Annotated in this window: 39 protein-coding genes, 1 tRNA gene and 1 pseudogene; 18 read left to right on the plus strand and 23 right to left on the minus strand. The window is 44.6% G+C overall.

Annotation, left to right across the window (positions count from 1 at the left end; all coding sequences use genetic code 11):
• Positions 1-216: 216 nt before the first annotated feature.
• A tRNA-Ser gene (locus FGQ85_RS09860) sits at positions 217-304 on the minus strand.
• Positions 305-592: 288 nt separating this feature from the next.
• Between FGQ85_RS09860 and FGQ85_RS09865 the strand changes: the two genes are divergently transcribed.
• Entirely contained in the window at positions 593-1516 is a 924-nt protein-coding gene (locus FGQ85_RS09865) for an alpha/beta fold hydrolase (RefSeq protein WP_087166489.1), read from the plus strand.
• Positions 1517-1607: 91 nt separating this feature from the next.
• On the opposite strand, the gene FGQ85_RS09870 is transcribed toward FGQ85_RS09865, so the two are convergent.
• The 11 genes from FGQ85_RS09870 to FGQ85_RS09920 all read right to left on the minus strand — a co-directional run bounded on the left by FGQ85_RS09870 (position 1608) and on the right by FGQ85_RS09920 (position 11389).
• Entirely contained in the window at positions 1608-1973 is a 366-nt protein-coding gene (locus FGQ85_RS09870; protein ID WP_087166490.1) for a DUF1667 domain-containing protein, read from the minus strand.
• 2 nt (positions 1974-1975) lie between these two features.
• Positions 1976-3241 (minus strand): FAD-dependent oxidoreductase, encoded by a 1266-nt coding sequence (locus FGQ85_RS09875; RefSeq protein WP_087255256.1) that lies wholly within the window; start codon positions 3239-3241, stop codon positions 1976-1978.
• Between the two features lie 17 nt (positions 3242-3258).
• Positions 3259-4695 (minus strand): NAD(P)/FAD-dependent oxidoreductase, encoded by a 1437-nt coding sequence (locus FGQ85_RS09880; RefSeq protein WP_087255253.1) that lies wholly within the window; start codon positions 4693-4695, stop codon positions 3259-3261.
• A gap of 33 nt (positions 4696-4728) precedes the next feature.
• A complete protein-coding gene (glpK, locus tag FGQ85_RS09885; protein WP_087255250.1) occupies positions 4729-6225 on the minus strand; it encodes a glycerol kinase GlpK in 1497 nt (498 codons plus the stop codon).
• 38 nt (positions 6226-6263) lie between these two features.
• Positions 6264-6833 carry a glycerol-3-phosphate responsive antiterminator gene (locus FGQ85_RS09890; RefSeq protein ID WP_087255268.1) on the minus strand — a complete coding sequence of 190 codons (570 nt, stop codon included), beginning with the start codon at positions 6831-6833 and terminating at the stop codon, positions 6264-6266.
• Positions 6834-7037: 204 nt separating this feature from the next.
• On the minus strand, positions 7038-7748 hold the full coding sequence (locus tag FGQ85_RS09895; protein WP_087166494.1) for a lysophospholipid acyltransferase family protein: 711 nt from the start codon (positions 7746-7748) through the stop codon (positions 7038-7040).
• A gap of 13 nt (positions 7749-7761) precedes the next feature.
• A complete protein-coding gene (locus FGQ85_RS09900; protein ID WP_171027934.1) occupies positions 7762-8400 on the minus strand; it encodes a Fe-S-containing hydro-lyase in 639 nt (212 codons plus the stop codon).
• Complete coding sequence (locus FGQ85_RS09905; protein ID WP_087255245.1) at positions 8361-9203, minus strand: fumarate hydratase; 843 nt, start codon at positions 9201-9203, stop codon at positions 8361-8363. Before FGQ85_RS09905 ends, FGQ85_RS09900 begins: the two co-directional genes overlap by 40 nt.
• A gap of 12 nt (positions 9204-9215) precedes the next feature.
• Positions 9216-10694, minus strand: a complete 1479-nt coding sequence (locus FGQ85_RS09910; RefSeq protein WP_138373367.1) for a DUF4173 domain-containing protein — start codon at positions 10692-10694, stop codon at positions 9216-9218.
• Positions 10675-10911, minus strand: a complete 237-nt coding sequence (locus tag FGQ85_RS09915) for a helix-turn-helix transcriptional regulator (protein WP_087166498.1) — start codon at positions 10909-10911, stop codon at positions 10675-10677. The genes FGQ85_RS09910 and FGQ85_RS09915 overlap by 20 nt, the downstream gene beginning before the upstream one ends.
• A gap of 13 nt (positions 10912-10924) precedes the next feature.
• Complete coding sequence (locus tag FGQ85_RS09920) at positions 10925-11389, minus strand: DUF2975 domain-containing protein (RefSeq protein WP_243128534.1); 465 nt, start codon at positions 11387-11389, stop codon at positions 10925-10927.
• Between the two features lie 213 nt (positions 11390-11602).
• Here FGQ85_RS09920 and FGQ85_RS09925 point away from each other — a divergent pair, with 213 nt between their 5' ends.
• The 3 genes and pseudogenes from FGQ85_RS09925 (at position 11603) to FGQ85_RS09935 (ending at position 13468) form a co-directional block, all read left to right on the plus strand.
• Positions 11603-12196, plus strand: a complete 594-nt coding sequence (locus FGQ85_RS09925) for a type IV toxin-antitoxin system AbiEi family antitoxin domain-containing protein (protein WP_087255236.1) — start codon at positions 11603-11605, stop codon at positions 12194-12196.
• Between the two features lie 86 nt (positions 12197-12282).
• Positions 12283-12895, plus strand: a pseudogene (locus FGQ85_RS09930) (nucleotidyl transferase AbiEii/AbiGii toxin family protein).
• A 108-nt stretch (positions 12896-13003) separates the two neighbouring features.
• Positions 13004-13468, plus strand: a complete 465-nt coding sequence (locus tag FGQ85_RS09935; RefSeq protein WP_138373368.1) for a C-GCAxxG-C-C family (seleno)protein — start codon at positions 13004-13006, stop codon at positions 13466-13468.
• A gap of 22 nt (positions 13469-13490) precedes the next feature.
• On the opposite strand, the gene FGQ85_RS09940 is transcribed toward FGQ85_RS09935, so the two are convergent.
• The 4 genes from FGQ85_RS09940 to FGQ85_RS09955 all read right to left on the minus strand — a co-directional run bounded on the left by FGQ85_RS09940 (position 13491) and on the right by FGQ85_RS09955 (position 18618).
• The gene (locus FGQ85_RS09940; protein ID WP_138373369.1) at positions 13491-16160 is read right to left on the minus strand and encodes an ABC transporter permease; all 2670 of its coding nucleotides are present in this window, start codon (positions 16158-16160) and stop codon (positions 13491-13493) included.
• Positions 16157-16840, minus strand: coding sequence for an ABC transporter ATP-binding protein (locus FGQ85_RS09945; protein WP_138373370.1), 684 nt, complete (start codon positions 16838-16840; stop codon positions 16157-16159). The genes FGQ85_RS09940 and FGQ85_RS09945 overlap by 4 nt, the downstream gene beginning before the upstream one ends.
• A 93-nt stretch (positions 16841-16933) precedes the next feature.
• A complete protein-coding gene (locus tag FGQ85_RS09950; RefSeq protein ID WP_243128535.1) occupies positions 16934-17938 on the minus strand; it encodes a HAMP domain-containing sensor histidine kinase in 1005 nt (334 codons plus the stop codon).
• Between the two features lie 2 nt (positions 17939-17940).
• The gene (locus tag FGQ85_RS09955; protein WP_087255225.1) at positions 17941-18618 is read right to left on the minus strand and encodes a response regulator transcription factor; all 678 of its coding nucleotides are present in this window, start codon (positions 18616-18618) and stop codon (positions 17941-17943) included.
• A 252-nt stretch (positions 18619-18870) separates the two neighbouring features.
• Between FGQ85_RS09955 and FGQ85_RS09960 the strand changes: the two genes are divergently transcribed.
• Positions 18871-20190, plus strand: coding sequence for an MATE family efflux transporter (locus FGQ85_RS09960; RefSeq protein WP_138373371.1), 1320 nt, complete (start codon positions 18871-18873; stop codon positions 20188-20190).
• Between the two features lie 83 nt (positions 20191-20273).
• On the opposite strand, the gene gyrA is transcribed toward FGQ85_RS09960, so the two are convergent.
• The 6 genes from gyrA to dnaA all read right to left on the minus strand — a co-directional run bounded on the left by gyrA (position 20274) and on the right by dnaA (position 28739).
• Complete coding sequence (gyrA, locus tag FGQ85_RS09965; protein WP_138373372.1) at positions 20274-22772, minus strand: DNA gyrase subunit A; 2499 nt, start codon at positions 22770-22772, stop codon at positions 20274-20276.
• Between the two features lie 17 nt (positions 22773-22789).
• On the minus strand, positions 22790-24703 hold the full coding sequence (gene gyrB / locus FGQ85_RS09970; RefSeq protein WP_087166507.1) for a DNA topoisomerase (ATP-hydrolyzing) subunit B: 1914 nt from the start codon (positions 24701-24703) through the stop codon (positions 22790-22792).
• Between the two features lie 13 nt (positions 24704-24716).
• Entirely contained in the window at positions 24717-25802 is a 1086-nt protein-coding gene (recF, locus tag FGQ85_RS09975) for a DNA replication/repair protein RecF (RefSeq protein WP_087166508.1), read from the minus strand.
• Between the two features lie 14 nt (positions 25803-25816).
• A complete protein-coding gene (locus tag FGQ85_RS09980; protein ID WP_087166509.1) occupies positions 25817-26026 on the minus strand; it encodes an RNA-binding S4 domain-containing protein in 210 nt (69 codons plus the stop codon).
• A 17-nt stretch (positions 26027-26043) separates the two neighbouring features.
• Positions 26044-27150, minus strand: coding sequence for a DNA polymerase III subunit beta (gene dnaN, locus FGQ85_RS09985; protein ID WP_087166510.1), 1107 nt, complete (start codon positions 27148-27150; stop codon positions 26044-26046).
• A gap of 179 nt (positions 27151-27329) precedes the next feature.
• Positions 27330-28739, minus strand: coding sequence for a chromosomal replication initiator protein DnaA (gene dnaA / locus FGQ85_RS09990; RefSeq protein WP_087166511.1), 1410 nt, complete (start codon positions 28737-28739; stop codon positions 27330-27332).
• 546 nt (positions 28740-29285) lie between these two features.
• On the opposite strand from dnaA, the gene rpmH reads away from it, so the two are divergent.
• The 8 genes from rpmH (at position 29286) to rsmG (ending at position 36406) form a co-directional block, all read left to right on the plus strand.
• Complete coding sequence (rpmH, locus tag FGQ85_RS09995; RefSeq protein ID WP_024733939.1) at positions 29286-29420, plus strand: 50S ribosomal protein L34; 135 nt, start codon at positions 29286-29288, stop codon at positions 29418-29420.
• Between the two features lie 88 nt (positions 29421-29508).
• The gene (gene rnpA, locus FGQ85_RS10000) at positions 29509-29898 is read left to right on the plus strand and encodes a ribonuclease P protein component (RefSeq protein ID WP_087166513.1); all 390 of its coding nucleotides are present in this window, start codon (positions 29509-29511) and stop codon (positions 29896-29898) included.
• Positions 29895-30110: a membrane protein insertion efficiency factor YidD gene (gene yidD / locus FGQ85_RS10005; protein ID WP_087166514.1), complete on the plus strand. Its 216-nt coding sequence runs from the start codon at positions 29895-29897 to the stop codon at positions 30108-30110. The genes rnpA and yidD overlap by 4 nt, the downstream gene beginning before the upstream one ends.
• A 31-nt stretch (positions 30111-30141) precedes the next feature.
• Complete coding sequence (locus tag FGQ85_RS10010) at positions 30142-31431, plus strand: YidC/Oxa1 family membrane protein insertase (protein WP_138373373.1); 1290 nt, start codon at positions 30142-30144, stop codon at positions 31429-31431.
• A gap of 24 nt (positions 31432-31455) precedes the next feature.
• Complete coding sequence (jag, locus tag FGQ85_RS10015) at positions 31456-32322, plus strand: RNA-binding cell elongation regulator Jag/EloR (protein WP_087166907.1); 867 nt, start codon at positions 31456-31458, stop codon at positions 32320-32322.
• Between the two features lie 114 nt (positions 32323-32436).
• Positions 32437-33807: a tRNA uridine-5-carboxymethylaminomethyl(34) synthesis GTPase MnmE gene (gene mnmE, locus FGQ85_RS10020; RefSeq protein ID WP_138373382.1), complete on the plus strand. Its 1371-nt coding sequence runs from the start codon at positions 32437-32439 to the stop codon at positions 33805-33807.
• The gene (gene mnmG, locus FGQ85_RS10025; protein ID WP_138373374.1) at positions 33773-35674 is read left to right on the plus strand and encodes a tRNA uridine-5-carboxymethylaminomethyl(34) synthesis enzyme MnmG; all 1902 of its coding nucleotides are present in this window, start codon (positions 33773-33775) and stop codon (positions 35672-35674) included. Before mnmE ends, mnmG begins: the two co-directional genes overlap by 35 nt.
• An 18-nt stretch (positions 35675-35692) precedes the next feature.
• On the plus strand, positions 35693-36406 hold the full coding sequence (rsmG, locus tag FGQ85_RS10030; protein ID WP_087166517.1) for a 16S rRNA (guanine(527)-N(7))-methyltransferase RsmG: 714 nt from the start codon (positions 35693-35695) through the stop codon (positions 36404-36406).
• A gap of 41 nt (positions 36407-36447) precedes the next feature.
• Here rsmG and FGQ85_RS10035 read toward each other — a convergent pair whose 3' ends face one another.
• Complete coding sequence (locus FGQ85_RS10035; RefSeq protein WP_138373375.1) at positions 36448-37398, minus strand: alpha/beta fold hydrolase; 951 nt, start codon at positions 37396-37398, stop codon at positions 36448-36450.
• A gap of 499 nt (positions 37399-37897) precedes the next feature.
• On the opposite strand from FGQ85_RS10035, the gene FGQ85_RS10040 reads away from it, so the two are divergent.
• Genes FGQ85_RS10040 through FGQ85_RS10060 form a run of 5 tightly spaced genes read left to right on the plus strand, consistent with a single transcriptional unit; the run spans position 37898 to position 42290 of the window.
• On the plus strand, positions 37898-38668 hold the full coding sequence (locus FGQ85_RS10040) for an AAA family ATPase (RefSeq protein ID WP_087166519.1): 771 nt from the start codon (positions 37898-37900) through the stop codon (positions 38666-38668).
• Positions 38665-39585 carry a ParB/RepB/Spo0J family partition protein gene (locus FGQ85_RS10045; RefSeq protein WP_087255195.1) on the plus strand — a complete coding sequence of 307 codons (921 nt, stop codon included), beginning with the start codon at positions 38665-38667 and terminating at the stop codon, positions 39583-39585. The genes FGQ85_RS10040 and FGQ85_RS10045 overlap by 4 nt, the downstream gene beginning before the upstream one ends.
• Position 39586: 1 nt before the next feature.
• The gene (locus FGQ85_RS10050; RefSeq protein WP_087166521.1) at positions 39587-40114 is read left to right on the plus strand and encodes a DUF4446 family protein; all 528 of its coding nucleotides are present in this window, start codon (positions 39587-39589) and stop codon (positions 40112-40114) included.
• A gap of 17 nt (positions 40115-40131) precedes the next feature.
• On the plus strand, positions 40132-41412 hold the full coding sequence (serS, locus tag FGQ85_RS10055) for a serine--tRNA ligase (RefSeq protein ID WP_087255192.1): 1281 nt from the start codon (positions 40132-40134) through the stop codon (positions 41410-41412).
• Positions 41412-42290 carry a DUF3881 family protein gene (locus tag FGQ85_RS10060; RefSeq protein WP_087166523.1) on the plus strand — a complete coding sequence of 293 codons (879 nt, stop codon included), beginning with the start codon at positions 41412-41414 and terminating at the stop codon, positions 42288-42290. The genes serS and FGQ85_RS10060 overlap by 1 nt, the downstream gene beginning before the upstream one ends.
• Positions 42291-43030 lie beyond the last annotated feature (740 nt).

Here is a 43030-nt window from a genome sequence, read left to right on the forward strand (position 1 = left end):
GTTCCTTGTTCTGAATAATTCTCATGAATTTTCAGGGATCGTTGTCTATTGTTCAGTTATCAAAGTTCTTTGTTTTCGTTGCCGCTCTCTCGCGACAGCTATATTAGATTATCACATCCGCTCGCTTCTGTCAAGCACTTTTTTAAAACTTTTTTTGTTTTTTTGATCTGATAATCTGTTCTTTATTTATCACCCGAAAAAGGGCAATAAATAAAACGGAGAAAGAGGGATTTGAACCCTCGCGCCGGTTGCCCGACCTACACCCTTAGCAGGGGCGCCTCTTCAGCCTCTTGAGTATTTCTCCGGATACTGAATTCATGTCAGTATTTTATTATGCGTTCCATAACGCATGAGTAATTATACTAAACTCCTTTCTTATTGTCAAGCAGAATTTTTCGGTTTTCTTGCCAATTTTTGAAATTTCACTTTTTTCATCTTTCATTATATAATTCTCTCTCCGTTTTTCCTGTTTTAATTTAAGAAAGCCGGAAAGATACGCATTCTTTCTTGACATCATTTTTTCTGAATTCTACAATGATTTTAGACAGATGAGATGAACTTACGATCTGTAATCTAGAATGGAGGTGTTTATATGTTACATGAAGTTCAGTTTCCATCTTATAATGAACGTGATACCGTCTGTGGCTGGATTTACGTTCCCGCTGCAAAGCCGAAGGGCATTGTCCAGCTGATCCACGGATATGGGGAACACTCACGAAGATATCTTCACATGATTTCAGCCTTTGTGGATGCCGGCTATATTGTTGCGGCCGATGATCATGTAGGACATGGAAAAACGGCTATGATGAACGATACCTGGGGAGACTGGGGTGACAAGGGATGCCATACTATGATGGAAGATGAACATGCACTGACCGGGATTGTCCGCGAAAAATATCCGGAGCTTCCATATTTTCTTTTCGGACACAGCATGGGATCTTTTATCGCAAGAGATTATGCAGCCAAATATGGTGCAGAGCTGACCGGTGTCACAATCTGCGGTACCGCCGGTGTTTTCCGGGGAGCCGGGGAGGCGGAGGAGGAACTGAAATCAGTTGTCGACGGTGGCCATGGCGATGAGGCAGATCCGTCCTATGCCGGAAAACTTCTCGGATGGATGTGTGAACGCTGCGAAAGTTCTGCTCTCGGCAATGAATGGATTTGTTCTGATCCATATGTTCAGAAAGACCATGCGGAAGATCCGTTCGATGCTTTTACCAAGCCAACGCTGAATCGTTCTCTTTACTATTTCACTCAGATGATGCGTGTAATCACAGGAAAAGAGTGGGCTGAAAAAGTACCTGCTTCTCTGCCATTCTATAATATTGGAGGAGATCAGGATCCGGTCGGCAACTATGGTCAGGGTCTCTATGAAGTATCCAACTGGCTTCATGATACCGGGCATCAGGTTCAGACAAAAGTGTATCCTGGATACCGCCATGAAATTCACAATTACGCAGACATCCGCTGTGATGTAGAACAGGGGATTATCGACTTCATGGACAGTCTGATCTGACATCCGGCTCCGATAAGATATTCTGCATAAAGAAATAAAATGTGCCGTACAGGAATTATATTCTTTTCCGTGTACGGCACATTTTATTTCTTTATGCTTTTTCTACATGTTTCGTCGCAACAATATCCACGCCTGTCCCGGCCACATCTTTCAGGATTACGTCGCCAATCTTTACCGGAGCTTCTTTCTCGATTCCTTTGAGTGCTTTGACGCAGTCAAAAATCTTCCCTTTTGGAATATCTTCCTTTGTCTTTACCGATACCATATCTTCAGCTCCGCCTTTTACCCGGATCGTGGAAGTCACAATCCGGGTCGGATTTGTCACTTCCTTTCTCGCGTAGATATCGCCTCTTTTGCATGTATTTCCTGTAACACTTACGACCTGTCCATCTTCCATCTCTACCGTAATCGGACAGCCCATCGGACAGCTGATACAGGTTAAATGTCGAATTTCCATTTCTACGCCTCCTCTATTGTTACTGTAATTATTTTCAGGTCAGCATGCTGAGAAAGTTGTTCCTTTGTCAGCCTGATTTCTTCCATCTCGCCCGGAGCCACAATCTGACGTCTGCGGCGTATGACCCTTTCCTGATCAAAATATACACTTACATAACAATTTTTAAATACTGCTCCCGCACGGAAGCGTACAGTAAGCTCATTTTCCATCCGTTCCGGATCAATCGTGGATGGAACCGTATAGCGTACTCCTCCTGTCGGATTCATTGTGATTCTCCGCCCGCTTCCCGGTCTGCTTTCGCCTTTTACATACGCTGCCGCATGTTTTCCCGCCGCAGCTGCCTCCTCAGACACAAAGTCCACCAGGTCATGTACGTGAAGCACGTTTCCGCATGCAAAGACTCCCTCAATATTTGTCTCAAGACTCTCATTGACAACCGGACCGGATGTAACTCTGCTCATTTCCACACCCATGCCGCGTGAAAGTTCGTTCTCCGGAATCAATCCGACAGAAAGCAGAAGTGTGTCACATGAATACTCTTCTTCCGTTCCAGGAATTGGTTTCCCGTTTTGATCCACTTCGGCCAGTGTGACTCCTTTCAGCCGTTCCTTTCCCTTGATGTCTACAACTGTATGACTTAATTTCAGCGGAATTCCATAATCGTCGAGACATTGAACAATATTCCTCTTCAGTCCTCCGGAATACGGCATCAGCTCCGCTACCACTTTGACTTTTGCCCCTTCAAGCGTCATTCTCCTGGCCATAATCAATCCGATATCTCCGGAGCCAAGGATCACGATCTCACGCCCCGGCATCATGCCTTCCATGTTGACCAGTCTCTGCGCAGTACCAGCGGAATAAATGCCTGCCGGACGATATCCCGGAATATTCAGCGCTCCTCTGGACCGCTCCCTGCAGCCCATAGACAAAATGACAGCCTTTGCCTGAATTTCAAACAGCCCTTCTTCTTTATTCATGGCCGTTACCACTTTTTCATGGCTGATATCCATAACCATGGTATTCAGCCGGTATTCAATGCCAAGTTCAACGATCTGATCAATAAACCGCTGGGCGTATTCCGGTCCGGTCAGTTCTTCCTGAAAAGTATGGAGGCCAAATCCATTATGGATACACTGGTTCAGGATTCCGCCAAGCTCCTTGTCTCTTTCCAGAATCAGAATACTGTCTGTTCCATTTCTTTTTGCTGAGACTGCGGCTGCAAGCCCTGCCGGTCCTCCCCCGATGATGACAATATCATAGTTTTTCATCTCCGAAGCCTTCCTTTCTACAATCTGTCTTTATTTGTACCGACGACAAGCCGGGACTCTCCGCCCGTTTTTGTAATTTCGGACATGTCTTTTCCCAGTTCCCGTGCGAGAATTTCCATGGTTCTTGGCGAGCAGAATCCAGACTGGCATCTTCCCATTCCTGCCCGTGTACGCCTTTTTACTCCATCCAAAGATTTTGCACCGAGCGGACGGTGAATGGCATCCAGAATCTCTCCTTCTGTAATCATTTCGCACCTGCAGATCACATTTCCGTATGCCGGCTCCTTCCGGATCAGCTCCGCATGTTCTTCTGTTGACAGCGTATTTGGATCAAGAATACCTTTCCTTGTCTCTATGAAATGCTCCTTCTTCTCCAGCCTCATTTTTTCTTTCAGAATATCCGCCACCATCTCCCCAATTGCCGGACAGCTGGTAAGTCCAGGGGATTCAATTCCCGCACAGTCAATAAATCCTTTTGCGTCCTCAACTTCTCCGATGATAAATTCACTGCCATCCTCATGAGCACGAAGTCCTGCAAAGGATGTGATGACCTGTCTCATCGGAAGGTCTTTCACACTTTGTCCCGCCTTTGTGATAACCTCATCAAGTCCTTCTCTGGTCGTATTGGTTCCTTCTTTATTTTCAATATCATTCGCAGTCGGTCCCAGAAGCAGATTGCCGTGTACCGTCGGTGTCACAAGAACGCCCTTTCCATATTTTGTCGGAAGAGAAAAGATGGTTCTGCTCACATGCTGACCGGCTGTCTTATCAAGCAGACAGTATTCCCCTTTTCTCGGCGTGATGTGAATCTTTTTCCTGCTGACCATATTATGAAAACGGTCTGCATACACCCCGGCCGCATTAACAACGTACCTTGTCTGGAAATTTCCCTGATTTGTATGAAGTTCATATCCGCCGTCAATCTTGACAATGTTCTCCACTTCTGTTCCTAATCGAAATTCCACTCCGTTCTCACATGCGTTTTCCGCCAGAGCAATATTCAGTTCAAACGGACAGACAATCCCTGCTGTTGGCGCATAAAGTGCCGCACAGACCTGATCATCCAGATTCGGCTCCATGGCCTTTGCCTCTTCTCCGCTGATGACTTTTAAGTCTCTGACTCCATTTTTCAGTCCTTTCTCGTACAGTTCCTGCAGTTTCGGCATATCCGTTTCGTTCAGACAGATGACAAGAGAACCGATTCTCCGAAACGGAAAATCCAGGTCTTTTGAAAGCTGTTCCATCATCTCATTCCCTTTGACATTCAGTTTTGCCATCAAAGATCCCGGAACTGCATCATACCCTGCGTGTACAATCGCGCTGTTAGCTTTTGATGTTCCGCAGCAGACATCCTCCTCTTTTTCCAGGACACAGGCTTTGATCTTGTATCGGGAAAGTTCCCTCGCGGATGCCGCGCCGGATACGCCCCCTCCGATTATGATCACATCATACATCTCTTCTCGTCTCCCTTCTTCCTGACACCATTCTCAGTCTTCTTTTGCCCATCCATAGGCATATTTTACAGCTTTATTCCATCCTTTGATTTTTTTCTGCCTCTTTTCTTCATCGATGGATGGCAGGAAAATCTGATCGATCTTCCAGTTTCTCTTTACATCCTTTTTATCTTTCCAGTATCCTACTGCAAGTCCTGCCAGATAGGCAGCGCCCATTGCCGTAGTTTCCACGCATCTTGGACGGTTGACCGGAGCATTGATGATATCCGACTGCGTCTGCATAAGGAAGTTGTTTGCACTTGCCCCGCCATCCACTTTCAAAGATGCCAGCTGGATTCCCGAGTCTGCTTTCATCGCTTCCAGCACATCGTTCACCTGATATGCGATAGACTCCAGTGTAGCCCGGATAATATGATATTTGTTGACTCCCCGGGTAATTCCCACGATCGTCCCTCTTGCATACTGATCCCAATGTGGTGCTCCAAGTCCGGTAAATGCCGGAACAACATAGCATCCGTTCGTATCCTTTTCTTTTTTTGCCATATATTCCGAATCTGCCGCCGAATCAATCAGTCTCATTTCATCCCTGAGCCACTGCACTGCTGCTCCCGCGACAAAGATGGAGCCTTCAAGAGCATAATTCACTTTTCCATCCATTCCCCAGGCAATCGTGGTAACCAGTCCGTTTTGAGAAAAAACAGGTTTTTCTCCCGTGTTCATCAGAAGAAAGCATCCCGTTCCATATGTATTTTTCGCTTCTCCTGCCTTGAAACAGGTCTGTCCAAACAAAGCGGCCTGCTGATCTCCTGCCGCTCCTGCAATCGGAATCGCTCCGCCCAGAAATGAAGGGTCTGTCTCCCCGTATATGCAGCTGGACGGTTTCGGCTCCGGAAGCATAGCCTTCGGAATATCAAGTTCCTGAAGAATCTCATCGTCCCATTCCAATGTATTGATATTAAACAGCATGGTTCTGGACGCATTCGAATAATCTGTCACATGCACAGCACCTTTTGTCAGTTTCCAGATCAGCCATGTCTCCACGGTTCCAAACAAAAGCTCGCCTTTCTCAGCTCTTTCTCTTGCTCCCGGCACATTGTCCAGAATCCACTTGATCTTCGTTGCAGAAAAATAAGCATCGATCACAAGACCTGTTTTCTCCCGGAATTTTTCCGTCAGTCCTTTTTCCACAAGAGAATCACAGTATTCAGATGTCCTCCGGCACTGCCAGACAATTGCATGATAGACCGGTTCCCCCGTATTCTTATCCCAGACAATGGCGGTCTCTCTTTGATTGGTAATACCGATTGCCGCAATATCATCTGCTGTAGCGGAAATCATATTCATTGCTTCGACAGCCACTCCAAGCTGGCTTGCCCAGATCTCATCCGCGTCGTGCTCCACCCAGCCCGGCTTTGGAAAATACTGGCGGAATTCCCGCTGAGCCACGCTGCACATTTCTCCCCTCTCATTAAACAGGATACACCTGTTGCTTGTGGTTCCCGCATCCAGCGCCATTACATATTTAGCCATATTCAGTTCCTCCTTTTTTTCGGCTCCTGTGCCGTATTTTACATTGTCCAGACATTCTGGTTTGTGGAAGAAACACACAATGCTCCTGCCGACAGTGCAGCCATAACGGATTTTCTGTCTGTAATCAAACCTCCTGCGATAATCGGGGTCTTCAGATCCTGACAGATGTTCCGGATAATATCCGGCATCAGTCCGGGCAGGATTTCAATGACATCCGGTCTGACTCCGCCCGGAAGAGTCCTGACATTTTCCAGCGCCATGGAATCAATCAGGAAATACCGCATGACGGTGAACATTCCCAGTTCTCTCCCTCGTTTGATCAGAGCCGGTTTTGTAGAAATGATCCCGTCCGCCTGCGTAGCCTTTTTGATAAAATCCACCGCAATCTCCCTGCTTCCAAGTCCGGTAATCAGATCTGCATGGACAACTGCCATCTTCCCCGACTCCTTGATTCTTCCTACAAGATCCGGAATACTGCAGAGATCTCCAAAAAGGATGAAGACAACCTTGATGTCTTCCAGACCGCAGCATTTCTCCAGTCCCTCCTCATCCTTCACCGCCGCAATCACCGGATTTTCCTCCAGCATATCATAGAATCTCTGGTTCATTTTTCTTCCACTCACTTCCTTCATTCTGATTCTCCGGAATCAGAAACTCTATCCTCCTCTGTTTCCAGAAAAAAAGAAGAGCAAAACAAAACAACATCTCTGTTGTCCTGTTGCTCTCCCGTCTCAGCATTTGTTCTTCAATTAAGAAAAGTTTATCATAATGCTGTCTCTTTTACAAGAGATCCTGCCGAAATTCTTATGGTATCAGATATTCTCTTCTATTGTCTGTTCGATCCTTTTTTTTACCTCTGCTGCAATCTCCGTCGTTTTCATGTCTTTGTATTCTTCGTAATACATCGGTTTCAAAAAATGAACCTGTACAGTCACCGGTTTGATGCTGTTTGTATCAAACGGCTTAAATGCGTCAATCAGTGCCACCGGAATGATCGGACATTTTGCCTTTGTTGCCGATTTGAAGCTTCCTCCTTTGAAAGTCCCCGGTTTATTTCCCTCTTTAGATCTTGTTCCCTCCGCAAAAATCAGGTAATTTCTTCCACTTTTCACTTCATTTGTCACATCGATGATGACCTGCATGGCCTGCCTGACATCCTCCCTGTCAATCATGTACGCCTTCATGCAGGCAAAGACCTGTTTCAGAAACGGAATATTGGCAATTTCCTTTTTTGCGACAACCGAAAAAGGAACCGGGCATGCCTCAAGCACTGCCAGCACATCGTAAAGCCCCTGATGGTTTGGGAAAAACATAAATCCGTTTTCTTTCGGGATGTTTTCCTGTCCGTGTACTTCGATATGGACGCTGCCTCCCTTATTTGCCTTGTGGTCAATATACTTTAAAAGGCGGTATCGCTCTTCTTCCGTATATTTATCTACGTGGCTGGCGTAATAGCACAGTTTAATCCATCCGTACGGAACAAAAATCAGATTCCGGATGACCATCATTAATATACGCTTCATTTTTCTTCTCCTCTTATGCTTTCCTGTACTGTTCTATTGCTGTTTCGTACAGATTATTTCCTTTGCTGTCTGCCACTACGATAACCGGGAAATCTTTCACATACAGTTTGCGTACTGCCTCTGTTCCAAGATCCTCATAGGCAATCACTTCCGATGACTGGATGCACTTTGATAAAAGAGCTCCTGCTCCTCCGACAGCCGCAAAATAGACTGCCTTGTTTCTTACAACCGCATCCAGCACTTCCCTGCTTCTCTTTCCTTTTCCGATCATGGCTCCAAGGCCAAGATCCAAAAGTTCCGGTGTGTATTTATCCATACGGCTTGCCGTTGTCGGTCCTGCTGATCCGATCGGACGTCCTTCTCTTGCCGGAGACGGCCCCATATAATAAATCATTTGACCTTTTATATCAAACGGAAGTGACTCTCCCCTGTCCAGAGTTTCCTTCATCCGCTTATGCGCGGCATCTCTTGCCGTATAAATCGTACCTGTAATATAGACATAATCTCCCGCCCTCAGTTCTTCGGCAGTCTTTTTATCGATCGGTGCGCTGATCTGCTTTTCCATCGTCTTATCCTTCCTTTCTGTATTCCATCTTTCTGCTGAGGTTCTTCCTACAGTTCCCGGACAATATGCCGGTTGACGTGGCAGCATATATTGACCGCCACCGGAAGTCCTGCAATATGTGTCGGATAAGTATTGATATGAACTGCCAGAGCTGTTGTAGTGCCTCCAAGTCCGCCCGGACCGATTCCAAGTCCGTTGATCTTTTCCAGCATTTCCTCTTCCAGTTCCCTGACATACGGAATCGTGGAATGAGCCCCGGTCTCACGTGTCAATGCCTGCTTTGCCATCAGTGCGCATTTTTCAAAAGTTCCCCCGATACCGACTCCTACCACCATCGGCGGACAGGCATTCGGACCCGCCTCGCTGACCGCCTTTAATATTGCGTCTTTGACTCCCTCGATGCCATCTGCCGGCTTTAACATGAAAACCCGGCTCATATTTTCACTTCCGAATCCTTTTGGTGCCACCGTAATCCGGACAGTATCTCCAGGGGCAATGGAATAATGAATAACAGCCGGTGTATTATCTCCTGTATTGATCCGCTCAATCGGATCCCCTACAACAGATTTTCTCAGATATCCTTCGGTATAGCCTTTACGCACACCTTCATTGACAGCCTCCTCGACGGCTCCGCCCTCCAGATGGACATCCTGTCCGACCTCCAGAAAGACAACCGCCATCCCGGTATCCTGGCAGATCGGAATCATCTCATCCGCCGCAATCTGAAGATTTTCAGAAAGCTGTCCGAGAATCTGCCGTCCAAGCGGGGATGCTTCTGTCTCCTGAGAGTGTTTTAAGGCAGCCTCCATATCTTTTGAGAGATAATGGTTGGCTTCTATGCACATTTCTTTGATGTTCTCTGTGATCTCACTGACATTTACTGTACGCATCGTGTTTTCTCCTTATGTGATGTCTCCATATTCTTTCAAAAAACGCTCCGCTGATTCTTTCGCTCTCGCCTCACCGATACTGTATGTCCATCCCGGTTCATTGTCGTACATGTCTACGACTTCCTGACAGTAATGAATCAGATTTCCCGGATCTCCTTTGAGATGCTGGATCTGCTCCGCGTCCACCGCAAGCAGGAGATCTCTGGAAAACAGATACCGGATTTCATCGTATGATTCGATCCACTCTTCTTTATAGGCCAGATTATAACGTGCCATCCACTCATCCGGTCTGGAAAGGGACAAAATCAAATAGAATGCGGCACAGACAGCCGCACTGTAACGAAACAGTGGAAAGTCTTTTTTATATACATTTACTATAACACCTGCCAAAATGAAAGACAAGACACATAATCCCCACAGTACCAGGACTCTCGAAAGCGTAAACCTGTATGCTTCGATATACATGCACATCCGGTATCCGGAAGAAAGGATCATCACATACGTGCAGCCGGAAAAAACGGTAAGGAGTCTCTGCATCAGCCGTTTTGGGTAAAACAGGTGGATGACCGCAAGAACAATCAGCAGATTGATGATACTGACTCCAAGCAGTTCAAAAAATCCGCTTCTTGCGTATTCTGCATAAGTATATCCATCCGGAAGCCCCATTCCGTGTCCGAAGAACAGTGATCCGAGCTGAATCGCACAGAAAATCAGATAAACTGCCGTCAGAATCGATATGCAGGTGATCCCTGCAACCTGAATCGGACGCTCTTCTTTTTCTTCCGTCTCAAAGTCCGGATCATAATTGACAAATGCCTGCCATACGGCAAAGCAGAGAATAAATCCAGCCAGAAACAGGGTGATCCAGCCTGTCGAAAAAGAAAATCCTCTAAAATTTCCAGTAAACAGACGGATAAATTCCGCAAATACCATATCTCCTGAAAAAAGGAGCGGAAAAATTACAAGCAAAAGCAAACCTGCCAGAATGATTCCGAGCACCACCTGTCCGATATAACCTGATTTCTTCTTTTCTTCCCCGTCTTCCTTACTTTTCCGGTATCGGATCAGTGCCCGGAATGGAGACAGAAGATTTCCGAGCGGAGCAAACATCATTCTCAGATACACCACTGTATAAGAAAGGAAATTCCAGTTCCGGTCTTCGTAAAACTGGTGGATCAGGATCAGAAAGAACAATCCGATACTTCCAAACCAGTTAAACATAATAAAGAAATCCGATGTCGTCAAAGTCGATGATACACCAAGCAGCACCATCACGGTCATATAATAGACCGTCTCTTTTTTCAGTTTCATTTCAAACATCCGGAAAAATCCCGCAAGAAACAGGCAGGTTACCAGCATCAGGACCGGAATCCCGATTCCGCTCATATTCCGGTACAGAAGAACCGCAAACAAGATCCCGTAGATCAGACTGCCCGCAAGCAGTTTTCCCGTCTTTTGTTCCATGATTACTTCATATCTGCTCTTCTCCATCCTTTTCCTCCTCTTCTTCTACATATTCGATCAGATCTCCCGGCTGACAGTGGAGCGCCTTGCAAAGTGCTTCCAACGTCGTAAACCGTACGGCCTTTGCCTTATTGTTTTTCAGGATTGACAGATTGGCCATCGTGATATCGACTTCCTTCGACAATTCCGTCAGCCCGATCTTTCTTTTTGCCATCATGACGTCCAGATTCATACGTATTGCCATCTTCAGAACCCTCCTAAATTGTCAGATCATTTTCTTTTTTATAGCGGACCGCTTCTGAAAAGACACCCGCCAGCACGAAGCTGAACAACGCCGCAATAAAAAATACAACAATAATCACCACGCCTGCCACGGTTCCCGCAAATATGGTTTTCACAAGAAACGCTGCCGCAATCACAAAACTTGCCGTGCCCATGATCTTGAGTTCTCTCACGTTTTCATCTACAAAACAGTCCTGACTTATGACAGTCTTCATCATCTTCCTGAGGCAGAATACAATCGCAAGTCCCATCACACCGGAAATCAGATAAACCGCCACATACAGGATATAGTGTTCCCGGATGACTCCCGCAAAATGATCTCCCGCGTACCGTAAAAGAAACGGGGACATCAAAAGTACAATCACCCCGGAAACAAACATAAAATCCAGAATCCATTTTGTTCCCTGTATCAGTCTTCTCTCAGATCTTTTTCCCATCATTGTTTTGCATCCTCCTTGCTGCTCTTTGACTTTTCTATACCATAGCACGGTGCTTATTGTTTTTCAATATAGATTTATCGTTTTTCGATAAAATTAAGAATTTCTTCATTCACTACATTCAACCTGATACGGAAATTGAACTTCTAAAAAATATGTACAAACTTGATACTATATGATATAATGGTGTCAAGTTAAGCCGAAAAGGGTGATGTTATGATTGATTTAGATTCTTTAAAAAAACTTGTCAGGGAAAATGGTTATCTCTATACCAAAGACGTAACCAACGCAGGAATTCGCCGGGAATATCTCAAAAAATATTTGGAAGAAGGCAGCCTGATTCGGGAAAGTCGGGGAATCTATTCCTTTGCTGACAGTATCAATGATGAATTTGTATTGTTGCAGAGCAGATGTAAAAAAGGCGTTTTCTCTTATGGAACAGCATTGTATTTTCATGGCCTGTCAGATCGGTTTCCACAGATGATTTCCATGACAGTGCCGAAGACCTACAATGTATTTTATCTAAAAGAAGAATTATTTCATGTAGAGTTCCACAGAATCAAACCGTCCTTATGGGACCTTGGAATGATAAAGATGATCTCACCGCAGGGCGGGAAAATCACGGTCTATGATAGAGAACGGTGTATCTGTGATATGATACGAAGCCGCAAGCAGACTGATCCACAGGTTTTTATTCAGGCGGTGAAAGGATATTTTTCTTCCAAAGAGCGTGATAATATTCGCTTGATGGAATATGCCAAGAAATTTCACATTGAGGAAAAAGTGCAAGAGTATATGGAGATATTATGATGAAAACACCAGAACAATTAAAAGGATCCATCCGCAGCCTGGCAAAAAAGAAAGGAATCCATGCACAGGAAGTCCTCCAGATTTTCATGTTTGAACGTATCATTGAACGTCTTTCCGTTTCTTCATACAAGGACAAGTTTATTTTAAAAGGCGGTCTTTTAATTTCCGCCATCCTTGGAATAACTGAACGGACTACAATGGATATGGACACAACTGTAAAAGGATTTCCAATGGATGAAAAGAGCATACGGAAAGCGATCACCGAAATTCTGAATCAGCCAGTGAATGATGGAATCGAATTTCAGCTTTTATACCTAACACCTATCCGTGAAGATGACGAATACGAAAATTTCCGTGCTTCGATCCAAGCGACTGGCGGAAAAATACGAAACGATTATCCGAAGAAATATCGGAAATACGCGTGCAAGAGATTTTTATGATTTACACCTTTTGTATCGACTATATCAGGAAAATGCAGACTGGTACCTTTTAAAACAGGCAGTTCTTTCCACAGCGAAGAAAAGAGATTCCTTATCCGTTCTGCAGGACACGGCACGTATTCTGCCAGCGTTGAGAGAATCAACTGTTCTGCAGGGTTTATGGAAAAGGTATCAAACACAAAATTTATATGCAAGAGAGATTACATATCCTGCTATCATGGAAACAATAACTGAGTTTACAGAGAGAATGAATTTCTAGCAAGAACTGTAAACAAAATATAGAAAAATCCTGATGTGCTGCATTTTACTTTTTTCTTTCGGAATTATATAATGGGATATAAAGAGAGAAGAGAAAAGAGGAATGTATATGAATACAAACATCGATATGGAGCAGCTTGCTCAGGACGCAGATGACATCTTCCATCAGGGATTTGCCTGTTCGGAATCTGTCATCTATGCAATCCGTAAAAATTTTGAAATTGATCTTTCTGATGACGCCATTGCCATGAGCAGCGGATTTCCGTGGGGTCTGGGCGGAGGCGGCTGCATCTGCGGAGCTCTGGCAGGAGGTGCGATGTGCATCGGCTACTTCTTTGGCCGGAGGACGCCGGGAGATCCGAGAAATCAGCGTTGCTTCGCACTGACGAAGGAACTCCATGATTTCTTTACGGAATCCTTCCATTCGCCTTGCTGCGGAGTATTGATCAAAGACTACGACAGGGACGCCCCGGAACGAAAAGCCATGTGTACGGACATTGTCACTTCTACTACAAAAAAGACTGCGGAGATTATTTTAAGAGAGCTGAAACATGACGAACAGCAGGAATCCTAAGTGCGATTCCTGCTGTTCTTTCTTATGAATCTTTCTTTAATTCATCAATAATATTCTGTTTTTTGATCTTACTCATGGAATAGAGCATCGTGATAAATACAACAGCAAATACCCAGATCACAGAAATGAGAATTCCTTCCCAAGGCTGCCGGAAATCTACAGCCGCTCCCTGGCTCAGAACCATAAACATGGCAAAACTGATCAGCAGAGACAGGATTACTCCGTAGAAGATCGAACGGAATCCGTAGATCAGGCACTCGTAATTCATCATCTTCTTCATGCTTTTCATATTCATTCCCATGGACTTGAGCATGGCGAATTCCCGTTTTCTCAGCATGATATTGGTGGAGATCGTATTAAACACATTGACTGCCGCAATCAGGGAGATCAGTGTAATAAATCCAAATGAAAGAATACGGATCGCGATCTGAATTCCTCTGTCCTGTTCATACTGCTGTGCAATATTTCTGAGCGCATCTTTATCGATCCCTCTCTCTTCCATTTTCTGAGTCAGATCTTCATAAGAGTTCTGATAATTGGAAGACTGAATCTGATAGCACCAGATGAATCCAGAACGGTTATAACTGTTCGTTCCAATGAGCTCTTCTCCACGACTCTCTGGAATCACAATCGTACAGATGGAATTTGAATTTTCAATCCCTTCCGGCATCTGATCTACGCGCTGTCCCAATACAAGGCTTTCTGCTCCGTTCATAATTGTATTTGGATCCTGATATTCCTCATCATAGGATGGATTTTCCGGAAGGATCTGGATGTTGATCCCCTCCTGGTCTATCGTACGGACATTCTCATATCGCCCGCTGTCTCCATTATAGAACTGATAGTTATCATAAAAGAGGACTTCTCTGTTCCCTTTCTGCATATACGGAGCCGGATTCACTCCCTGAGAAGAAGCATACTCCTCAAACGCTTCATCTGAAAGTCCGATCACCTCAAAATATGCGTAATAATTTTTCTCATTGAATGGTGATGCTGCTTCCTCGGTAATTGTATAAAATTCCTGAAGTCCATATCCCCATATATAGTTCGTAGCCTCATCAGCGAGATCCTCTTTCGCAATCCCGGCCGGCATGCTCATTTCTCCATGAAGTTCTACTTCATCCACATCCTCGCCCTGCTCAAACATCTGAAGCAGGTCTTCCCGTTCATTATCTTTTCCTTCTATGTCATCTTCTTTGGAATCAACCAGCACAAACTGAAGTTCATATTCCGGTGCTTCCAGCATAAAACTTCCTGTCATGTCCATATAATTCGAGAACAGGGTTGCCGACGTAAAGAGCACAATGCTAATGGTCAGAGAAAATACAGTTGCACGGTATTTCTTCCGATCCCTCTTGTAGTTTTTATCTGCCAGCATTCCTTCCAGTCCAAACAGCTTCTGGATGATTTTCGGACTTTTCACTTCTTTTGCACGGATGCGGACATCCTTATTTGCCCGGATTGCCTCCAGCGGCGTGATCTTTTTAATTCTTGCCGCAGGAATCCAGACGGAAATGCAGATGATCAAAAACGCTATCAGAGCCGATAACAAAATGGCTCCCGGCGATGTCTGCAATGTCATCTTTCCGCTCTGCGTACCATGGATAAATTGAGCCATGGAATCTCCGATAAAATACAACGTAACTCCGATTCCTCCAATTCCACAGAGAATACCGATCGGAATTCCGATTACTCCCACAATCCAGGCCTCCTGCCACATGGATCTTCGCAGCTGACGCTTCGTTGCTCCAATGGAGGATAACAGGCCAAACTGCGTCGTCCGTTCTCTAAGCGAAATAGAAAACGCATTGTAGATAAGGGAAACGGCTCCTACTCCAATGATCACAATCAGTATTGTCAACATTCCATTCAACATTCCTTCAAAGGAAGCGTTTCCGGAAACGCCCATCCATCTCAGGACACTGGTATTTCCCTGCATGGAAAACTCATCCTCATATTTTTCCATAAAATCAAATGCGTCCGAAGGATTTTTCAGTTCCATATAGATCTGGTTGACGGACTGGGATTCCTCTCCTTTTCCTATAAAAGCATCCAGACCTGCGCCTGCTACCTGGGTGTCTCCCCAGTGTTCCAGAAATCCAACTACTTCAAACTGCCTCTGCTCCCGTTCCTGGAAAGTCTCCGCCAGATTCCCTTCCTCATCAACCTGGACATAGGCATTGAAAGAAAGGCTGTTTCCCTCTGCATCTTTTCTGTCTCCCACCGGGAATGAAATCGTATCTCCGACCCGGATTTCATTATCGTTTTGCTGAAGTCCTCCCTGAATGATGATCTCATTTTCATTTTCCGGAAGCCTTCCCTGGGTCAGTTTGACAGAAAGCATTTCAGCCGCTTTTTCATCAATACTCTGCAGATACAGATATTGTCCGAAAAGATCCTCATCATTTTCACCGATCTTGGCATATCCGATCTCGGAAATTACGGAAGAATCTTTCACTTCCTCATTTTCCTGAAATTCTTTGACCTGCTCTTCGGAAAGCCCTTTTGCCGCAACATGCCAGTTTCCGTCAGTTTCTACCGCATAATCATACATATATCTCTGCAAACTGATTCCCAGAGTGATGACCGCCGATATCATTGCGGTGGCAAGAATGACGCCGATGATCGTCACGATCGTTCTTGCCTTGTTCTGTTTCATTGTTCTGTTTGTAATGGTTGCAAAGATATTCATGAGCGGACCACCTCATCTCTTACAATCCGCCCGTCTTCCAGGGTGATAATCCGGTCCGCCTGAAGGGCGATATTTTCATCGTGGGTGATTACAAGCATCGTCTGATCGTATGCCCGGTTGGAATACCGCAGAAGATTCATGATCTCCTTACTGTTTTCCGAATCCAGATTTCCGGTCGGCTCATCCGCCAGCAGAATAGCCGGGGCATTTAACAATGCTCTTCCGATGGATACCCTCTGCTGCTGCCCTCCGGAAAGTTCGTTTGGCAGATGGTGAATCCGGTCTTTCATGTTCAGTACTTCGATCAGCTCGTCAAACCTCTTCTGATTAACCTTTCTTCCGTCCATCAGCACCGGAAGCGTCATGTTTTCCTCTACATTGAGGGCCGGAATCAGGTTGTAAAACTGATAGATCAGCCCCACCTGTCTCCTTCTGAAGATAGCAAGCGCCTCCTCTTTCTGTGCATAGACGTCTTTTCCGTCCACATATACTTTTCCGGATGTCGGCCGGTCCACTCCTCCGATCAGATGAAGAAGTGTGGATTTTCCGGATCCTGATGATCCGATAATGGAGACAAATTCCCCTTTCTCCACTGAAAAAGAAACTCCGTTGAGAGCGTGTACCTCATTTTCTCCTTTTCCGTAAACTTTCGTCAGATTTTCTATTTTTAGAATTTCCATACTTTTCCTCCTCCTGCTTTCTGAAAATGAGTATACCCGGCCCGCATGACACCCGGATGACTTTTTCATAACAATTCTGTCACTTTCCGTTTTTTAACGGTTTTCATAAAAACGCATCTGAAATTTCGCCCCTCCTTCTTTTGCGTTTTTTGCTGTAATCACCGCCTTCTCGTGGGAAAGGATGCTGCGTGAAAGCGCAAGTCCAATGCCAAAATTCTGCTGTTCCGACATTCTGCCTTTATAAAACCGTTCAAAAATATGCGGCAGATCTTTTTCATCGATCCCCTTTCCGGAATCTGTCACTGAAATCTCCGTGTAGAGAGGATTCTCCTCCCAGGAAATCCGGATTGTTCCGCCGTAAGGGGTGTGTTCCATACAGTTTTTCAGTACGTTTTCGACTGCCTCCATAGTCCAGGATTCATCTCCATAAAAAGAAGCATCCTCATTTCCGTTCAAAATGACCTGCTGCTCCCTAAGCTCCATCGGAATTTCAAGAACACTTAAGACTTCTCTCAAAAACGGTCTTACCATAATTTTCTGTTTTTCCAATGTAACCGCCCCTGCATCCAGTTTGGAAATTTTCAGAAGAGCCAGGATCAGCCACTCCATCCTCTGAAGCATCCCTGTCATTTCCCGGTAGATTTTTCGTTTCTGTCCTTCTTCCATATCCGGTCTTCTGAGCCGTTCTACCATAAGATTTAAAGAAGTAAGGGGCGTGCGGATCTGATGGGAAATATCAGCAAGCGCATTGGCAAGATAACTCTTTTCCCGTTCCAGCTGCTCGTTCTGCTCTCTTAACCGCACAGTCATCTTATATATCTCGTCTTTTAGAATTTCGAGATCCCCTTCCTTATATTCACCAAGCTCCAGCTGATCCTCCCCATGAAGAATCCGGTCGACCTTCTGGGTCAGTTTTTCCATATCCTCATACCGCCTTCTCAGGCAGATGAGAAAAATCCCAAGAAGGATCAGACCTTCCGCCATCAGATAAAAGACCGCATTTCCTCCTGTTAAAAGAAAACAGATGCAGACTGCAGCTGTAGTAAGCAGGAAAGCGGCCATATAGCTTCCAATCTCCCGGTTCCGAAACAGTTTCATCCTTATCCCTCCATCTTATATCCAAGTCCCCGAACCGTTTTGATGATCTTCGGCTCCTGTGGATTGTCCTCGATCTTTTCTCTCAGTCTTTTAATATAGACTGTCAGCGTATTGTCATTGACATACTCTCCTGCAATATCCCAGATTTCCTCCAGAAGCATGGATCTTGACATCACCATGCCCCGATGCTGGAAAAAGACAAGCAGCAGCCTGTATTCCAGCGCCGAGAGAAATACTTCCTCTCCCTTTTTTGTCGTAATTCCCTTGACCGGATCCACACAGATATCCTGACAGGAAAGCATCTTCTGGTTCCGGCCCGTTCTTCTGAGTACCGTCCGCATTCTGGATACAAGCTCCCTTGGCCGGAACGGCTTGCTGATATAATCATCCGCTCCCATCTCCAGTCCGGTCACCACGGAAAATTCATCGTCCAGCGCCGTCAGAAAAATAATCGGAATCTCATATCTGGACTTGATCTGTGTACAGGCACTGTAACCGTTTCCCTGTGCCAGCGTAACATCCAGAAGGATCAGGTCAAATTCCTGCTCTTCCAGAAGTCTCATCGCTTTTTCCTGCCCTTCGGCGTACTGTACTTCAAAGCCTTCCCCCTTTAAAAATTCTGTCAGATTTTCTATAATCAGCCGGTCGTCCTCCACCAGCAGAATTTTTGTCGTCTGCATACCGGTCTCTCCTTTCATCATCTTCTTCCTGTTTTTCATTAAACAGGATAGGCAGAAAAAAGTCAACTCATCTGAATTTTTCCTTGACTCTTTCCTGGCATTCTGATATTCTGATTCGAGAAATAAAATAAAGACTTACCGCCGGGTAATCAAGCGTTGGATTTTGTATCGTAGGCCTTTGAAGATACAAAATGTCAGCGCTTTTCTTTTTGTCTTTTCCGGCGTGGAAGTCCGAAATAACAGGAGGGTTTTATGACGAAAAATACACCATTTCAGGATTTTATCAGGTATTCCTTTTTCAGCATTATGGGTATGATTGCCATTTCCTGCTATATTCTTGCTGATACCTTTTTTGTGGCCCAGGGACTGGGGACAAATGGTCTTGCAGCCCTGAATCTTGCCATTCCGACCTATGATTTTATTCATGGAACCGGACTGATGCTCGGAATGGGAGGCGCTACCCGTTTTTCCATTCTGAAAAGCCAGAATAATCAGAAGGGTGCCGATACGATTTTTACGAATACCGTATATCTGGGGATCTTTTTCTCAATAATTTTTATGCTCGGAGGGCTGTTTTTCTCCGGTTCCCTGGCAAGACTCCTTGGTGCCAATCAGAATACCTTCGAAATGACAAATACGTATCTACGTGTGATGATGCTGTTTTCACCGGCCTTTATTTTTAATGATATCATTCTCTGTTTCGTAAGAAACGACGGCAATCCAAGACTTTCCATGATTGCAACCGTATGCGGAAGTCTGTTCAATGTCGTATTTGACTATATTTTTATCTTCCCTTGCAATATGGGAATGCTTGGTGCGGTTCTTGCCACCGGATTTTCTCCGGTTGTCGGACTCACTATCATGTCCCCGCACTGGCTTGGAAAGAAAAGAGGATTCCATTTCCGGAAACTGGTTCCGGATGCAGATTCCATCCGTACCAACATTTCCCTCGGATTTCCTTCCCTGCTGTCCCAGATCAGCGCTGCGATTGTCATGATTGTATTTAACATGCTGATTCTGGACCTGGAAGGCAATACCGGAGTGGCTGCCTACGGAGTCATCGCCAATATTTCCCTCGTGGTTCTTTCTTTCTATACCGGAATCGCCCAGGGAATCCAGCCGCTTGTCAGCCATTCCTACGGCCGGAAAAAGACAGACGGCATCCGTCAGTTTCTGCGATACGCCATGATTTCCATGGTAATCCTGTCCGCAGTGATGTACCTGATTCTCTTTGTATTTGCGGATCCGATCGCATCTGCTTTTAACAGTGAACACAATGCAAAACTGCAGGAGATTGCGGTAACCGGACTGAAGTTATATTTTACCTCCCTTGTGTTTGCGGGATTCAATATCATCCTTTCGATGTACTTTACGTCCGTCGAGAAGGCACTTCCGGCACAGATCATCTCTCTCCTTCGGGGACTGATCCTGATTATCCCGATTGCCTTTCTCTTTGCAAACCTCTGGGACATGACAGGTGTCTGGATGTCCTTCCCGGCTACCGAGCTTGTGACGGCGGTTGTTGGAGCTGTACTGTATTTCATTTACAAAAACCGGCTTTATAGCAGATAAAAAAACAGGAAGACATTCTCGATCTGAGAACATCTTCCTGTTTTCTATGTAACCGTGCACAAAACAGGTGCGCGGTCACTTCTTTATTCTTCTGTCACTTCTTCGTTCTCTTCCTGGCTTTCTTCCTCTTCGTCCCCATCGTCTTCCGTCTTTCTGACTTTTGCGATGCTTGCCACGCTGACGTTATCGTCCAGGTTGATGAGTTTGACGCCGGATGTAATCCGTCCCAGTTTTGAGATGCCGGAGCACTCGGTCCGGATGATAATGCCTTCGGTATTGATAATCATGATCTCATCCTCCTCATCGACGGCTTTCACACCTACGACATTTCCTGTCTTTTCAATGATCTTGTAGCATTTGATTCCTTTTCCGCCTCGGTTCTGTGGTGTGAATTCTTCCATAGCGGTCAGTTTTCCCATACCTTTTTCCGATACAATCAGGAGATATTCTCCCTGGATATCAAGCTGCATTCCGATAACTTCATCCTGATCACCAAGATTCATTCCACGTACTCCCATGGATGTTCTTCCTGTCGGCCGGACATCTGTTTCGTGGAAACGAATACACTGTCCGTATTTTGTTACAAGCAGAATGTCCTTCGTATCGTCTGTCGTCTTAACCTCGATCAGTTCGTCGTCCTCTCTGAGTGTGATGGCTGCCAGCCCTGTCTTTCTGACATTTGCGTAGTCCATGATCGGAGTCTTCTTGACAAGACCTTTCTTGGTTGCCATGAACAGATACTGTCCTTCTTCATACTCCTTGATCGGGATGACTGCGGTGATCTTCTCCTCCGGCTGAAGCTGAAGCAGATTGATGATCGCCGTTCCTCTTGCGGTCCTTCCCGCCTCCGGAATTTCATATCCTTTCAGACGGTAGACCCTTCCCGTATTGGTGAAGAACATAATATAGTGATGGGTTGAGCACATAAAGAGCTCTTCCACGTAGTCCTCATCCAGTGTCTGCATTCCTTTGATGCCGCGTCCTCCTCGGTTCTGGCTCTTGAAGTTGTCCGTTGTCATCCGCTTGATATAGCCCAGCTTTGTCATGGTGATCACAACGTCCTCCCTCGGAATGAGATCTTCTGTAGAGATGTCGTACACATCGAATCCAATCTGTGTCCGTCTCTCGTCTCCGTATTTTTCGCTGATCGCAAGGATCTCTTCTTTGATGACTCCAAGAAGCAGGTTTCTGTCTGCCAAAATTGCTTTCAACTCCCCAATCCGTTTCATCAGTTCTTCAAATTCTTTTTCCAGCTTCTCTCTTTCCAGTCCGGTTAGAGCACGCAGACGCATGTCTACGATTGCCTGTGCCTGTGCGTCGGAGAGCTGGAAGCGTTCCATCAATTCCGTCTTTGCAAGCTGTACGGTCTGGGAACCACGGATAATCTTGATGACTTCGTCAATATTGTCAAGGGCAATGAGCAGTCCCTGTAAAATATGGGCACGCTCTTCTGCCTTGTTTAACTCATACTGGGTTCTTCTCGTAATGACTTCTTCCTGATGTTTCAGGTAATGTCCGAGCATATCCAGAAGATTCATGATCTTCGGCTCCCCGTTCACGAGTGCCAGCATGATGACTCCAAACGTATCCTGGAGCTGGGTGTGCTTGTAGAGCTGGTTTAAGATGACGTTTGCGTTGGCGTCACGTCTCAGCTCAATACAGATTCTCATACCTTCCCGGCTGGACTGGTCGCTTAAATCGACGATACCGTCGATTCTCTTTTCTTTCACCAGATCCGCAATCTTTGCAATGAGTCTTGCTTTATTGACCATGTACGGGAGCTCTGTCACAATGATCCGGCTCTTGCCGTTTGCCATGGCCTCAATATTAGTTACGGCCCGGACAACAATCTTTCCTCTTCCGGTGCGGTACGCCTCGTTGATTCCTCTTGTTCCGAGGATCGTCGCTCCGGTCGGGAAGTCCGGTCCTTTTACAATCTTCATAATGTCTTCGATGGTCGTTTCTTTATTCTCCATCTGGTCATCGATGATCCTGACTACCGCACCAATGACTTCTTTTAAGTTGTGCGGCGGAATATTTGTCGCCATTCCGACCGCGATACCGGAGGTTCCGTTTACGAGAAGATTCGGAAATCTCGCCGGAAGTACAACCGGTTCCTTTTCCGTCTCGTCAAAGTTCGGCTCAAAGTCTACGGTATTTTTATTGATATCCGCAGTCAGTTCCATGGAAATTTTACTGAGTCTTGCCTCTGTATAACGCATGGCTGCCGCGCCGTCCCCGTCCACGGATCCGAAGTTTCCATGGCCGTCTACAAGCGGATAACGTGTGGACCAGTCCTGTGCCATATTAACCAGGGCTCCATAGATGGAACTGTCACCGTGCGGATGATATTTACCCATCGTATCACCGACGATACGCGCACATTTACGGTGCGGCTTGTCCGGACCGTTGTTCAGCTCGATCATCGAATACAGGATTCTTCTCTGTACCGGCTTCAGACCGTCCCTTACATCCGGAAGCGCACGGGAAGCGATAACGCTCATGGCATAGTTGATATACGACTCTTTCATTTTTTTCTCAAGATCGATTTCCTCGATCTTATCAAAGATAGTATCTTCCATTGCTTATCTCCCTTCCCTTATACATCCAGATTCTTCACGTATTTCGCATTTTCCTCGATGAACTCACGTCTCGGTTCGACCTTGTCTCCCATCAGAGTCGTAAATGTCAGATCCAGTTCCGAGGATGTCTCTTCATCCATCGTCACACGGATCAGAATTCTCTGTTCCGGATCCATCGTCGTCTCCCAGAGCTGATCTGAATCCATCTCACCAAGTCCTTTGTATCTCTGGATCTTGTTATTCTGGTCACGTCCCACTTCCGCGAGAATGGATGCAAGCTCCTCATCGCTGTACGCATACCAGACTTTTTTATTTTTCTCAAGTTTGTAAAGCGGCGGTTTTGCAAGGTATACATGTCCTTCTTTGATCAGATCCGGCATAAACCGGTAAAGGAATGTCAGAAGCAGGGTACTGATATGTGCCCCGTCCACATCCGCATCGGTCATGATGATAATCTTGTCATACCGTAGCTTGCTGATATCAAAATCTTCATGGATTCCGGTTCCGAAAGCTGTAATCATAGCCTTGATCTCCGCGTTTGCGTAAATCTTGTCCAGTCGTGCCTTCTCCACATTCAGAATCTTACCACGAAGCGGCAGAATCGCCTGGGTCGTACGGTCTCTCGCCGTCTTTGCGGAACCGCCGGCGGAGTCTCCCTCTACAATGTAGATTTCACAGTTTTTCGGATCCTTGTCGGAACAGTCCGCAAGCTTTCCAGGCAGAGACATGCCTTCCAGCGCCGACTTTCTTCTTGTCAGATCACGCGCTTTTCTCGCTGCCTCTCTCGCTCTTTGTGCCATCACAGACTTCTCAATAATTGTCTTTGCCACAGCCGGATTCTGCTCCAGGAAAATCTCAAGCTGGGAGCTTACGATACTGTCGACCGCTCCTCTTGCCTCGCTGTTTCCAAGCTTCTGCTTTGTCTGTCCCTCAAACTGAGGCTCCGGAAGTTTAACACTGACAATGGCAGTCAGTCCTTCCCTGATATCTTCACCGCTCAAGCTCTGCTCATTTTCCTTGATCAGTTTATTCTTCTTTGCATAAGCGTTGAACGTCTTTGTCAGAGCATTACGGAATCCCACAATATGAGTACCACCTTCCGGTGTTGTAATATTATTGACAAACCCGTATGTACTCTCTGTGTAGGAATCGTTATGCTGCATTGCAACCTCCACATACACATCATCTCTTGTGCCCTCACAGTAGATAATCTGCTCATAAAGAGGCTGCACGCTTCGGTTTAAATAGCTTACAAATTCGCGGATTCCTCCTTCATAGTGGAAGGACTCCTCCCGTTTTTCCTCTCTGTCGTCTTTTAATGTGATCTTCAGATTTTTTGTAAGGAATGCCATTTCACGGAGACGCTGTCTTAACACTCCGTAATCAAACACTGTCTCCTCAAAAATCGTCTCGTCCGGAAGGAAAGTGACTTTCGTTCCGGTTTTATCAGGGTCACATTCCCCGATTACAGTCAGCGGAGTGACGACCTTGCCTCTCTCATAACGCTGTTCATGAATTTTGCCGTCTCTCCATACTTCTACTACAAGCCAGTCTGAAAGCGCATTGACAACGGATGCCCCTACTCCGTGAAGACCGCCGGATACCTTGTATCCTCCGCCTCCGAATTTTCCGCCGGCATGAAGTACCGTAAATACGACTTCCACGGCAGGAAGCCCGGATTTATGGTTGATGCCGGTTGGAATGCCTCTTCCGTTGTCAATGACTGTCACGGAATTATCCGCGTTGACCGTCACTTCGATCGTATCACAAAATCCCGCAAGCGCCTCATCCACCGCATTGTCCACGATTTCGTACACAAGGTGGTGAAGTCCTCTTGCAGAAGTGCTGCCGATATACATTCCTGGTCTTTTGCGGACCGCCTCCAACCCTTCCAAGATCTGGATTTGATCTCCACCATATTCTGCGCTCATACTGATCCTCCTATTAATTTTCATTTGTTACATGTCCATTCTGGACAAGGAACACTTTATTGATTGAAAAACGATGATTCACGAACTCTTCCACACCGGTACAGGTGATCAGAGTCTGAATATCGTGTATGCTGTCTAATAAATAGTTTTGCCTGTGTTTATCAAGTTCAGACAACACATCATCCAAAAGTAAAACCGGCGTGTCATGAATCACCCGCTTTACGATCTCAATCTCCGCAAGCTTCAGGGAAAGTGCCGCTGTACGCTGCTGTCCCTGAGAACCGAACTTCCGGATGTCCATATCATGGATCCGAAAGCAGATATCATCCCGGTGTGGACCCGCAGAGGTACTCTTCATCCGGATATCCCGCTCCCGGTTCTTTTTCACCGCCTCCTCAAGGGACATCTCCCCTGTGGACGGTTCGTACTCCATGACAAGCCGTTCCTTTCCCCCGGTCAGCTTTTCATGTATCTCTCCGACGATCTCATTGATCTCCCGGATAAACTTCCGCCTTCCTTCCATGACCAGCTCCCCGTACCGGATGAGCTGCAGATCCCAGATGTCCAGCGTATCTCTTAAATTATCCTGAAATGCCATCTCTTTTAACAGTCGGTTCCTCTGGTTGACCACCCGGTTATAGTCCGCCAGGTTGTTCAGATAGATCTTATCGAGCTGGGAGAGCTCCAGATCCATGAACCGTCTCCTCTGAGCCGGACCATCCTTGATAATATTCAGATCCTCCGGTGAAAAAAACACCAGATTAATGATCCCGAACAGTTCGCTTGCACGTTTCACCGGCATCCGGTTGATGGCCGCCCCCTTCGGGCTGTTTTTTTTCAGATGGATATCGATTCGAAAAGGAACCCCATTTTTCAGAACCTCGACCTCAATATGGGATTCCTCTTTTCCAAACGAAATCATATCCCTGTCCTTTGTTCCGCGGTGCGACTTCGTCGTGCCCGCAAGGTAGACCGCCTCAAGAATATTCGTCTTTCCCTGGGCATTATCCCCGTGAAAAATATTTGTGACAGGATGAAATTCAAGATTTAAAAGTTCATAATTTCTAAAATTTTTTAATTTCAATGACTGGATGATCATGCCGCACCTGTCCGCTATTTCTGTATTTTGATTTCCTGTCCGTCGAAGGATACGACGTCCCCGTCATACAGCTTTCTTCCGCGTCTTGTGTCGACACTTCCATTGACCTTCACAAGGCCGTCCTGGATGACTTCTTTCGCCTCTACCCCGGATTCACAAAGTCCGGCGGCTTTCAGCGCCTGTCCAAGTTTGATAAATTCATCCCGAAGTGTAATTGTCTCCATCTGGTAACCTCTTTCCTTTAGATTGCGTTAAAGTTGACCGGAAGGATCAGATATACATAACTTTCCTTCTCATCCTTGATAAAGCATGGAGCCTTCGCATTCATAAAGTAGAGCGCGACATCCTCGTCATCGATCACTCTCAGGGCATCGATCAGGAATTTCGGATTGAATCCGATCAGAAGATCCTTTCCTTCTTTTGTGATAAAAATCTCCTCATCCATGGATCCAAGCTGTGACTGAATCTTCAGCTCCATTGTTTCGTCGCCGATCTGAATGATGATCGGACGCTTGTCTCCTTCTTTTACAAGAAGCGTTGCACGGTCAATACAGTTTAACAGTTCTTTTTTATTAATGTGTACCTTCGTCTCATAATCGCTTGAGAGCATCTGCTCAATGCGGAAATACTCTCCCTCGATCAGACGGGATACGACAACAGTCTGATCAAATTCAAATACAATATGATTTTCTGCAAAGTAAATCTGTACTTCGCTCTCGGCATCGCCGGATAAAATCTTGCTGATTTCTGTGAGTGTCTTTCCTGGAACGACAACTTTTTTATGGTCATAGTTGTCTTTCAGCTCAATCTTCCGGATGGAGATTCTGTGACCGTCCAGTGAAACTACTTTCAGAATGTTATCTTCTACTTCAAACAGCTCACCGGTCATCAGCTTGTTGCTCTCTGTATCAGCAATAGAAAAGATTGTCTGGCGGATCACTTCTTTTAATGTATATTGTGATACCAGAATGGATTCGTTCTTTTCAATATATGGAAGGTAGGCGAAATCACTTCCGGATTTTCCGGCAATCTGAAATTTCGCTTTCTCACAGGTAATTAATGTTTGTTCATTTTCATCCGTTGTGATAACGATTTCACTATCCGGGAGCTTTCTGACAATTTCAGAAAAGATTTTTGCATCCAGAGCAATCATACCAGGCTGTACAATTTCACCTTCGATAATTGTTTCGATTCCAAGTTCCATATCATTTGCTGTCAGTTTGATTATATCGTTTGTCGCATCAATCAAAATACATTCCAGAATCGGCATTGTTGTTTTAGAAGGAACTGCTTTGGAGACGATTCCCACACCTTTTGCCAGATTGGATTTTGTGCAGATAATTTTCATGTGTATAACTCCTTTCGCTGAGCCAGATAAATTTTTATATATAAGATATCCGCATTCGCCGCCTTAGGATGTGTGGATATGTGCATAACCTGTGCAAACCCGCGCCAGTTCGTGGATTCCGGGATGGAAATCTTCGTTGAACGGGCTTGGATTTCATGAGGATGAATGCAGGAAAATCATCAAAGCGGACTGATTTTCTTTTGAATGATACTGATTGTATTTTTCAGAGAATCATTGTTTTCCATATCTTTCGACACTTTATCCACACCATGTTTCACAGTCGAGTGGTCTCTTCCGCCAAGTAAGGATCCGATCATTTTCAGAGGGGTGTCTGTCATGGAACGGCAAAGATACATGGCAATATGGCGTGCGCTTGTTGTCTTTGCATCGCGGCTTGCGCTCTTTAAGTCCGCTACAGAGATCCCGAAATGTTCGGAAACTGTTTCGATGATCAGTTCCGGCGTGATCTTCCGGTTTTCATCCGGCGAGATCAGATCTTTTAAAGCCTCGGCTGCAAGTGAAATATTGATCTCTTCGTTCTTTAATTTATACAGTGCGATCAGTTTGTTAAGAGAACCTTCCAGCTCCCGGATGTTGGATTTGATGTTAGTCGCAATAAACTGCAGAACATCTTCCGGAATATGGTAGCGTTCCAGCTGATCGGATTCGATTTTTTTCTTCAGAATTGCCATTCGGGTCTCGTAATCCGGAGCCGAAATATCAGCGATGAGTCCCCACTCAAACCGGGTACGAAGCCGTGCCTCCAGTGTTTCGATATCCTTAGGAGGTTTGTCCGAGGAAATGATGATCTGTTTTCCGGCCACATGCAGGTGATTGAATGTGTGGAAAAACTCTTCCTGGGTACTCTCCTTTCCTATAATAAACTGGATATCGTCAATCAGGAGCACATCGACATTTCTGTATTTATCACGAAAAGCAGTCATCGGAAGTTCGTTTCCCGTTTTACCGCTTCTGAGGGATTCGATCAGCTCATTGGTAAAGGCCTCACTTGTCACGTAGAGAACCTTTTTCTTCGGATCTTTTTCCAGAATAAAATGAGCAATCGAATGCATCAGATGGGTTTTCCCAAGTCCTACACCTCCGTAGAGGAATAAAGGATTGTATACTTCACCCGGTGATTCTGCAACTGCAAGGGATGCGGCATGGGCGAAATTGTTGTTTTTGCCGACGACAAAGGTATCAAATGTATAGCGCGGGTTTAAGTTTGCACGCTCTATCATAAGAAGATTGTCGTTTTTCTTTGTGTGTGCCGCTGCTTTTTTCTTGTGAGCATTTGCTATTTCTTCTACCTTTTCCAGTTCGCTCGGGTTATCCGGAATAAATTTGACATCATACTCGATTCCGGTAATTTCAGCGATCGAAACTTTAAATGGAAGGAGGTATTTTTTCTCTATGTAATCGATATAATCACCGGTCCCATCTAACGTCACGAGAATATAGACGGTATTTTCAATTACATCATAGACTTTTAATGGAAGAATCCATGTTTTAAATGAAACGTCGGAAAGACTATGCTCAAGTCTTAAATTTTCAATTATTTCATTCCATTTTTCTGTTACGATGTCCATTTTGATGACTCCTAATCTTATTGTTTTAGTACTGTCCGCCTGTCAGAGACGTCTGATCAGGACATGACTGAAAAGCACAGCAAAAAACACCCGACACAAAAAAAACGGGCCGGATTTTCGCTGCGATCTCGTGAAATAAATAGATTCACTCCCTTATATATTACAACAAAAAGATTTCAAGTGCAATGTAAAATCGATGTGGATAAGATTTTGAACAGTGGAAAACCGCATGAAACCGGAAAAAAAATGACGAATTTAGCAGAATCCAACATGTTTTCCACACAAAATCACAAAATTATCCACAAAATGTTGAAAACATGTGGAAATCAGCGTGTAAAGCATTCCAGAGCAGATAAAATTGTCCCGGTCCTGTGGAAAGGAGCTGTATAACTGTGGATCCTTGTGAAAAAACGTAAAAAAATCACGGAATTACTTGACTTGCAGGGGGTTTTTGACTATAATCAGACGTGGTGTCTTTTAGCAAAGAACGATATTAATGTACTTATATTTATATATATAAGTTTCAGGTTAAGGAGGTGGAAAGTAATGAAAATGACATTTCAGCCAAAGAAACGTTCCAGAGCGAAAGTTCATGGATTCAGAGCAAGAATGAGCACGGCAGGCGGAAGAAAAGTTCTCGCAGCCAGAAGAGCAAAAGGAAGAAAAAGATTATCAGCGTAGGCCGCATATATGTGGCCTTTTCTTCTATACAGAATGAAGAAAAGGCGGATAATCTGCGTACCGTAGAACATATCAGGAGCATACGGCAATGCAGTTTTCAGAATCATTGAAAAAGAACAGGGATTTTCAGCTGACCTATAAAAAAGGAAAATCCTATGCAAACAGATATCTTGTCATGTATGTCAGAGAGAATGGTACCTCGGGCAACAGACTGGGACTTTCAGTCAGCAAAAAGGTAGGGAACAGTGTAGTCCGTCACAGGGTTACACGGCTATTGAGAGAAAGTTATCGACTGCAGGAAGAGCATTTCCGGCGTGGATATGACATAATTATCATTGCACGGGCTTCGGCAAAGGACAAAAGCTATCAGGAAATAGAAAGTGCAGTGGTCCATCTCGGAAAACTTCATCATATATATTTACAGGACACACAGCAGGATTCTTCGGATAAGGGAAATGAAATGGAGATGAAACGATGAAAAAACTGTTGCTTGCAGTAATTCGTTTTTACAGAAAGCATTTATCAAAGTACAAGCTGCCGACACAGCACTGTATTTATACGCCGACCTGTTCGGAGTACGGACTGGAGGCAATCGAGAAGTACGGAGCCTTAAAGGGAGGACTTCTTACGGTCTGGAGAATACTCAGATGTAATCCGTTCCACCGGGGAGGATACGATCCGGTACCGTAATTAAATAATACCTGAATATGGAGGAGAACTGATGGAAGGTTTATTATTGACACAGTCATCGGCTCCGATCGTCGGCCAGATTTCCTGGCTTCTGGGGCATCTGATGAACGGAATTTTCAGTGTGCTTAGTAATGTATTCCATATTGAAAATATTGGTCTTTGTATCATTATTTTTACAATCATTATCTATACACTGCTTCTTCCATTGACGTACAAACAGCAAAAGGCGTCAAAACTGACCGTTGTAATGAATCCGGAGCTTAGAAGGATTCAGAACAAATATAAGAACAAAAAAGACCAGGCATCGATGATGAAGATGCAGGAAGAAACCAAGATGGTCTATGAGAAATACGGAACTTCCATGATGGGAGGCTGTTCGCAGCTTTTGATCCAGCTGCCGATTCTGTGGGGTCTGTTTTATGTAATCCGTAATATCCCGGCTTATGTAGACGGAATCAAAGAAGTTTACATGCCGCTCGTAAATCAGCTTTTGTCCACCGAAGGCGGACAGGCGGCAATGGAGGCGCTTGGTAAGACGAATGCGATTGCAATGGATCCGTCCAGATATAAATTCAGCCAGCCCAACGTTATGGTGGATGCGCTTTACAAATTTCAGGAAAGCAGCTGGGATACTCTGGCCGACAAACTGCCGGATCTGGAGTCGCTGATCCGTTCTACTCAGGATAGTCTGACACATTTGAATTCTTTCCTCGGAATCAATATTGCGGAAACTCCACTGAATATTTTCATGAATTCGATTCAAACAGGAGCTGTTATAGCGGCAATCCTGGCTCTGTCTATTCCGATTATTTCGGCATTGACACAGTATATCAGTATGAAACTTTCACCGACGGCAGCGCCGACAGAAAATGACAGCAGTGACGATTCCATGGTAAATTCCATGAATGCAATGATGAAGATCATGCCGTTATTTTCAGTGATAATGTGTTTTACATTCCCTTCCGGTATCGGACTTTACTGGATCGCCAGTGCAGTAGTACGTATGATTCAGCAGCTTGCTATTAATAAATATCTTTCCAGGATATCGATTGAAGAACTGATTGAGAAGAATCAGAAAAAAGCGGCGAAAAAGAGAGAAAAGAAGGGCACAAACGCACAGAAACTTTCTGAGATGGCTCAGGTTCACGCAAGAAGCATTGAAGAGCCAAAACAGAAAAAGATGACAGAAAAAGAAAGAGAAGAAGCCTTACAAAGAGCGGCTGAGAAGAGCAAAAACGCAAAATCAGGAAGCCTCGCAGCGAAAGCAAATCTGGTAAGACAGTATAATGAAAGTAATCATAAAGACAGTCAAAAGAAGTAAGAGATGAAGAAAGAGGTTATCAGGATGGGTGAAATTACAGTATCAGCAAAAACAGTGGATGATGCAATTACAGAAGCCCTGATCCAGCTTGGTGTTACAAGTGATATGCTGGAATACGATGTAATTGAAAAAGGAAGCAGCGGTTTTCTTGGAATCGGAAGCAAACAGGCTGTCATCCGTGCATGGAAAAAGAAAACAGTAGAAAAAGAAGATGAATTAGAAGAGCTTAAAGAAGAAATCCAGGAGGTCATCTCTGAGGTAAAAGGCGAAGAAAAAGCAGTAAAACCGGAGATGAAATCCGAGGTAAAAGAGAAAAAACCGCGCAGAGAAAAGAAAGAGCGGAAAGAAAAAAGAGAAAAAGAAGCGGCTGAAGTGAAAGAAGTAAAAGAAACAAAGCCGGTTCAGGAGAGTAAAAAGCTCGCAAAAGTGCAGGATGAGACAATTGCAGCATGTGAGAAATTCCTCACAGACGTGCTTCACGCAATGGATATGGAAGTTAAAATTTCATCCCGTATTGATGAAGAGGGCGCCCTCGAAATCGTGATGGATGGAAAGAATATGGGAATCCTGATCGGTAAGAGAGGTCAGACACTGGATTCTCTTCAGTATCTTACAAACAGAGTAGCAAACAAGACACAGGATGGATATGTGAGAGTGAAGCTGGATACAGAAGACTACAGAAGAAGAAGAAAAGAAACTCTCGAAAATCTTGCGAAAAACATTGCCTACAAGGTAAAGAGAACGAAGAAACCGGTTGCTCTGGAACCGATGAATCCATACGAAAGAAGAATTATTCATTCTGCTCTTCAGGCAGACCGTTATGTGACGACACACAGTGAAGGAGAAGAGCCTTACAGAAGAGTCGTAGTAACCTTAATCAGAAATAAGTAAAGATAGAAAAAGGGCTGATTTCCATGACAACAGGAGAATCTGCCCTTTTTGTTTTTTGAACAGGAAAATATTTCCAGTGCAGAATATGCAGGAACAAGAGAGGGTGCAGACATGATGAAAGTAACGGAGACAATCGCAGCGATCTCGACAGCCATGTCGGATTCCGGAATCGGAATTGTAAGGATCAGCGGACCGGATGCATTTGAAATTGCAGACAGGATCTATAAAGGAAAGAAAACACTTTCCTCGCAGCCATCTCATACCGTACATTATGGGTGGATCAAGGACGGGGAAAATACGATAGATGAAGTGCTGGTGATGCTTATGAGAGGACCGCACAGCTATACAGGAGAAGATACCGTGGAAATCGACTGCCACGGGGGAGTCTTTGTCGTCAGAAAAATACTGGAAACCGTACTGAAAAACGGCGCCAGAGCTGCTGAACCGGGTGAATTTACAAAGAGGGCTTTCCTGAACGGAAGGATGGATCTGTCGCAGGCAGAGGCGGTCATAGACGTCATTCATTCCAAAAATGAGTATGCCCTGAAGAATTCAGTCAGTCAGTTGAAAGGAAGCGTACAACGCAAAATCAGCGCCATGAGGGAAGAAATTCTGTATCATACAGCCTACATTGAGTCTGCCCTGGATGATCCGGAGCATATTTCTCTGGACGGATACGGAGATATCCTTGTGGAAAAAGTAGAGGAATTGTTGAAAGAACTGAAAAAACTGATCGATACTGCGGATAACGGCAGGATGATGCAGGAAGGAATCCGGACGGTGATCGTAGGAAAGCCAAATGCAGGGAAGTCCTCTCTTCTGAATGCGCTGGTAGGAGAAGAGCGGGCCATTGTGACGGAGATTGAGGGGACGACAAGGGATATTCTGGAAGAGCACATCCAGTTAAACGGAGTCAGCCTGAATATTATGGATACGGCCGGAATCCGAAAGACAGAAGATGTGGTGGAAAAAATCGGCGTCGACCGGGCGAAAAATCAGGCGGAAGATGCGGATTTGATTATTTTTGTAGTTGACTCATCGCGAAATCTGGATGAAAATGATTTTGAGATCATGGAGATGATCCAGGATAAGAACGTGATTGTTCTGTTGAATAAGTCGGATCTTGAGACAAAGGTGACAAAAGAAATGATCCAGGAACATCTGGATAAGCCGATGATTGAGATTTCAGCAAAGGAAGAAGAGGGAATCTACGAACTGGAACAGACCGTAAAGGAGATGTTTTTCCGGGGCGAGATTGCTTTTAATGATGAAGTCTATATTACGAATGTGAGACAGAAAGAGGCTCTGGAACAGGCCTTTACAAGCCTGAAACAGGTAAAACGAAGTATCGAAGACGGCATGCCGGAGGATTTTTATACGATTGATCTGATGGATGCATACGAAGCACTTGGAAGTATTACGGGAGAAACGATAGGAGAGGATCTGGTTAATGAAATATTCAGTAAATTCTGTATGGGAAAATAAAGACGTGTACGATGTTGCCGTAATCGGCGCCGGACATGCGGGCTGTGAGGCGGCCCTGGCGGCGGCAAGACTTGGGATGAGGACGATTGTCTTTACGGTCAGCATGGAAAGCGTGGCGATGATGCCGTGCAATCCGAATATCGGTGGAACATCAAAGGGGCATCTGGTAAAAGAGGTGGATGCTCTCGGCGGAGAGATGGGAAAGGTCATCGACCGCACATTTATTCAGTCAAAAATGCTCAACCGTTCCAAAGGGCCTGCGGTTCATTCATTGAGAGCGCAGGCGGATAAACAGGAGTACAGCAAGGCCATGCGTATGGTGCTGGAAAACCAGCCGGGGCTGGATTTAAAGCAGGCGGAAGTGGTGGATATTCTCGTGGAAGACGGGAAAGTTACCGGAGTACAGATCATCTCCGGTGCCATATACCGCTGTAAGGCCGTAATTCTCTGTACAGGGACGTATTTGAAGGCGAGGTGTATTTATGGTGATGTCAGCATAGAAACCGGCCCAAACGGCCTTCAGGCGTCCACATACCTGTCTGACTGCATGAAGAAGCTCGGTGTATCAATGTACCGTTTTAAGACAGGAACTCCGGCGAGAATCGACCGCAGATCGATTGATTTTTCCAAGATGGAAGAGCAGAAGGGAGACGAAAGAATTACACCGTTTTCCTTTACAACAGATCCGGAATCGGTGCAGAGAGAGCAGATTTCCTGCTGGCTGACGTATACGAATGAAAAAACCCATGAAATCATCCGGAATAATCTGGACAGATCCCCTCTGTTTTCCGGCGCGATCGAGGGAACCGGACCGAGGTATTGTCCGTCTATCGAAGACAAGGTCGTAAAATTCGCAGATAAAAACAGGCATCAGGTATTCATCGAACCGGAGGGAGAATATACGAATGAGATGTATATCGGCGGAATGTCCAGTTCTCTCCCGGAGGATGTACAGTATGAGATGTACCGTTCTGTACCGGGGCTGGAGCATGCGAAGATTGTGAGAAATGCCTATGCGATTGAGTATGACTGTATCGATGCAAGACAGCTTTATCCGACGCTGGAATTTCGGAAGGTGGAAGGGCTCTACAGTGCCGGACAGTTTAACGGAAGCTCCGGATATGAGGAGGCTGCGGCACAGGGACTTGTAGCGGGCATCAATGCGGCGCAGAAGATTCTTGGCAGGGAACAGCTCATTCTGGACCGTTCCCAGGCTTATATCGGTGTTCTCATCGATGATCTGGTTACAAAAGAGAGCCATGAACCATACAGAATGATGACCTCCAGGGCAGAATACCGCCTCCTGCTTCGTCAGGACAATGCGGACCAGAGACTGACGAAGATTGGGCATGAAATCGGGCTGGTTTCAGAAGAACGGTATGAAAAGCTTCTGGAAAAGGAAAAAATGATTACATCTGAGATAGAACGAGTAGAACATGTAAATGTAGGAACTAGTGAAAAAGTACAGAATCTGTTAATACAGTATGGAAGTACTCCGCTGAATTCCGGAGCAACCATTGCGGATCTGATCCGGAGACCGGAGCTTCATTACAATATTCTGGCTTCAATTGATGAAAACAGGCCGCAGATTCCGGAAGAAGTGGCAGAGCAGGTTGATATTAATATTAAATATGACGGATATATCAAGCGGCAGATGCGGCAGGTGGAACAGTTCAAGAAGATGGAGAAAAAGAAAATACCGGAGGATATTGATTATAACGATGTGAAAAGCCTTCGGATTGAGGCAGTGCAGAAGCTGAGCGCGCAGCGTCCGGTATCCATCGGACAGGCATCCAGAATATCCGGGGTTTCACCGGCAGATATTTCCGTGCTGCTGGTCTATCTGGAGTCCATGAGACGGGCTTAACGGGAAAGGAGAAGAAGAGTGGATAAGGTGTTTGAAGCAAGATTAAAAGAGATCGGTCTTTCCCTGACGGACAGACAGTACGAACAGTTTGATCAGTATTATGATATTCTGGTGGAATGGAACAAGGTAATGAATCTCACCGGAATTACAGAATATGAGGAAGTGAATGAAAAGCATTTCCTGGACAGCCTTTCGATTGTCAAAAGCTGTGATATGACAAAGGTATCATCATTGATCGATGTGGGGACCGGAGCCGGATTTCCGGGAATTCCGCTTAAAATCGTCTTTCCGGAGATCAAAGTTGTGTTGCTGGATTCATTAAATAAAAGAATCCGTTTTCTGAATGAGGTAATTGCAAAGCTGGGACTTAACGGAATTGAAACGATCCATGGAAGAGCAGAAGATTTCGCTAAAAAGGCGGATTATAGAGAAAAGTTTGACCTTTGTGTATCGCGCGCAGTGGCAAATCTGGCCACTTTATCGGAATATTGCCTTCCTTATGTAAAAGTTGGCGGCTATTTTGTACCGTATAAGTCGGAAGAAGTGGATGAAGAAGTAGAACAGGCACGCAATGCGGCAAAAATTCTTGGAGGAACAATCGAAGAAGTGTATAAGTTCAAGCTGCAGGGAACCGAGATTGGCCGTTCATTCATTAAAATTAAGAAAATCAAATCTACGGCAAAGAAATATCCGAGAAAAGCAGGCCTGCCTGCAAAAGAGCCATTACAGTAATAAAAAAATGAGTGTTTCACGTGAAACACTCATTTTTTTTGTTATTTTGGATCAAGAAGGATCTCAACCTGTTCGCAAAATTCTTCCGGTTTTTCAATGTGAGGATAGGCTTTTGTCTCTCCCATGGAGACAATTTCGATTGACGGAAGGTATTTTTGATACTGGGATGCTTTCTCATTAAAGAGAGGATTCTCAGCACCGGTAATAATAAAGATACTGTGTGTGATCCTTGAAAGGAATGGTGCAAGGTTCACATTCGTATAGTTTCCGCGGATGCTTGCAAACAGGTATCTGGAATGCATATGATCCAGATGAGCAGACTCATAATAGGTATTGACCATAAGCTCATCGATCTGAGCAGGATCAAAGAATGCTTCTTCCGATTTTGCGGCAATCCGTCTCCGGCAGAACAAGATATTATAAAGGAAAGTGCCAAGCAGTGGCATATTGATAAAGTGATATAATAATTTGCTGCGCTTGGAAGGTATTTTAGCCAACTCATGCAGGCTCTGCGGATTAACGAAGATCATTTTATCAATTAGTTCCTGGCTGGAGGTTGCTGTCATTGCTACAAGAGGAGCAGAAGCACCAGTGGCGATGACATCTACAGGTTCATGGACTACATGTTTGATAAAATCGGAAATCATCTGTACATACAGAAAATTGGTATAGGTCAGGTTTGGCTTATCTGACTGACCACATCCGAGAAGATCTACCGTATAAACAGTATGCTCCCTGGAAAGTAAAGGAACAATGTGAGACCACTCTACAGATGAGCTTGCCGGAGCAAGATCGTGGAGCAGCAGCAAAGGCTTCCCAGTGCCGCATTTTCTATAATGAATCTTCCCAAAACGCCATTCATAATCAGATTCATTCTCTTTGTGAAGCAGATTATGCAGTGTAGAGAGATGATGAATCGTTCTGTTTATAATATGTATTGTAGCTGCACATAAGGCAGTCAGGATAACAAAAGATCTTATTTTTTTCTTCATAAATTCGGCCAACTTTCATAGTTATTCTTATGATATATTATACTACATTGGATAGAGCAAGAAAAGAAGTGAATGTATGAAATTTTCGACACGATTCTTGTTTTGGTTATTGCTCATCGAGAATTCAAGGCGCAGTGGCTTGGTGCAAAAAGAAAATGTTTCACGTGAAACATCATGTGTTTGAGGGACGATTTTAGCTTGAAGACAAAGACCTGGTTTTGTTCCAAAATGTTCCACGTGAAACATTTTTGCCGAAATCGGAGCTGCACAGCTGAATTGACACGAGTTTCTTGATGTTCCACGTGAAACATTCTGCTGAAATTTGAGTTATGGAGCTGAATGAATACGAAATTTTTTTGTTTCACGTGGAACATTTCACCGAAATCTGAACCACATAGCCGAATCGTTACGAATTTTTCATGTTTCACATGAAACATTATATAGATTATAGAAATAAAAAATGTTATAATAAGGCTTATGAAAGAAAGGTGAAGTATAAATGGGTAGAATAATTGCGGTTGCCAATCAGAAAGGCGGCGTCGGCAAGACGACAACAGCTATTAATTTATCCTCGTGTCTGGCGGCAAAAGGACAGAAAGTATTGGCGATTGACATGGACCCGCAGGGAAATATGACCAGCGGGCTGGGGGTAGAGAAAGATCAGGTGGAAAATACAGTCTATGATCTGATCATTGGAAAAGCAGGAATTGAAGAGGTTCTGTGCAAAGAAGTGATTGAAAATCTGGACGTGCTTCCTACAAATATTGATTTGTCGGCCGCCGAAATCGAAATGATTGGAGTGGAAAACAAAGAATATATCCTCAGAGATGAGGTGGCAAAGATAAGAGAAAATTATGATTATGTGATTATCGACTGCCCTCCGTCTTTGAATATGTTGACAATCAATGCGATGACGACAGCTGACAGTGTACTGGTCCCGATTCAGTGTGAATACTATGCACTGGAGGGGTTAAGCCAGCTCATCCACACAATTGAACTTGTGCAGGAAAGATTGAATGAAAATCTGAAGATGGAAGGCGTTGTATTCACAATGTATGACGCGAGAACAAATCTTTCACTTCAGGTAGTGGAAAATGTAAAAGATAACCTGGAACAGACGATCTACAAGACCATCATTCCGAGAAATATCAGACTTGCTGAGGCGCCAAGCTATGGCATGCCGATTAATCTGTATGATCCAAAGTCAACCGGAGCAGAGAGTTATATGCTATTGGCAGATGAAGTGATTCATAAAGGAGAAGAAGAATGACAGCGAAAAGAAGTGGATTAGGAAAAGGCCTTGGAAAGGGACTGGACAGTCTGATCCCGGATAACCGTTCGGCCAAAAAGAGTACGCCTGCAAAGGAAAAAACAGAAGAAGCGGTATCAACTGGAGAAAAACTGGTGAAAATCAATATGATTGAACCAAACAGAGAACAGCCGAGAAGAAATTTTGAGGAAGATTCCCTTCTGGAACTTGCAGAGTCGATCAAGCAGTTTGGAGTGCTGCAGCCGCTTCTTGTACAGAAAAAGGACGGATATTATGAAATTATCGCCGGAGAACGGAGATGGAGGGCAGCTAAGCTGGCCGGAGTCAAGGAAGTGCCAGTGATTATAAGAGAATATTCAAAACAGGAAGTCGTTGAGATTGCTCTGATAGAAAACATTCAGAGAGAAAACCTGAATCCAGTAGAAGAAGCACAGGCATATAAAAGACTGATGGAAGAGTTTTCCATGAAGCAGGATGAAATCGCGGAGCGTGTCGGAAAGAGCAGAACAGCAGTAACGAATTCGATCCGTCTCCTGAAGCTGGATGAAAGAGTACAGCAGATGCTGATTGACGATATGATTTCAAGTGGACATGCAAGGGCACTGCTTGCTTTGGAAGATAAGGAAGAACAGTATGCGGCTGCCACTCAGGTTTTTGATGAAAAACTGAGTGTAAGAGAGACAGAAAAGCTGATCCGTGAATGGAATAAACCAAAACCGGAGAAAAAGAAAGTAAAAAAGGAAAATGATTTTATTTACCATGATCTGGAGGAAAAAATGAAAGGAATCATGGGAACGAAAGTCAGCGTCAACAGAAAGGCAAATGGCAAAGGAAAAATAGAAATAGAGTATTATTCTGACGAAGAACTGGAAAGACTGTTTGAGATGATCATGAGTATTAGAGAGGAAGTCAGATAAGATGCAGAGTAAAATTCTGGAATCGATAGGTATTGATCCGGCATATATTCTGATTGTCATGTTTCTGATTCTGATTATACTGGGAGCTTTTCTTGTGAGTCTCAACATGAAGTATAATCGACTGAAAAGAAGCTATTCCCGGTTTATGCGAGGAAGCGACGGGAAGACGCTGGAAGATAATATCCGGCGTCACCTGGAAGAAATGGAGAGGATTGAAGAACTTTCCGGACAGAATCAGATGGAACTGCGGTCATTAAAAGAAAAAATCAGTGGAAGTATTCAGAAAACGGGACTGGTGCAGTACGATGCTTTTAATGAAATGGGCGGGAAATTGAGCTTTGCGTTTACGATACTGGATGGAGAAGACAATGGCTGGATCTTAAATGCCATGCACAGCAGAGAAGGATGTTACATTTATATAAAAGAAATTGTGAACGGAGAATGTCACACAGAACTTGCCGAGGAAGAGGCGGAATCACTGGAACAGGCTATGTATGGTGATTCAGAGGAACTGGCAGGAATAGAATAAGGAAGGAAGAGTTTAAAATGTTAGATATTAAGTTTGTCAGAAGTAACCCGGATGTAGTAAAAGAAAATATCAAAAAGAAATTTCAGGATGAGAAACTGCCGCTGGTAGATGAAGTACTGGAACTTGACAAGAGAAACCGTGAAATCAAACAGGAAGTAGAAGCGCTGCGAGCAGATAAGAACAAAATTTCAAAACAAATCGGTGCCTGCATGGCTCAGGGAAAGAAAGAAGAAGCGGAAGAACTGAAAAAACAGGTGGAGGCAAATGCCGGAAGAACAGCTGAACTTTCTGCAGAAGAAAAGGAAGTAGAAGAGAAAATCAAAAAGATCATGATGGTGATTCCGAATATCATTGATCCGTCTGTACCAATCGGGAAAGATGACAGCGAAAATGTAGAGCTGGAACGCTTCGGAGAGCCGGTTGTTCCGGACTATGAGATCCCATATCATACAGAAATCATGGAAAAATTCAATGGAATCGATCTGGAAAGCGCCGGAAAAGTGGCAGGAAACGGTTTCTATTACCTGATGGGGGACATTGCAAGGCTTCACTCAGCGGTAATCTCTTATGCAAGAGATTTTATGATTAACCGCGGATTTACTTACTGTGTACCGCCGTTTATGATACGCAGCAATGTCGTGACCGGAGTAATGAGCTTCGCAGAAATGGATGCAATGATGTATAAGATTGAAGGAGAAGATCTGTACCTGATCGGAACAAGTGAACACTCCATGATTGGAAAATTCATTGATTCCATGCTTCCGGAGGAGACACTTCCGAGAACACTGACCAGTTATTCTCCATGCTTCAGAAAAGAAAAAGGGGCACACGGAATTGAAGAGCGTGGTGTATACAGAATACATCAGTTTGAAAAGCAGGAAATGATTGTTGTATGTAAACCGGAAGACAGTATGGAATGGTATGAAAAAATGTGGAAAAACACAGTAGATTTCTTCCGCACTCTGGATATCCCGGTACGTACACTGGAATGCTGCTCCGGAGATCTTGCGGATCTGAAAGTGAAGTCCTGCGATGTGGAAGCATGGTCTCCAAGACAGAAAAAATATTTTGAAGTAGGAAGCTGCTCCAACCTTGGAGACGCTCAGGCAAGACGTCTTGGAATCCGTGTAAAAGGACAGGACGGAAAGAAATATTTTGCACATACACTCAATAACACAGTAGTAGCGCCGCCAAGAATGCTGATCGCATTTCTGGAAAACAATCTTCAGGCAGATGGCTCTGTGAAGATTCCGGAAGCGCTTCAGCCTTACATGGGTGGAATGAAGGAAATCAGATAATGCATAAATATTCAAAAGCAATCGGGTTCGGAGGTGATATCTCCGGATCCATGATGAGAAAAGTGGAAGAGGAAGTCCGCAGAGAATTCACCTCCCATGAAAGAATGATACTGGATGAAGATACCGATTACTGTGAATTCCGAAAGATTCTTGGAGAGCGTCTGGAACTGGCCATGTACGGTGTAATGGATCTGGACGAAAACTTTGAAAAAGAATACAGCGTGCCTGTATTTCAAGGAAAAGGAATCACCACATACGCGGATGTTATTGTAGAGAAAAAGATTGACAAAGAGGCTTATATAGGCATCTGCGAGGATGCCAGAGTGGACATTTCCCTGATGTTTTATCTTCAGAATCCGATGGAGTATGTAAGAGAACTTCAGTCTGGAAATCTCAGCAAAAAGAAAACATCCGTGACGCTCGCGGGACTTGCATATGATGGTACTGTTCTGTTCCCTGTCACAAAAAATGAAAAGGACAAAAAGGAACAAAGAGAACAGTTCCGGGACCGGATGATGCTTGTAAGCGCCGCCAGAAAAGGCGATTCCGAGGCAATAGAGACACTGACACTCAAAGATATGGATACGTACCAGAAAGTGTCCAAAAGAGTGGTTACAGAGGATATTTTCAGTATTATAGACACGTATTTTATGCCGTACGGCGTAGAATGTGACCTGTATTCAATCATGGGTGAAATCCTGGATATGGATCTGGTTATCAATGAGGTGACAAGGGAAAAAATCATGATTCTCACACTGGATGTCAATGAAATGATTTTTGATGTCTGCATTCCGAAAGCCAATATACTGGGAGAACCGGCAGTGGGAAGAAGGTTCCGCACGAATATCTGGCTCCAGGGTAAAATTAATTTTTCATAAAAGCTTCACAACACCCCCGGGATATGGTATAATCAGGGGTGTTGTGACAATTATGTTTCCGTAGCTCAGCAGGATAGAGCGACCGCCTCCTAAGGTTATGCTCTACCGGCCGCCTTACGATGAAAAGTGATCGTTACCAATTTTAATTGAATAGATGTCTCTGTAGCTCAGCAGGATAGAGCGTTCGCCTCCTAAGAGAAAGCCGAGGCATTCCCCAAAGGGAAAAAATGAAAAACAACTTTCAGTTCGAATCTATTCTGAAAAATGCTAATGGTGACAACAAAGCATTCCCCAAATTGGGGAACGTTCCAATGTTACCAAATCGAAAAAATCTGTAGATTGACAACTCGAAATAGAGTTGATAATCTTATATATGGCCGAAGGGAAAAATCCCAGAAACCCAGTAAAATCAAGGGTTTGCGGCATGTGTCGTCATAGCTCAGCTGGATAGAGCACTCGCCTCCTAAGAGAAAGCCGAGGCATTCCCCAAAGGGAAAAAATGAAAAACAACTTTCAGTTCGAATCTATTCTGAAAAATGCTAATGGTGACAACAAAGCATTCCCCAAATTGGGGAACGTTCCAATGTTACCAAATCGAAAAAATCTGTAGATTGACAACTCGAAATAGAGTTGATAATCTTATATATGGCCGAAGGGAAAAATCCCAGAAACCCAGTAAAATCAAGGGTTTGCGGCATGTGTCGTCATAGCTCAGCTGGATAGAGCACTCGCCTCCTAAG

It is taken from the genome of Pseudoflavonifractor sp. BSD2780061688st1 E11 (assembly GCF_005844125.1).
Classification (GTDB): Bacteria; Bacillota; Clostridia; order Lachnospirales; family Lachnospiraceae; genus Sellimonas; species Sellimonas catena.

Excerpts from the sequence above, each read along its gene's own strand:
- FGQ85_RS09980 (WP_087166509.1), bottom strand. The coding sequence starts at position 26,026 with ATGGAGACAATTACACTTCGGGATGAATTTATCAAACTTGGACAGGCG.
- FGQ85_RS10060 (WP_087166523.1), top strand. The coding sequence starts at position 41,412 with ATGCATAAATATTCAAAAGCAATCGGGTTCGGAGGTGATATCTCCGGA.
- gyrA (WP_138373372.1), bottom strand. The coding sequence starts at position 22,772 with ATGGAAGATACTATCTTTGATAAGATCGAGGAAATCGATCTTGAGAAA.
- FGQ85_RS09915 (WP_087166498.1), bottom strand. The coding sequence starts at position 10,911 with ATGGCAATACGTATGAATCTGGACGTCATGATGGCAAAAAGAAAGATC.
- rpmH (WP_024733939.1), top strand. The coding sequence starts at position 29,286 with ATGAAAATGACATTTCAGCCAAAGAAACGTTCCAGAGCGAAAGTTCAT.
- yidD (WP_087166514.1), top strand. The coding sequence starts at position 29,895 with ATGAAAAAACTGTTGCTTGCAGTAATTCGTTTTTACAGAAAGCATTTA.
- FGQ85_RS09875 (WP_087255256.1), bottom strand. The coding sequence starts at position 3,241 with ATGAAAAACTATGATATTGTCATCATCGGGGGAGGACCGGCAGGGCTT.
- FGQ85_RS09955 (WP_087255225.1), bottom strand. The coding sequence starts at position 18,618 with ATGCAGACGACAAAAATTCTGCTGGTGGAGGACGACCGGCTGATTATA.
- FGQ85_RS09920 (WP_243128534.1), bottom strand. The coding sequence starts at position 11,389 with ATGATGGGAAAAAGATCTGAGAGAAGACTGATACAGGGAACAAAATGG.
- FGQ85_RS09945 (WP_138373370.1), bottom strand. The coding sequence starts at position 16,840 with ATGGAAATTCTAAAAATAGAAAATCTGACGAAAGTTTACGGAAAAGGA.
- mnmE (WP_138373382.1), top strand. The coding sequence starts at position 32,437 with ATGAAAGTAACGGAGACAATCGCAGCGATCTCGACAGCCATGTCGGAT.
- serS (WP_087255192.1), top strand. The coding sequence starts at position 40,132 with ATGTTAGATATTAAGTTTGTCAGAAGTAACCCGGATGTAGTAAAAGAA.
- FGQ85_RS09905 (WP_087255245.1), bottom strand. The coding sequence starts at position 9,203 with ATGCGTACAGTAAATGTCAGTGAGATCACAGAGAACATCAAAGAAATG.
- FGQ85_RS09865 (WP_087166489.1), top strand. The coding sequence starts at position 593 with ATGTTACATGAAGTTCAGTTTCCATCTTATAATGAACGTGATACCGTC.
- FGQ85_RS09870 (WP_087166490.1), bottom strand. The coding sequence starts at position 1,973 with ATGGAAATTCGACATTTAACCTGTATCAGCTGTCCGATGGGCTGTCCG.
- recF (WP_087166508.1), bottom strand. The coding sequence starts at position 25,802 with ATGATCATCCAGTCATTGAAATTAAAAAATTTTAGAAATTATGAACTT.
- FGQ85_RS10035 (WP_138373375.1), bottom strand. The coding sequence starts at position 37,398 with ATGAAGAAAAAAATAAGATCTTTTGTTATCCTGACTGCCTTATGTGCA.
- gyrB (WP_087166507.1), bottom strand. The coding sequence starts at position 24,703 with ATGAGCGCAGAATATGGTGGAGATCAAATCCAGATCTTGGAAGGGTTG.
- mnmG (WP_138373374.1), top strand. The coding sequence starts at position 33,773 with ATGAAATATTCAGTAAATTCTGTATGGGAAAATAAAGACGTGTACGAT.
- glpK (WP_087255250.1), bottom strand. The coding sequence starts at position 6,225 with ATGGCTAAATATGTAATGGCGCTGGATGCGGGAACCACAAGCAACAGG.
- FGQ85_RS09925 (WP_087255236.1), top strand. The coding sequence starts at position 11,603 with ATGATTGATTTAGATTCTTTAAAAAAACTTGTCAGGGAAAATGGTTAT.
- FGQ85_RS09935 (WP_138373368.1), top strand. The coding sequence starts at position 13,004 with ATGAATACAAACATCGATATGGAGCAGCTTGCTCAGGACGCAGATGAC.
- FGQ85_RS09890 (WP_087255268.1), bottom strand. The coding sequence starts at position 6,833 with ATGAACCAGAGATTCTATGATATGCTGGAGGAAAATCCGGTGATTGCG.
- FGQ85_RS09900 (WP_171027934.1), bottom strand. The coding sequence starts at position 8,400 with ATGCTGCCACGTCAACCGGCATATTGTCCGGGAACTGTAGGAAGAACC.
- rnpA (WP_087166513.1), top strand. The coding sequence starts at position 29,509 with ATGCAGTTTTCAGAATCATTGAAAAAGAACAGGGATTTTCAGCTGACC.
- FGQ85_RS09960 (WP_138373371.1), top strand. The coding sequence starts at position 18,871 with ATGACGAAAAATACACCATTTCAGGATTTTATCAGGTATTCCTTTTTC.
- FGQ85_RS10040 (WP_087166519.1), top strand. The coding sequence starts at position 37,898 with ATGGGTAGAATAATTGCGGTTGCCAATCAGAAAGGCGGCGTCGGCAAG.
- jag (WP_087166907.1), top strand. The coding sequence starts at position 31,456 with ATGGGTGAAATTACAGTATCAGCAAAAACAGTGGATGATGCAATTACA.
- FGQ85_RS09950 (WP_243128535.1), bottom strand. The coding sequence starts at position 17,938 with ATGAAACTGTTTCGGAACCGGGAGATTGGAAGCTATATGGCCGCTTTC.
- dnaA (WP_087166511.1), bottom strand. The coding sequence starts at position 28,739 with ATGGACATCGTAACAGAAAAATGGAATGAAATAATTGAAAATTTAAGA.
- dnaN (WP_087166510.1), bottom strand. The coding sequence starts at position 27,150 with ATGAAAATTATCTGCACAAAATCCAATCTGGCAAAAGGTGTGGGAATC.
- FGQ85_RS10050 (WP_087166521.1), top strand. The coding sequence starts at position 39,587 with ATGCAGAGTAAAATTCTGGAATCGATAGGTATTGATCCGGCATATATT.
- FGQ85_RS09940 (WP_138373369.1), bottom strand. The coding sequence starts at position 16,160 with ATGAATATCTTTGCAACCATTACAAACAGAACAATGAAACAGAACAAG.
- FGQ85_RS10045 (WP_087255195.1), top strand. The coding sequence starts at position 38,665 with ATGACAGCGAAAAGAAGTGGATTAGGAAAAGGCCTTGGAAAGGGACTG.
- FGQ85_RS09910 (WP_138373367.1), bottom strand. The coding sequence starts at position 10,694 with ATGGAGAAGAGCAGATATGAAGTAATCATGGAACAAAAGACGGGAAAA.
- FGQ85_RS10010 (WP_138373373.1), top strand. The coding sequence starts at position 30,142 with ATGGAAGGTTTATTATTGACACAGTCATCGGCTCCGATCGTCGGCCAG.
- FGQ85_RS09880 (WP_087255253.1), bottom strand. The coding sequence starts at position 4,695 with ATGTATGATGTGATCATAATCGGAGGGGGCGTATCCGGCGCGGCATCC.
- FGQ85_RS09895 (WP_087166494.1), bottom strand. The coding sequence starts at position 7,748 with ATGAAGCGTATATTAATGATGGTCATCCGGAATCTGATTTTTGTTCCG.